Annotated in this window: 37 protein-coding genes and 1 tRNA gene (1 of these 38 running past the window's edge); 18 read left to right on the top strand and 20 right to left on the bottom strand. The window is 65.1% G+C overall.

All coding sequences use genetic code 11. The features are described 5' to 3' along the window. Positions 1-30: 30 nt before the first annotated feature. Positions 31-106: transfer RNA gene (locus tag ACQR07_RS34275), tRNA-Ile, on the bottom strand. A 186-nt stretch (positions 107-292) separates the two neighbouring features. Further along, entirely contained in the window at positions 293-1,255 is a 963-nt protein-coding gene (locus ACQR07_RS34270; RefSeq protein WP_434906456.1) for a Bug family tripartite tricarboxylate transporter substrate binding protein, read from the bottom strand. Positions 1,256-1,361: 106 nt separating this feature from the next. Here ACQR07_RS34270 and ACQR07_RS34265 point away from each other — a divergent pair, with 106 nt between their 5' ends. After that, complete coding sequence (locus tag ACQR07_RS34265; RefSeq protein WP_434906455.1) at positions 1,362-2,342, top strand: TAXI family TRAP transporter solute-binding subunit; 981 nt, start codon at positions 1,362-1,364, stop codon at positions 2,340-2,342. 63 nt (positions 2,343-2,405) lie between these two features. On the opposite strand, the gene ACQR07_RS34260 is transcribed toward ACQR07_RS34265, so the two are convergent. From ACQR07_RS34260 to mobA, 3 genes are all read right to left on the bottom strand, one after another. After that, positions 2,406-3,635 (bottom strand): ABC transporter substrate-binding protein, encoded by a 1,230-nt coding sequence (locus ACQR07_RS34260; RefSeq protein WP_434906454.1) that lies wholly within the window; start codon positions 3,633-3,635, stop codon positions 2,406-2,408. A gap of 143 nt (positions 3,636-3,778) precedes the next feature. Next, entirely contained in the window at positions 3,779-4,372 is a 594-nt protein-coding gene (locus ACQR07_RS34255) for a cation transporter (RefSeq protein ID WP_434906453.1), read from the bottom strand. Positions 4,373-4,381: 9 nt separating this feature from the next. Next, the gene (gene mobA, locus ACQR07_RS34250) at positions 4,382-5,011 is read right to left on the bottom strand and encodes a molybdenum cofactor guanylyltransferase MobA (RefSeq protein ID WP_434906452.1); all 630 of its coding nucleotides are present in this window, start codon (positions 5,009-5,011) and stop codon (positions 4,382-4,384) included. A gap of 213 nt (positions 5,012-5,224) precedes the next feature. On the opposite strand from mobA, the gene mobB reads away from it, so the two are divergent. From mobB to ACQR07_RS34235, 3 genes are all read left to right on the top strand, one after another. Next, complete coding sequence (gene mobB, locus ACQR07_RS34245; protein ID WP_434906451.1) at positions 5,225-5,746, top strand: molybdopterin-guanine dinucleotide biosynthesis protein B; 522 nt, start codon at positions 5,225-5,227, stop codon at positions 5,744-5,746. A gap of 142 nt (positions 5,747-5,888) precedes the next feature. Continuing rightward, complete coding sequence (locus ACQR07_RS34240) at positions 5,889-6,146, top strand: sulfurtransferase TusA family protein (RefSeq protein WP_434906450.1); 258 nt, start codon at positions 5,889-5,891, stop codon at positions 6,144-6,146. 683 nt (positions 6,147-6,829) lie between these two features. Beyond that, positions 6,830-8,485 (top strand): OFA family MFS transporter, encoded by a 1,656-nt coding sequence (locus ACQR07_RS34235; protein WP_434906449.1) that lies wholly within the window; start codon positions 6,830-6,832, stop codon positions 8,483-8,485. A gap of 78 nt (positions 8,486-8,563) precedes the next feature. On the opposite strand, the gene ACQR07_RS34230 is transcribed toward ACQR07_RS34235, so the two are convergent. Continuing rightward, complete coding sequence (locus ACQR07_RS34230; RefSeq protein WP_434906448.1) at positions 8,564-9,013, bottom strand: hypothetical protein; 450 nt, start codon at positions 9,011-9,013, stop codon at positions 8,564-8,566. A gap of 394 nt (positions 9,014-9,407) precedes the next feature. On the opposite strand from ACQR07_RS34230, the gene ACQR07_RS34225 reads away from it, so the two are divergent. From ACQR07_RS34225 to ACQR07_RS34195, 7 genes are all read left to right on the top strand, one after another. Further along, a complete protein-coding gene (locus ACQR07_RS34225) occupies positions 9,408-9,497 on the top strand; it encodes a K(+)-transporting ATPase subunit F (RefSeq protein WP_006614032.1) in 90 nt (29 codons plus the stop codon). Between the two features lie 31 nt (positions 9,498-9,528). After that, entirely contained in the window at positions 9,529-11,232 is a 1,704-nt protein-coding gene (gene kdpA, locus ACQR07_RS34220; RefSeq protein ID WP_434906447.1) for a potassium-transporting ATPase subunit KdpA, read from the top strand. 17 nt (positions 11,233-11,249) lie between these two features. Further along, positions 11,250-13,370 (top strand): potassium-transporting ATPase subunit KdpB, encoded by a 2,121-nt coding sequence (gene kdpB / locus ACQR07_RS34215; RefSeq protein WP_434906446.1) that lies wholly within the window; start codon positions 11,250-11,252, stop codon positions 13,368-13,370. 115 nt (positions 13,371-13,485) lie between these two features. Next, a complete protein-coding gene (locus tag ACQR07_RS34210) occupies positions 13,486-14,091 on the top strand; it encodes a K(+)-transporting ATPase subunit C (protein WP_434906445.1) in 606 nt (201 codons plus the stop codon). Between the two features lie 52 nt (positions 14,092-14,143). Continuing rightward, positions 14,144-16,861: a DUF4118 domain-containing protein gene (locus tag ACQR07_RS34205; protein WP_434906444.1), complete on the top strand. Its 2,718-nt coding sequence runs from the start codon at positions 14,144-14,146 to the stop codon at positions 16,859-16,861. Then, complete coding sequence (locus ACQR07_RS34200; protein WP_434906443.1) at positions 16,858-17,547, top strand: response regulator; 690 nt, start codon at positions 16,858-16,860, stop codon at positions 17,545-17,547. Before ACQR07_RS34205 ends, ACQR07_RS34200 begins: the two co-directional genes overlap by 4 nt. Before the next feature lie 452 nt (positions 17,548-17,999). Continuing rightward, positions 18,000-18,305, top strand: coding sequence for a DUF6496 domain-containing protein (locus ACQR07_RS34195; RefSeq protein WP_434906442.1), 306 nt, complete (start codon positions 18,000-18,002; stop codon positions 18,303-18,305). A gap of 249 nt (positions 18,306-18,554) precedes the next feature. On the opposite strand, the gene ACQR07_RS34190 is transcribed toward ACQR07_RS34195, so the two are convergent. Then, positions 18,555-19,433 carry a Ku protein gene (locus ACQR07_RS34190; RefSeq protein ID WP_434906441.1) on the bottom strand — a complete coding sequence of 293 codons (879 nt, stop codon included), beginning with the start codon at positions 19,431-19,433 and terminating at the stop codon, positions 18,555-18,557. Between the two features lie 733 nt (positions 19,434-20,166). On the opposite strand from ACQR07_RS34190, the gene ligD reads away from it, so the two are divergent. Next, a complete protein-coding gene (gene ligD, locus ACQR07_RS34185) occupies positions 20,167-22,860 on the top strand; it encodes a DNA ligase D (RefSeq protein ID WP_434906440.1) in 2,694 nt (897 codons plus the stop codon). A gap of 63 nt (positions 22,861-22,923) precedes the next feature. Here ligD and ACQR07_RS34180 read toward each other — a convergent pair whose 3' ends face one another. Next, a complete protein-coding gene (locus ACQR07_RS34180; protein WP_434906439.1) occupies positions 22,924-23,088 on the bottom strand; it encodes a DUF3309 family protein in 165 nt (54 codons plus the stop codon). Between the two features lie 167 nt (positions 23,089-23,255). Here ACQR07_RS34180 and ACQR07_RS34175 point away from each other — a divergent pair, with 167 nt between their 5' ends. Beyond that, complete coding sequence (locus ACQR07_RS34175) at positions 23,256-23,567, top strand: polyhydroxyalkanoic acid system family protein (RefSeq protein ID WP_434867516.1); 312 nt, start codon at positions 23,256-23,258, stop codon at positions 23,565-23,567. On the opposite strand, the gene treY is transcribed toward ACQR07_RS34175, so the two are convergent. Genes treY through treS form a run of 5 tightly spaced genes read right to left on the bottom strand, consistent with a single transcriptional unit; the run spans position 23,568 to position 35,658 of the window. After that, positions 23,568-26,372 (bottom strand): malto-oligosyltrehalose synthase, encoded by a 2,805-nt coding sequence (gene treY / locus ACQR07_RS34170; protein WP_434906438.1) that lies wholly within the window; start codon positions 26,370-26,372, stop codon positions 23,568-23,570. Between the two features lie 2 nt (positions 26,373-26,374). Further along, positions 26,375-28,141: a malto-oligosyltrehalose trehalohydrolase gene (gene treZ / locus ACQR07_RS34165; protein WP_434906437.1), complete on the bottom strand. Its 1,767-nt coding sequence runs from the start codon at positions 28,139-28,141 to the stop codon at positions 26,375-26,377. Next, the gene (glgX, locus tag ACQR07_RS34160) at positions 28,138-30,213 is read right to left on the bottom strand and encodes a glycogen debranching protein GlgX (RefSeq protein ID WP_434906436.1); all 2,076 of its coding nucleotides are present in this window, start codon (positions 30,211-30,213) and stop codon (positions 28,138-28,140) included. Before glgX ends, treZ begins: the two co-directional genes overlap by 4 nt. Positions 30,214-30,217: 4 nt before the next feature. Continuing rightward, complete coding sequence (gene glgB, locus ACQR07_RS34155) at positions 30,218-32,356, bottom strand: 1,4-alpha-glucan branching protein GlgB (protein ID WP_434906435.1); 2,139 nt, start codon at positions 32,354-32,356, stop codon at positions 30,218-30,220. Further along, complete coding sequence (gene treS, locus ACQR07_RS34150) at positions 32,353-35,658, bottom strand: maltose alpha-D-glucosyltransferase (protein ID WP_434906434.1); 3,306 nt, start codon at positions 35,656-35,658, stop codon at positions 32,353-32,355. Before treS ends, glgB begins: the two co-directional genes overlap by 4 nt. Positions 35,659-36,000: 342 nt before the next feature. On the opposite strand from treS, the gene malQ reads away from it, so the two are divergent. Both malQ and ACQR07_RS34140 read left to right on the top strand, forming a co-directional pair. After that, positions 36,001-37,953, top strand: coding sequence for a 4-alpha-glucanotransferase (gene malQ / locus ACQR07_RS34145; protein ID WP_434906433.1), 1,953 nt, complete (start codon positions 36,001-36,003; stop codon positions 37,951-37,953). Positions 37,954-37,996: 43 nt separating this feature from the next. Then, on the top strand, positions 37,997-39,808 hold the full coding sequence (locus ACQR07_RS34140; protein ID WP_434906432.1) for a glycoside hydrolase family 15 protein: 1,812 nt from the start codon (positions 37,997-37,999) through the stop codon (positions 39,806-39,808). 9 nt (positions 39,809-39,817) lie between these two features. On the opposite strand, the gene ACQR07_RS34135 is transcribed toward ACQR07_RS34140, so the two are convergent. The 7 genes from ACQR07_RS34135 to ACQR07_RS34105 all read right to left on the bottom strand — a co-directional run bounded on the left by ACQR07_RS34135 (position 39,818) and on the right by ACQR07_RS34105 (position 48,588). After that, positions 39,818-40,630 carry an HAD family hydrolase gene (locus tag ACQR07_RS34135; RefSeq protein WP_434906431.1) on the bottom strand — a complete coding sequence of 271 codons (813 nt, stop codon included), beginning with the start codon at positions 40,628-40,630 and terminating at the stop codon, positions 39,818-39,820. A gap of 18 nt (positions 40,631-40,648) precedes the next feature. Then, entirely contained in the window at positions 40,649-41,890 is a 1,242-nt protein-coding gene (gene pgl, locus ACQR07_RS34130) for a 6-phosphogluconolactonase (protein WP_434906430.1), read from the bottom strand. A gap of 3 nt (positions 41,891-41,893) precedes the next feature. Further along, positions 41,894-43,411 carry a glucose-6-phosphate dehydrogenase gene (zwf, locus tag ACQR07_RS34125; protein ID WP_434906461.1) on the bottom strand — a complete coding sequence of 506 codons (1,518 nt, stop codon included), beginning with the start codon at positions 43,409-43,411 and terminating at the stop codon, positions 41,894-41,896. Positions 43,412-43,416: 5 nt separating this feature from the next. Beyond that, positions 43,417-44,454, bottom strand: coding sequence for a phosphogluconate dehydrogenase (NAD(+)-dependent, decarboxylating) (gene gnd, locus ACQR07_RS34120; RefSeq protein ID WP_434906429.1), 1,038 nt, complete (start codon positions 44,452-44,454; stop codon positions 43,417-43,419). A gap of 14 nt (positions 44,455-44,468) precedes the next feature. Beyond that, entirely contained in the window at positions 44,469-47,315 is a 2,847-nt protein-coding gene (locus ACQR07_RS34115) for a bifunctional transaldolase/phosoglucose isomerase (RefSeq protein ID WP_434906428.1), read from the bottom strand. Between the two features lie 164 nt (positions 47,316-47,479). Beyond that, complete coding sequence (locus ACQR07_RS34110) at positions 47,480-47,926, bottom strand: DsrE family protein (RefSeq protein ID WP_434906427.1); 447 nt, start codon at positions 47,924-47,926, stop codon at positions 47,480-47,482. Between the two features lie 53 nt (positions 47,927-47,979). After that, entirely contained in the window at positions 47,980-48,588 is a 609-nt protein-coding gene (locus ACQR07_RS34105) for a hypothetical protein (protein WP_434906426.1), read from the bottom strand. 449 nt (positions 48,589-49,037) lie between these two features. Between ACQR07_RS34105 and ACQR07_RS34100 the strand changes: the two genes are divergently transcribed. From ACQR07_RS34100 to ACQR07_RS34090, 3 genes are all read left to right on the top strand, one after another. Continuing rightward, entirely contained in the window at positions 49,038-50,981 is a 1,944-nt protein-coding gene (locus ACQR07_RS34100) for a PrkA family serine protein kinase (RefSeq protein ID WP_434906425.1), read from the top strand. A gap of 217 nt (positions 50,982-51,198) precedes the next feature. Further along, positions 51,199-52,476: a YeaH/YhbH family protein gene (locus ACQR07_RS34095; protein WP_434906424.1), complete on the top strand. Its 1,278-nt coding sequence runs from the start codon at positions 51,199-51,201 to the stop codon at positions 52,474-52,476. Further along, on the top strand, positions 52,473-53,915 hold the 5' portion of the coding sequence (locus ACQR07_RS34090; RefSeq protein WP_434906423.1) for a SpoVR family protein. Its footprint extends 96 nt past the window's final position; the window shows 1,443 of its 1,539 coding nt (coding positions 1-1,443); its start codon is at positions 52,473-52,475; the stop codon falls past the right edge of the window. Before ACQR07_RS34095 ends, ACQR07_RS34090 begins: the two co-directional genes overlap by 4 nt.

The following is a 53,915-nucleotide window of genomic DNA, read 5'->3' as shown; positions in this document are numbered from 1 at the left end:
TTTGGGGTTTGTGTAAGTGCTTGATTTGCCTGGTGGGCCCGGCAGGACTCGAACCTGCAACCAGACCGTTATGAGCGGCCGGCTCTAACCATTGAGCTACAGGCCCCGCGGCGCGGAGGGCTCGGGGGCGGCGGGCAGGAACGGGCCTGTCCGGCGCGCGAGCGACACGGCGACGGTGCGGGGCTTCGTTTACAGCCCCGGCGGCGATCCGGCAATGCTGCAGCCGGATCGTCTTGCCGGGCGACGGACCTCCTGGGCTTGCCGCCGGCCGCCGTCCGGATGTTCAGCGGGGCTAGTCCACCGAGACGCCGGCGAATTCCACCACCTTGCGCCATTTCTCGGTCTCGTCGACCACCAGTTTGCCGAACTCGGCCGGGGTCATGGCGCGCGGGATGCCGCCGGTCTCAACCAGCCGCGCCACCAGTTTGGGATCCTTCAGCGCCTCGCCGACGGCCTTGTTGAGGATCTCGACGATTTCGGGCGGCGTGCCCTTTGGCGCGGAAATGCCGTAGAAGCCGACCGATTCGTAGCCCGGGATGGTCTCCGCGATCGCCGGCACCTCGGGCACCGTCGGCCAGCGTTGCGGCGAGGTGACGCCGAGCGCGCGGACGCTGCCACCGCGGGACTGCTCCAGCGCCGTCGGCAGATTGTCGAAGATCAGCTGCACCTTGTTGGAGATGATGTCCGGGAACGCCAGCGCCGAGCCGCGATACGGCACGTGCAGCATGTCGCATTTCGTCATCGCCTTGAACAGTTCGGCCGCCATGTGCACCGAGGTGCCGTTGCCGGACGAGGCGAACGCGATCTTGCCGGGATTGGCGAGGCAGTAGTCGATGAACTCCTTCACCGTCTTGGCCGGCAGGTCGTTGCTGACCACCAGCATGTTGGTGAGTTGCATGATGCTGGCGACCGGCACGGTGTCGCGGATGAAATCGTAGGGCAGCTTCTTGTACAGCGAGGTGCTGATCGCGTTGTTCGGCGCGACGAACAGCAGCGTATAGCCGTCGGGCGGTGAGTTGATCGCTGCCGCCGCGGCGATGTTGCCGCCCGAACCGGTGCGGTTCTCGACCACGAATTGCTGCCCGTAGCGGTCGGACAGCCATTGCGCCATGATGCGGGCGACGATGTCGACCGGCCCGCCGGGGGAAAAGCCGATCAGCCAGCGCACCGGACGGTCCGGATAGGCTGCCGCGGCCGGCTGCATCAGGCCTATGGTGGCCACGAGGCCGACCAGGATCGCACGCACCAACTTCATCTCGTTCCTCCCCAAGCTCTTGTCGTTGTCGTGGGCGCCATGCTTCCATAGATCGGCTCGCTTGCATACAAGCGTGGTGGACGTGCAGGTACGGAAAGGCCGGCCGATGAAGCGATTGCCATGGCTCGGCCTTGCCGTCGCGCTGCTCGCCTCGGCCGCCGCAGCGCAGCAGGGAGGACACGCCATCAGCACGCTCGCGCTCAGCCTCGGGACGGCGACGCCCGGCGGCGGCTTCCCGGTCTACGGCGAGGCCTTCGCGAAGGCTATGAACCACAAGGCCATGAACGACGCCGATGCTCAGTTGAAAATTCTTCCGCGCAATACCATGGGCAGCAACGAGAACATTCCGCTGCTCGAGCAAGGGGAGCTCGATCTCGGCCTGGTGGCCGGCGAGCCGGCCTATCAGGCCTTCATGGGCATCGAGCGCCCGAAGACCCGGCTCAAGATCCTGACCGCGATTTTCTCCAGCCCGGGCCTGTTCGTCGTGCGCCAAGACAGCGCGTATCGCAGCATCCGCGATCTCGTCGGCCATGCGGTCGTGTTCGGCGCCAAGGGCTCGGGCCTGCCGATCATGTCGCGCTACATGCTCGATGGGCTCGGCCTGAAGCAGGACGAGGATTTTGAGGCGATCTACCTCGATCGTGCCGGCGATGGGCCGGCCATGGTGCAGGACGGCCGCGCCGTGGCGCTCTGGGGCGCCGGCACGGGCTGGCCTGGGTTCCACGCCATGGCCAAGGCACCGGGCGGCGCGCGCTTCATCGCGCCCTCGGCCGAGGAGATTGCGCAGATCAGGGCGAAGCACAGCTTCCTGAAGCTGCTCACCGTGCCGCCGAACAGCTATCCCGGCCAGAGCGAAGCCATCGCCTCGATCGGCTCGTGGAGCTACGTGCTGACGCGCGAGAGCCTGCCCGACGACGTCGCCTACCGCCTGGCCAAGACGCTGCATGGCGCGGAAGCCGCGCTCTGCACAGCGCTGGCGCAGGCCTGCGAAACCACCGCCGCCAACACCGTGGCGGCGGCGCCAAGTCTCGATCTCATCCACCCGGGTGTGCTGAGATATTTCCGCGAGATCGGCGTGGCGAAATGAGGGGGGCGAATGGCGAATAGGGAGTAGCGAATAGGGAGAATCAAATTTCGTATCGCTACTCGCCTATTTCATCGGGCACGCCGGATCTGGCGGCCCGAACGCATCCTCGCCCTTGATGGTCGCGAGGATCTTGTAATAGTCCCACGGATATTTGCTTTCCTCCGGCGACTTGACCTGCGCCAGCACGAGGTCGTGCACCATCAGATTGTCGGCGCGGAGCTTGCCATTGCGGGCGAAGAAGTCCTCGACCGGTGTCTCCCGCATCTTCGCGGCCACCGCGAGCGGATCGTCGCTGCCGGCGGCCTTGATGGCGTTCAGATAGTGCGTGACGGCGGAGTAGACGCCGGCCTGCCACATCGTCGGCATCCGGTTCATCTTGGCGAAATAGCGCTTCGACCATTCGCGTGTCTTGTCGTCCATGTCCCAGTAGAACGAGGTGGTCAGCAGCAGGCCCTGCGCCGCGGGCAGGCCGAGCGAATGGATGTCGGTGATCAGCGCCAGCAGCGCCGCCATCTGCTGGCCGCCCTTGAGCAGGCCGAACTCGGCCGCCGTCTTGATCTCGTTCATGTTGTTCGGCGGACCTGCGGCAATGCCGATGATCTTGGCCTTGGAGGCTTGTGCCTGCAGGATGAAGGAGGAGAGATCCGGCGTCGCGAACGGCGGCCGCACCGATCCGACGACCTTGGCGCCGTTCGCGGTGACGACGCTCGAGGCGTCGCGCTCGAGTGAATGACCGAAGGCGTAGTCGTCGGTGATGAAGAACCAGCTGTCGCCGCCCCGCTTGACGACTTCCTTCGCCGTGCCGGTGGCGAGCGCGCGAGTGTCGAATACCCATTGCATCGCGTAAGGCGAGCAGAACTTGCCGTGGAAATCGGCCGCGCCGGTCGACTGGGTGATGAACAGCTTCTTCTTTTCGGCGGCGATCGTCTGCACCGCGAGGCCGACCGCGGAGACCGGCACGTCGACGATGAGGTCGACCTGCTCGGTGTCGTACCAGCGGCGCGCGATCGCAGCACCAATGTCGGGCTTCAACTGATGATCGCCGACGATGACGCTGATCGGCTTGTCCAGCACCTTGCCGCCGAAATCGTCCACCGCCATCTGCGCCGCCGTGACCGAGCCCTGTCCGGTCGGCGTCGAGGCCGGGCCGTTCATGTCGCTGAGCACGCCGATCTTGACGACGTTGTCGGAGATCTCGGCGTGCGCGGCCGTCGTGACCAGCAGCGCTGCCGCGGCGCATGCCGCCCGCCTCAAGGAACCGAGTTGCAATCCGTCCTCCACCGCTGTCGGCATCACGCCGTTGGTCGTTCGCGGCTCTGCCGGCCGCTCCGCCTATCTGCAATCAATCCGGGTCGGCCGTCAATCACACCGCAGAGCGGCCGAAAGGGACGAACGTTTGCGCCGCAATGAGTGGCCGCGTTTGTGCTCCGTCCGCCTCAGGCCTTGGCGGCCTTGTGCTCCTCATGCGCCGCCTCCCACACTTCGCGCGCGGCGTCCGCGTTCATCAGCGCGATGCCGACGCCGACGATCAGATCGGGCCAGATCGAGCGCCACAGGAAGGCGGTAACCAGGCCGACCGCAACGATGGCGATGTTCGCGAACGCATCGTTGCGCGCCGACAGGAACGCGGCCTTGGTCAGGCTGCCCTGGTGATCACGGACCCGGGCCAGGATCAATGCGCAGCCGAGATTGACGACCAGCGCGCCGAGGCCGGCCACGGTCAGCGGCAGCGGTGCCGGCACGACCGGAGTGACGAAGAGCTTCTCCCCCGCGGTCCACAGCCCGGCGAGCGCGGGCGCGAGCAGGATCAGCGCCAGCACCTTGCCGAGCTGCGCCCGCCGCGCAGCACTCCAGCGCAGCGCCAGTGCGATCAGCAGATTGACCGACGCATCTTCGAGGAAATCGACGCTGTCGGCGAACAGCGACACCGACCCGATCGCCAGCGCGACCGCGAACTCGATGCCGAAATAGCCGAGATTGAGCGCCGCGACGGCGAGTACGGCCCGGCGGACGGAGGTCGTAGCATCCATCGTGCGTCCTCAGTCGCCCATGGCGGCGAGCCGCACGGCTTCGGCGAGATCGTCCGCCGTGTTGGCATTGAAGAACGGGTCGCGCGGCTGAATTGGCCAGGTCACGGTGGCGACGTTATAGCGCGCCGTGAAGCGGGTGACCTTTCTGATGTCCTCAGTGACAAGGGCGCGGCGAAGATCGTCGCGCAGGCCGACCGGCCACAGCCCGATCACCGGATGAATCTGGCCACCCGAGGCCGCCAGCGCGATATCGGCGCGCTCAGCCGTGCGGGCGGTGGCGAGGCGCATCACCAGATCGGGCGGCAGGAACGGGCAGTCGGCGGCGGCGCTGAGCATCCATTGCGCGGTGGGCATCCGGGCTGCCACGACGTCGAGACCGGCCAGGATGCCCGCCAGCGGACCCTGAAAGCCGTCGATGCTGTCGGGCACGACCGTGAGGCCGAAGCCACCGAAGCGGGCGGGATCGCCATTGGCATTGAGGAACAATGTGCCACATTGCGGGGTCAGCCGCGCGATCACCCGCTGCAGAATGGTCTGGCCGCCGATCAGGCGCATCGGCTTGTCGCCGCCGCCCATCCGGCGGGAGAGGCCGCCCGCGAGCAGGACGGCTGGGATAGATGCCGCTGGCGTCGCTGTCATGGCCACTGGTTCCGCATTGCTGAACTCGGTCTATCACGTCCCGCGGCGCAGCGTGAGTGCCGGGTTGGCCGCGCCGAAACCCGGTCCGCTCCGGCCGAGCGAAGCGCTCCCGGCATGACATTGCAAAGCCGGGGTTATAAAGCTTCAGGGGCGCCGCCCCAACGGCGCGTTCGCGCAGGCAGTGGCCGTGCTGGAGACATTCTGGAGACTGCAATGAACGTCATCGGCCTTGCCGGCTGGAGCGGCGCCGGCAAGACAACCCTGCTGACGCGGCTGATTCCATATCTGATTGCGCGGGAACTTCGCGTCTCCGTGGTCAAGCATGCCCATCACCGATTCGATATCGATGTGCCCGGAAAGGACTCGTGGCGGCACCGGGAGGCCGGCGCCGCGGAGGTTTTGGTCGCATCGGGAACGCGATGGGCCTTGATGCACGAGTTGCGGGGCCAGCCCGAGCCCGCGCTGGCCGATCTGCTGGGCAGGATGGCCGAGGTCGACCTGGTCGTCGTGGAAGGGTACAAGGCCGGCCCGCATCGCAGGATCGAGGTGCATCGCAGTGACAATGGCAAGCCGCTCTTGTTCCCGGATGACCCCGGCATCGTTGGCATTGCCTGTGATGTCCGTGTTCGAACCGAGTTGCCGCAGGCTCATCTCGACGACATCCCAGCGATTGCGGAACTGATGCTGAGGGCGGCGATGCCGCTGTCCGAGGTTCAGGCCTTGGCGCGATATTGAGTTGCGGCGGAGAACCGTCGGGTTCCATCGTGAGAACTTGGCGGAGAGGGTACGACATGGAACCGATAACGACGCGGTTGCTGCAGCGCCGCACCTATTCTGGAACTCACGATCGCGCGATCGCCTATCTCGGGCGGCGCAGATGATCAGGCTCGACCTTTCCGGGTTGAAATGCCCACTGCCCGTGCTCAAGACGCGCAAGGCGCTGCAGTCGCTGAAGGCGGGCCAGTGCCTGGAAGTGCGCTGCACTGACCCGTTGGCCGTCATCGACATTCCAAACCTGATTCGAGAAACCGGGGATCGGGTCGAGATTGTCGACCACGGCGAACGCAGCGTTCTGTTTTTGATCGAGAAGAGGGCGGAAGATGACGTCGCTGGCCCACCGGACAGCGCGGCATGACGTGCTGCAGGTTGTCTCAACTAAGTAGTTCGTGCGAGAGACCTGGAAATCAAGTGTCAAGCCATCGAGTTGCTGCGGATCGTCGCATGGTGGTCGGCGTTCGCCCATAACAATGCCGCCTTCTCAGTCGAGGCTTGCGTCGATGTGGCGGGGCAAGGAGAGGTTGTTTTCTTTCACATCTTCGAGAGCGACGTGATCTCGTTCGGACTGCCGTCACCTGCATGGGTGATTCTGATTAGTTCGTCTTAGCGGGGCGCACCGTCGATCGAAGTATCGGCGAGACAGATGACTGCAGCCGAGAGTGGCGATGGTGTGAGTTGCACGTGAATTTTTTTGGTTTGATAGCAACACATGCTGGTTGCGGTGCGATCAATCCACGACGATCGACCAAATATTACCATTTTACTATCGACAATTTGCCTCGGTTCTGCACCAATTGAGGCGCCTCCGCGGAGGTTGCGGAAGTTTGGTCGTGCCCGCATGTGATCGGGCCAAGCAGGACCGCTGCAAAATGATGGTCACGGCATACGTCCTCGGGTGAGGGGGTCTTATGCCAGCGGCCAGAATGAGCGTTTGTGCGTTGCGAAGCGGTTCGGCAGGCCAAGCGGGTAGGCAAGCGTATCGATTCTGATCAAGGGGACAGAACATGACGGTGTTGCGTTGGACGGGCAGGGGAGGAATGCATGGCAACCATTGAAAGCGCGGGGACGCTGCAGAACCCGCAAGCGGGCATTTTCGATCGTGAACACACCGTCGCAAAAGCGGGCTTCAATCGCTGGCTGGTTCCGCCGGCGGCGCTGTGCATCCATCTGTGCATCGGCATGGCCTATGGCTTCTCGGTGTTCTGGCTGCCCCTGTCGCGCGCGATCGGCGTGACGCAGACGCAGGCCTGCCCAGACATGAGCCTGTTGCAGGAGCTGGTCACGACCACCTGCGATTGGAAGGTCGCGAGCCTCGGCTGGATGTACACCCTGTTCTTCGTGCTGCTTGGCGGCTCGGCAGCAGTCTGGGGCGGCTGGCTCGAGCGGGCCGGACCGCGCAAGGCGGGCGCCGTGGCGGCCTGCTGCTGGGGCGGCGGCCTGCTGTTCGCCGCGCTCGGCGTTTACGTGCATCAGCTCTGGATGATGTGGCTGGGCGCCGGCGTCATCGGCGGCATCGGTCTCGGCCTCGGCTACATCTCGCCGGTCTCGACGCTGGTGAAATGGTTCCCTGACCGCCGCGGCATGGCGACCGGCATGGCGATCATGGGCTTCGGCGGCGGCGCAATGATCGGCGCTCCGCTGGCCAACCTGCTCATGAACTACTTCAAGACGCCGACCTCGGTGGGTGTCTGGGAGACGTTCGTCACGATGGGCCTGATCTACTTCGTGTTCATGATGATCGGCGCCTTCGCCTACCGCGTCGCTCCGGTCGGCTGGCAGCCCGAGGGCTGGACGCCGCCTGCGGTGAAGAAGGCGATGATCTCCGAGCACCATGTCCATCTCGACAACGCGCACAAGACGCCGCAGTTCTGGCTGGTCTGGTGGGTGCTCTGCTTGAACGTGTCGGCAGGTATCGGCGTGATCGGCATGGCTTCGCCGATGCTGCAGGAGATCTTCGCCGGCAAGCTGATCGGCCTGCCCGACGTCAGCTTCAACCAGCTCGATGCGACGCAGAAGGCAACCGTCGCGGGCATCGCGGCAGGCTTCGCCGGCCTGCTGTCGTTGTTCAACATCGGCGGCCGTTTCTTCTGGGCCTCGCTGTCGGACCATATCGGCCGCAAGGCCACCTACTACTGCTTCTTCCTGATCGGCATCGCGCTCTATGCACTGGCGCCGACCTTCGCAGCGATGGGATCGAAGCTGTTGTTCGTGGGCGCCTTTGCCATCATCCTCTCGATGTATGGCGGCGGGTTCGCCACTGTGCCGGCCTATCTCGCCGACCTGTTCGGCACCCAGTTCGTGGGCGCCATTCACGGCCGGCTGCTGACGGCCTGGGCGACCGCCGGCATCATCGGTCCGGTGGTGGTCAACTACATCCGCGAGTTCCAGCTTGCCGCCGGCGTGCCGCGCGACCAGCTGTATAACACGACGATGTACATCCTCTGCGCCATGCTCCTGGCGGGCCTGATCTGCAACCTGCTGATCAAGCCGGTCGATCAAAAGTGGAACATGAGCCAGGATGAGGTCGCTCGCTACCAGGCCCAGCTCGCCAAGAACGAGTCGGCGATCCAGCACGGCTCGTTCGGCATCGGCAGGGGCGGCTTGGACGGCAGGTCCGCGCTGTTCTGGGCCTTCGTCGGCGTGCCGCTGGCGTGGGGTGTCTGGAAGACGCTGGAAAGCGCGGTCAAGATCTTCTGATCCAAGCAACGGATCGAAGCATGCGGGGCGGCCGATCTGGCCGCCCCGTTTTTTTGTGTCGCCGATTGTCTCGTCGCCCTAGAAATTCTCGCAGCAGATCGTTTCCTCGAGCGTCGGCTCGGCTTCGCAACCGCGTCTTGCATGCGACGATGTCGCGGATCCCTCGAGCCGGTGCGCCTCGACGGCTGCCTCGAGCAGAGCAAGCGCGATGTCGGCGTGCCGTCCCTCGGCGCAGTGGTCGAGCCAGTCGGGCAGCTCGCGCCGCTGCGACAGCGCGCAATGCCATTCGCCGTCGTCATAGTCCAGCCGGCGCAGCGACCAGCTCGGCAGCTGCAGTGCGATCAGCTCAAGCGCGGCATCGACACGCGCGCCGGCTTGAACCATCCGATCGATCCTGGTCCGGCGCCGTGCGCGCGCCGACAATGCTGAAATGCCGTCGGCCTGACCGAGCAGCTCGGCCATCAGCGCGGCGCCGCGCTGTGCGATCTGCGGAGGCGCGTCGAAATCGAATACCGTCGTGACCGGCATGGCGCTGTCCCGTGCTCCTTGAACCATGGCCGTCGTGGCCGGACGGCAATCTGGCGCCAGAGGCCGTAGGAAGGCGAGAGGGGCGGCGGGCCAGAGATATAGGCGGCGCATAAACGCGCGGTCCCGCGCCGGCGCCAGCGCTGCAGTCCCATATGAGATTCCTATAACGCCGCCGGCCGCGCCGTCTCGAAAACCTATGGGACCGAGTGCCATCTGGCACCGTGGACGAGGCGGGGGCGCATACACGCGGCCCTAGCCGTAACACGCGCTGCGCGCCTCTCGCGCGCATGAGGAGAACACCATGCTGGACTTCTTGATGCTGGCGCTGGCCGCCAGCCTGTTCGCCTTGGCGATCGGCTACACCCATGCCTGCGAGCGGCTGTAGGAGCGGGCCATGATCGTCGACTACTCGCTCGCCGGCGCCGTGTCGCTCGGCCTCCTGATCTATCTTACCTACGCGCTGCTGCGGCCCGAGCGGTTCTGAGCCGGCCTCGGCACTTCCAAGGACATCTCCCATGACTGTGATCGGCTGGATCCAGATCCTGCTCTATTGCGCCGTCATCGTCGCGCTCGCCAAGCCGCTCGGCTGGTACATGACGCGCGTCTTCAATGGCGAGCGCACTTTCCTGTCGCCGGTCTTGCGACCGGTCGAGTCCGCCATCTATTGGGCGGGCGGCGTCGACGAGCGGCGCGAGCAGCATTGGCTGACCTATACGGTCGCGATGCTGCTGTTTCATGTCGGCGGCTTCCTGATCATCTACGGCGTGATGCGGCTGCAGGCCGTGCTGCCGTTCAATCCCGCCGGCCAATCCGCCGTCGCGGAAGACCTCTCGTTCAACACCGCGATCAGCTTTCTCACCAACACCAACTGGCAGAACTACGGTGGCGAGAGCACGATCTCCTATCTCGTGCAGATGCTCGGCCTGACGCACCAGAACTTCCTGTCGGCCGCAACCGGCATCGTGCTGGCGATCGCGCTGATCCGCGGCTTCTCGCGCGCCTCGGCGCGGACGGTCGGTAATTTCTGGGTGGACGTCACACGCTGCACCCTCTACGTGCTGCTGCCGCTGTGCATCGTCTACACGCTGGTCCTGGTCTGGCAGGGCATCCCGCAGACGCTGGGGCCCTATGTCGAGGCGACGACGCTCGAAGGCGCCAGGCAGACCATCGCGGTCGGGCCGGTGGCCTCGCAGGTCGCGATCAAGATGCTCGGCACCAATGGCGGCGGCTTCTTCAACGCCAATGCGGCGCATCCGTTCGAGAACCCGACGGCGCTGTCGAACTTCATCCAGATGCTCTCGATCTTCGCGCTCGGCGCCGCGCTGACCAACGTGTTCGGCCGCATGGTCGGCAACCAGCGCCAGGGCTGGGCGATCCTCGGCGTCATGGGTGTGCTGTTCATCGCCGGCGTTAGCATCACCTATTGGGCGGAAGCCAGCGGCAGCAATGTGCTGAACGCGCTCGGGCTCACCGGCGGCAACATGGAGGGCAAGGAGGTCCGCTTCGGCATCGTCGCGTCCTCGCTGTTCGCCGTCATCACCACTGCCGCGTCCTGCGGCGCCGTCAACGCCATGCATGACAGCTTCACCGCGCTCGGCGGCATGATTCCGCTCATCAACATGCAACTCGGCGAGATCATCGTCGGCGGAGTCGGCGCCGGCCTCTACGGCATGCTGCTGTTCGTCGTGCTCGCGATCTTCGTCGCCGGCCTGATGGTCGGACGCACGCCCGAATATGTCGGCAAGAAGATCGAGGCCCGCGAGGTCAAGATGGCGATGCTGGCAATCCTGGTGCTGCCGCTGATGTATCTCGGCTGGACTGCCGTCGCCGTGGTGCTGCCGTCAGCTGTCGCGTCGATGGCCAATGCCGGACCGCATGGGTTCACGGAGGTGCTCTACGCCTTCACCTCGGCGACCGCCAACAACGGCTCGGCCTTCGCAGGCCTCACCGGCAACACCTTCTTCTACAACTTGACGCTCGCGTCATCGATGTTCGTCGGCCGCTTCTTCATGATCATCCCGGCGATGGCAATCGCCGGCTCGCTGGCCGAGAAGAAGTCGATCCCGCCTTCGGCCGGCACGTTGCCGACCACCGGCGGCCTGTTCGTCGGCCTCGTCGTCGGCGTCATCCTGATCATCGGCGGCCTCACCTTCTTCCCCGCACTCGCCCTCGGTCCGATCGTCGAGCATCTCGCGATGACCGCCGGCACCGTGTTCTGAGCTTCGGAGCAACCTCCATGGAAACCGTCAAATTGCAGAAGCGCTCGTCGATGTCGACGATGCTCGATGCCAAGATCGTGCTGCCCGCGATCAAGGCCGCATTCGTCAAGCTCGATCCGCGGCTGATGATCAAGAACCCCGTGATGTTCGTGGTCGAGGTCGTCGCCGCCCTCACCACGGTGATCTTCCTGCGCGACGTCGTGTCGGGCGGAGCGAGCCTCGGCTTCACCTTCCAGATCATCCTCTGGCTGTGGTTCACCGTGCTGTTCGCCAATTTCGCCGAGGCCGTCGCCGAGGGCCGCGGCAAAGCGCAGGCGGATTCGCTGCGCAAGACCCGCACCGAGAGTCAGGCCAAGCTGCTGACCGGGTCTGGTACGACCGACCACAGCTACAAGCTCGTCGCAGGCACGACCCTGAAGGTCGGCGACATCGTGCTGGTCGAGGCCGGCGACACCATCCCCTCGGACGGCGAGGTGATCGAGGGCGTCGCCTCGGTCAACGAGGCCGCCATCACCGGCGAGTCCGCGCCGGTCATCCGCGAGTCCGGCGGCGACCGCTCGGCGGTGACCGGCGGCACCCAGGTGCTATCGGACTGGGTGCGCGTGCGCATCACGGCGGCCCAAGGCTCGACCTTCATCGATCGCATGATCAAGCTGGTCGAGGGCGCCGAGCGGCAGAAGACGCCGAACGAGATCGCGCTGAACATCCTGCTCGCCGGCCTCACCATCATCTTCGTGTTCGCCACCGTGACGATCCCGAGCTACGCGGCCTATGCCGGCGGCTCGATCTCGGTGGTGGTGCTGGTGGCGCTGTTCGTGACCTTGATCCCGACCACGATCGGCGCGCTGCTGTCGGCCATCGGCATCGCCGGCATGGACCGCCTAGTGCGCTTCAACGTGCTGGCGATGTCCGGCCGCGCCGTCGAGGCCGCCGGCGACGTCGATACGTTGCTGCTCGACAAGACCGGCACCATCACGCTCGGCAACCGCCAGGCGACCGCGTTCCGTCCGGTGCGCGGCGTGAGCGAGCAGGAGCTCGCCGACGCTGCGCAACTCGCCTCGCTGGCCGACGAGACCCCGGAAGGCCGCTCGATCGTCGTGCTCGCCAAGGAGAAGTATGGCATCCGCGGCCGCGACATGGCCGAGCTCGGCGCCACCTTCGTGCCGTTCACCGCGCAGACCCGTATGAGCGGCGTCGATGCCGGCGGCTCGTCGGTGCGCAAGGGCGCGGTCGACGCGATCCTCAACTACATCAGCGGTGGCGCCGTCACGCAGGTCGCCTCCGGCAATACGATGCGCGCGATTCCGCAGGCCGAGAGCGAACTCACCCGCGAGATCCGTGCCATCTCGGACGACATCGCCAAGTCCGGCGGCACGCCGCTGGCGGTGGCGAGGGACGGTCGCCTGCTCGGCGTCATCCAGCTCAAGGACATCGTCAAGGGCGGCATCCGCGAGCGCTTTGCCGAGCTGCGCCGCATGGGCATTCGCACCATCATGATCACCGGCGACAACCCGATGACCGCAGCCGCCATCGCGGCTGAAGCCGGCGTCGACGACTTCCTGGCGCAGGCGACGCCCGAGGACAAGCTCAGGCTGATCCGCGACGAGCAGGCCAAGGGCAAGCTGGTGGCGATGTGCGGCGACGGCACCAACGACGCACCGGCGCTGGCGCAGGCCGATGTCGGCGTCGCCATGAACACCGGCACGCAGGCGGCGCGCGAGGCCGGCAACATGGTCGATCTCGACTCCAACCCGACCAAGCTGATCGAGGTGGTCGAGATCGGCAAGCAGCTGCTGATGACGCGCGGCGCGCTGACGACGTTCTCGATCGCCAACGACGTCGCCAAATATTTCGCGATCATCCCGGCGATGTTCCTGGCGTTCTACCCGCAGCTCAACGTGCTGAACGTCATGAATCTGGCCAGCCCGCAGAGCGCGATCCTGTCGGCGATCATCTTCAACGCGCTTGTCATCATCGCGCTGATCCCGCTGGCGCTGAAGGGCGTCGCCTACCGCGCCATCGGCGCCGGCGCGCTGCTCGGCCGCAACCTGCTGATCTACGGGCTCGGCGGCATCATCATTCCCTTCATCGGCATCAAGGCGATCGACCTGCTCGTGACCGCCTTGCATCTGGCCTAAGCCCCAACCGCCGTCATTGCGAGCGAAGCGAAGCAATCCAGACTCCCGCACGTAGCCCTGGACTGCTTCGTCGCTTCGCTCCTCGCAATGACGGCAGAGATATCGGAGACTCACCATGCTCAAAGAAATTCGTCCCGCCATCTTTGTTCTGCTCGCACTGACGCTCGTCACGGGCCTGCTCTATCCGCTCGCGATGACCGTCGTTGCCGGCACGATCTTCCCGGCCCAGGCCGAGGGCAGCCTGATCACGCGCAACGGTGTGGTGATCGGCTCGGCGCTGATCGGCCAGGAGTTCAAGGACGACAAATACTTCCACGGCCGTCCGTCGGCGACGTCAGCCGCCGATCCGAACGACGCCACCAAGACGGTGCCGGCGCCCTACAACGCCGCCAACTCCTCGGGCTCCAATCTCGGCCCGACCAGCAAGGCGCTGGCCGACCGCGTCAAGGAGGATGTCGACAAGCTCAAGGCGGAGAATCCGGCGCAGGCCGTGCCGGTCGATCTGGTGACGACCTCGGCGAGCGGGCTCGATCCGGACATCTCGCCGGACGCGGCGCTATTCCAGGTGCCGCGGGTGGCCAAGGCGCGCGGCATGCCGGAAGCCAGCGTTCGGGCCCTGGTTGCCCAGCAGACGCAGGGCCGCCTGATCGGACTGCTCGGCGAACCCCGCGTTAACGTGCTGGCTCTCAATCTGGCGCTCGATGCCGGCAAGGCGCAATGAACCGGTCTCGCGGCTGGCCTTGGCGGCAATGACATCAGGTCTATAATGCCGCATGGCCAGTCAACGCCGCAATCCTGACCAACGTCCCTCGCCGGAAGCGCTGCTCGAAGCGGCCCGGCGCGAGGAGAGTCCTGCCGGCAAGCTCAAGATCTTCGTCGGCGCCGCGCCCGGCGTCGGCAAGACCTATGAGATGCTGTCGAGCGCGCATGCCAAGGTGAAGGCGGGCGTCGACGTCGTCGTGGGCCTGGTCGAGACCCATGGCCGCGCCGAAACCGAGTCGCTGGTGCGCGGGCTCGAGGTGATCCCGCGCAAGCGCATCTCCTACAAGGATCAGAGCGTCGAGGAGATGGATCTGGATGCCGTGATCGCGCGCCGGCCGAAGCTCGCGATCGTCGACGAGCTCGCGCACACCAATGCCGCCGGCAGCCGTCATCCCAAGCGCTATCTCGACGTCGAGGAGCTGCTGTCGCACGGCATCGATGTCTATACCGCCGTCAACGTCCAGCACATCGAGAGCCTCAACGACGTCGTCGCCCAGATCACCCATGTCCGTGTGCGCGAGACGGTGCCGGACTCGATCTTCGACCGCGCTGATGCCATCGAGCTGATCGACCTCACGCCTGATGACCTGATCCAGCGGCTGAAGGAGGGCAAGGTCTATGTGCCCAAGCAGGCCGAGCGCGCGCTGGAGCATTATTTCTCGCCGGGCAACCTGACCGCGCTTCGCGAGCTGGCGCTGCGCCGGACCGCCGAGCGGGTGGACGAGCAACTGCTCACGCATATGCAGGCGAACGCGATTGCTGGCCCCTGGGCGGCAGGCGAGCGCATTCTCGTCTGCGTCTCCGAGGATCCGCGCGCGGCGAGCCTGGTGCGCTCCACCAAGCGGCTCGCCGATCGCGTCCATGCACCCTGGACCGCGGTCACGATCGAGACGCGGCGCAATCTGCAGCTCAGCGACAAGCAGCGCGACCGGCTCGCCGATACGCTGCGGCTGGCGGAGACGCTGGGCGGTGAGGCGCTGACCATCCCCGGCGTCGGCCGCCGCATCGCCGACGACCTCATCAGCTTCGCGCAAGCCAACAACGTCACCCAGATCATCATCGGCAAGTCCAGCCGCTCGCGGCTGTTCGAGATGATCAGAGGTTCGGTGGTGCACGACCTCGTCCGGCGCGCCGGCAACATCAGCATCCATGTCATCGCCGGCGAGGAGCCGCCAGAGGCGTCTGTAACTTCCGTGCAGACGCGTGCCCGCAGCGAGCCGTTCCAGCCAAAGCCCTATCTGATGGCGCTGCTGATCACGACGGCCGGCCTCGGCCTCGCCGAGCTGATCCAGCCCTTTTTCGGCATCGAGAATGTCGACCTCGTGTTTCTCACCGCCGTCGTCGGCGTCGCCGCGCGCTACGGCCTCGGACCGTCGCTGCTCGCGAGCCTCGCCGCGTCGCTGTGCTACAACTTCTTCTTCCTGCCGCCGCTCTACACGTTCACGATCACCGACCCGACCAACATCGGCGCATTCTTCTTCTTCATGCTGATCGCGATGCTGGTGTCGAATGTCGCCGCGCGCGTTCGCATTCAGGCCGATTCCGCGACCCTGCGCATCCGGACCACCGAGCAGCTCTACGCCTTCAGCCGCAAGCTCGCCGGCACGGCGACCTTGGACGACGTGCTGTGGACGACCGCCTATCAGGCGGCCTTGATGCTGAAGGTGCGTGTGGTGCTGCTGCTGCCGCAGGACGGCAAGCTCACCGTGATGGCCGGTTATCCGCCGGAAGACCAGCTCGACGATGCCGATCTCGCCGCGGCAAGCTGGGCCTTTGCCAACGATCGTGCCGCCGGCCGCGGCTCCGACACGCTGCCCGGCGCCAAGCGTCTGTTCCTGCCGATGCGCACCGGCCGCGGCCTGATCGGCGTCATCGGCATCGACGACGACCGCACCGGCCCGCTGCTGACGCCCGACCAGCGCCGGCTGCTCGACGCGCTGGTCGACCAGGGCGCGCTCGCGATCGAGCGCGTGCTGCTGGTCGAGGACATGGACAAGGTCAAGCGCACCATGGAGCAGGACCGGCTGCGCTCGGCACTGCTGACCTCGATCTCGCACGATCTGAAGACGCCGCTCGCCTCCGTTCTCGGCGCGGCGTCGACGATGCGCGACCTGGCGACGCGGCTGTCGGACCGCGAGAAGCTCGATCTTCTTGCCACCGTGATCGACGAGTCCGAGCGCCTCAACCGGTTCATCGCCAACCTGCTCGACATGACCAAGCTGGAGTCCGGCGCCATCGTGCCGAATTCGGCGCTGCATGATGTCGGCGAGATCGTCGGCAGCGCGCTGCGGCGGGCGGGCAAGATCCTGGCGGGGCATCACGTGTCGCTCGACCTGGCCGCTGACCTGCCGATGGTCGAGGTCGATGCCGTGCTGTTCGAGCAGGTGCTGTTCAACCTGCTCGACAACGCCGCGAAATATGCGCCCGCCGATAGCTCGATCGCGATCCGCGCTGCGCGCGATCATAACTGGGTCGTGCTCGACATCCGGGACGAAGGCGACGGCATTCCGGCCGCTGAGGTCGAGCACGTGTTCGACAAGTTCTACCGCGTGCAGAAGGGCGACCAGGTGCGGCCCGGCACCGGGCTCGGGCTCGCGATCTCGCGCGGTTTCATCGAGGCCATGCATGGCCGCATCGTCGCCGGCAACCGCACCGACCGGCGCGGCGCCGTCCTCACCATTCGCCTGCCGGTGCCCGCGCAGGCCAAGCCGCTGGAGACCGCTGCATGACGGGCGCTCCGATCAAGGTCCTGGCCATCGACGACGAGCCGCCGATCCGCAAGCTGCTGCGCATGGGACTCGCGACGCAAGGCTATGAGATCCTGGAGGCGCCGAGCGGCAGGGTCGCGCTCGAAAAGCTCGCCGAGAATCCGGCGCTGATCATTCTCGATCTCGGACTGCCGGATGTCGACGGCCACGAGCTGTTGCGCACCATCCGGGCGCGCAACGACAGCATTCCGATCGTGGTGCTGTCCAGCCGCGGCGATGAGGCCGGGAAGGTGAAGGCGCTCGACCTCGGCGCCGACGACTACATCACAAAACCGTTCGGCATGGAGGAGCTGCTGGCGCGCCTGCGGGCGGCGCTGCGCCACCAGCTGCAGGTGCAGGGCGAGCGCCCGGTGTTCCGCACCGGCGACCTTTCCGTCGACCTCGTCCGCCGCATCGTCAAGCTCGGCGAGCGCGAGATCAAGCTGTCGCCGAAGGAGTACGACCTGCTGCGCGTCCTGGTGCAGCACGCCGGCAAGGTGCTGACGCATCGCTTCCTGCTCAAGGAGCTGTGGGACGAACTGACCGACGCGCAATATCTCCGCGTCTACGTCCGCCAGCTCCGCCAGAAGATCGAAACCGACCCCGAGCGCCCGCACTTCGTCCTGACGGAGACCGGCATCGGCTATCGGCTGCGGGCGCCGGATTAGGCGTGCTTCGTCAGATGGGCTGATCAGCCCACCGTTGCCGGCGATCGATTGAGATCGCGAACTCCTAAGCCTTGCACGGTGCGCTCGCTCTCCCCGTTCTTCACGGGGAGAGGGTCGGGGTGAGGGGCAGCCGCGCGGGTGGTGCTAATGACGAGACCTGTACTTACCGCCTCCCCGCAAGCGGTAGCGCATCGCATCTGATCATTTGCAGCTACCGCCGACGAGCTATCCCCTTATGTCTCCGTCATGCCCGGGCTCGTCCCGGGCATCCACGCCGTTCTGAGGATGCCGATCGACGTGGATGGCCGGGACAGGCCCGGCCATGACGACGTGGAGGTAGACGAGAAAAAAACTCCGATCATCATATGCGATCGCCGCTGCCGCGTTCCCTCGCAAAGCGGAACCATCGCCGCTCCTCGTGATTGCTGTGCTGTCACAGGGAGACCATGTTCATGGCACGCACAGCACGCAAATATTCCAAGGGCGCCTCGAAGGATGTCGAGCGCGCAATGAAGAAGCGCAAGGCCGGCACGTTGAAGAGCGGGGGCTCCGGCCGCAAGGTCAAGAGCCGCAAGCAGGCGATCGCGATCGGCCTGTCCGAGGCGCGGCGCGAGGGCAAGAAGGTGCCGGCGAAGAAGAGCGCAAGGTCCTCGGCGAAGAAGACCGCGGCGAAAAAAACGACCAAGAAGTCATCGAAGGCGTCGAGCAAGAAGAGCACGAAAAAAGCCAGCAAGAAAACGACGAAGAAGAAGTCCTAGGAGAAGAGCTGACGGGGCGAGCTTCCGGGCTACGCTCCTCCCGCAAGCTGTGACGCGCAGCCGTCGCCCAACCCTCCGCTGTCGTCCCGGCGAACGCCGGGACCCATAACCCCAGGGAGATGTGATTGGGCGGGATTTCGACCAGTCTTGTCTCACCACACCTGCCGCGGAGTATGGGTCCCGGCGTTCGCCGGGACGACCGCGGTGGGTGTGGAAGCCGCTTGCGTCACACGGAGAGCTACGGGTTCATCACCCCACCTTCCTCTGCCGCGCCGCGGAGCGGTGCGCCTTCTTGGCCGAGCTCCGATGCGACGTCGGCCGCCGCGAGATCGCGCGCGACGACTTCTTCCCACCCTTGCCCAAACTCTGCTTCAGCGCATCCATCAGGCTCACGACATTGTCGGACTTCTCCTCGGGCTCCGGCAGCTTGATCGGCTTGCCCGAGGCCTTGCGCTTGACCAGCGCCTTCAGCGCGGTCTCGTACTGGTCCTTGAACTCCGCCGGCTTGAAGTGCGCCGCCTTGGTCTGCAGGATGTGGCCGGCGAGCTCCACCATATCCTTGGTGATCTTCGGCGACTTGATATCGTCGAAGAACTCGGCTTCGTCGCGCAGCTCGTAGGGGAAGCGCAGCGTGGTGCCGAGCATGCCCTTGCCCATCGGCTCGATGGCGATGATGTGCTCGCGATGGGTCAGCACGATCCGTGCGAGCGCGACGCGGTCCTGGTCTTTCATCGCGTCGCGAATGACCGCGAAGGCGTCGACCGCCGCCTTTCCGTCGGGAGCGATGTAATAAGGGTGGTTGAGATAGCGCTGGTCGATCTCGTCGCGCGGCACGAAGCTGTCGATGTCGATGGTGTGGTTGCTCTGGATCTGCACCGCCTCCAGCTCTTCCGGCTCGATCTCGATAGACTGCCCCTTGGACAGCTCATAGCCGCGCCCCTTCTGGTCGCCCTCGACGATATCACCGGTCTCGGCATCGATCATCTGCTGCTTCAGCCGGTTGCCGGTCTCGCGGTTGATGAGGTGGAAGCGCGTCTTCTCGACCGAGGTCGAGGCCGGATAGAGCACGACCGGGCAACTGACCAGCGAGAGTTTGAGCGAGCCTTTCCAGTAGGCGCGGGGGGCCATCATTGTCTCCGTGAGCAGATCTGCTTCGACGTGCAACGGAGTAGCATTGCCAAGGGTTCCCTGGCCTTGTGCAGGAGAGGCGCCGCCGTGGGCAATTGCCGGCACGGTAGCGGCAGCCAGCACGTCCTGGCAGAATGCTCTCGCGCTTCGGAAAAAGAAAAGGCGCTTGACAACTTCGTAAAATCAGCATTATGGTGCACGCATTCCGTTGCGTCGGAATGGGGACGTATCGCGGTCGTCACGGACGTCGGCAGCGGAATGCGATGGGTGTGTGGGGTTGCAGCGTGACACGGTCGCGCCGACGAACGGTCCTGCACGCACGGTCAAGTCGCGCGGTCCTGGCACCCCGAAGCTGGTGTCCCGCGTCATGGGCAGAAGCCCATGGCGCGCACGGTGGCCAAAAGCCGGCGCACCGGGGAGAACGCGAAGCAGCCGTCAAAACCGTCGCGCAGGGAGGGCCGGGATGTCTCGGCTGCACCTGTGGTACCTGCCGCCTGCATTTTTTGAGCAGGCGGGCCATGGGGGCGGCGAGCTCCCGGCCTTCCCTGCGCCCTCCGGTTCGACAGAGGGCGGTCCATCGCAAGACCCGGGCTTTCCTTAGGCCGCGGGAACGCGGAACTTTGCCCGGTGTTGTCAGGCCGAGGCGAGCCGGGGGCTGCGCGGCGCCAACGGCGGAGCCGGTTCCACGACCCCACCGGCTTTGCTACGCTGCCGCTCAACGCGAGGGATCATCGTGGCGCTGAAGAAGCTCTCCACCTATCGCAAGAAGCGCGATTTCGACAAGACGGCAGAGCCGTCCGGTGACGCCAAGGTGGCGCGCGCCGCGCGGCCGCGCTTCGTGATCCAGAAGCATGATGCGACGCGGCTGCATTATGACCTGCGGCTGGAGTTCGATGGCGTGTTCAAGTCCTGGGCCGTCACCAAGGGACCGTCGCTCGATCCGCATGACAAGCGTCTCGCGGTCGAGGTCGAGGACCACCCGCTCGACTACGGCGATTTCGAAGGCACGATTCCGGAAGGCGAGTATGGCGGCGGCACGGTCATGCTGTGGGACCGCGGCTATTGGGACAGCGAGGATCCCGAGCGAGGCTTCACGAAGGGCGACCTCAAGTTCACCCTCGACGGCGACAAGCTGCACGGCAGCTGGGTGCTGGTGCGGATGCGCCATCATCGCACCGGCGGCAAGCGCACCAACTGGCTGCTGATCAAGCATCGCGACGAGTATGCGCGCGAGGGGGAGGCGAACGACATTCTGTCCGCCGACAAGTCGGTCGCCTCGGGCCGCACGATGGCGCAGATCGCCGCCGGCAAGGGCAAGGCGCCGAAGCCGTTCATGTTAGGCAAGACCAGGCGCATGAATGCCGACGCGGTCTGGCACTCCAATCGCGGTGACGGCGCGACGGAGAAGATCTCTTCAGCGAAATCCAAGCCGGCGAAGGCGAAAGCAGCGAAGCCTCGCGCGGAGAAGGCGGCCGCGCCGCGCACGGTGACGTCGCTGCCGGACTTCGTGCCGCCCGAGCTCTGCACGTCGGTTGCGCAGCCGCCGAGCGGCGAGGGCTGGGCGCACGAGATCAAGTTCGACGGCTATCGGGTGCAGATCAGGGTGGAGGACGGCAAGGCCACGTTGAAGACGCGCAAGGGCCTGGACTGGACCGCCAAGTTCGCTGCGATCGCCGAGGAGGCGGCCAAGCTGCCGGATGCGATCATCGATGGCGAGATCGTCGCGCTCAACAAGGACGGCAATCCGAACTTCTCCGCGCTGCAGGCGGCGATCTCCGCTGGCAAGACCGATGAGCTGATCTACTTTGCCTTCGACCTGATGTTCGCCGAGGAGTTCGACCTCCGCCGCCAGCCGCTGCGCGAGCGCAAGGCGCGACTGGCGAAGCTCCTGAAGGCCAGCATCAAGGGCAAGGCGCCGCGCATCCGCTATGTCGAGCACTTCGAGAGCGACGGCGAGGCGGTGCTGGAATCCGCGCGCAAGCTGCAGCTCGAAGGCATCGTCTCCAAGAAGCTGGCCTCGGCCTATCATTCCGGACGGACCGAGAGCTGGACCAAGGCCAAGACGCGACCCGGCCACGAGGTCGTCATCGGCGGCTGGAAGACCACCAACGGCAAATTCCGCTCGCTGATGGTCGGCGTCAACAAGGACGATCATCTCGCTTATGTCGGCATCGTCGGCACTGGCTTCGGTCAGGAGACGGTGAAGGAGATCATGCCGAAACTGAAGGCGGCAGCGGCCGACAAGAGTCCGTTTGGCGGCCAGAACGCGCCGCGCAAGACGCGCGACGTGCACTGGCTGAAGCCCGAGCTGGTTGCCGAGATCGAGTTCGCCGGTTGGACCGCTGACAACAATGTTCGGCAGGCCTCGTTCAAGGGGCTGCGGCAGGACAAGCCGGCGCGTGAGGTTGTCGCAGAGGAGCCGGTGGCGGCGACCACGGTGGCCAGGCCAACGGCGCGCGCGGCGGCCACGGTCGCGACCAGCGGCACCACGGTGCACAAGACGCCGTCGCGGACGAAGAGCTCAGCCACCGTGATGGGCGTTGCCATCTCCAAGCCGGACAAGGCGCTCTGGCCGGACGCCGGCGACGGCGAGCCGGTGACCAAGCTCGATCTCGCAAACTATCTGGAAGCCGTCGGCGACTGGATGATCGGTCATCTGAAGGGCCGGCCGTGCTCGATCGTGCGTGCGCCCGATGGCATCGGCGGCGAGCGGTTCTTCCAGCGCCACGGCATGCAGGGCATGTCGGATCTGCTCGAGCTGGTGAAGGTCTCGGGCGATCGCAAGTCTTATCTGCAGATCGACCGCGTCGAGGGATTGATCGCGGTGGCCCAGGTCGCGGCGGTCGAGCTGCATCCGTGGAATTGTGCGCCGGATGCCTATGATGTCCCCGGCCGTCTGGTGTTCGATCTCGATCCGGCGCCGAACGTGGCCTTCGACGAGGTGATTGCGGCGGCCAAGGAGATGCAGGAGCGGCTCGAGAACCTCGGTCTGGAGAGCTTCTGCAAGACCACCGGCGGCAAGGGCCTGCACGTCGTGACGCCGTTGCTGCATGGCGCGCGCGACAAGGTGAGCTGGCCCGAGGCGAAGGCGTTTGCGCAGGGCGTCTGCCAGTGGATGGCCAACGACAATCCCGAGCAGTATCTGCTCAACATGTCGAAGAAGCTGCGCAAGGGAAAGATCTTCCTCGACTATCTGCGCAACGACCGGATGGCGACGGCTGTTGCCGTGCTGTCCCCGCGGGCGCGGCAAGGTGCGACAGTGTCGATGCCGGTGACATGGGCGCAGGTGAAGAACGGGCTCGATCCCAGGCGCTACACCGTTCGCACCGTGCCGGCGCTGCTGGCCAAGACCAAGGCGTGGGACGGCTATGACGAAGCGGCAGGATCGATCAAGCCGGCCATCAAGAAGCTGGCGGAGAAGTTGTGAGTTGTGGTCGGGCAGACATGGCTCGCGCCACATCTGCCCGACGACGAGTTGTCACAGGTTAGATTAGATCCGTCCGAGCAGGACGAGGATCAGCACGATGATGATGATGAGGCCGAGGCCGCCGCCGCCATAATAGCCGGTGCCGTAGAACGGACCGCCGCCGATGCCGGAGAAGCCGCCGAGCAGGGCGATGACGAGAATGATGAGGATGATTGTTCCGACGGACATGTACTTCCCTCCAGGGCCCGGCAGCGGGGCGGTGCGTCACTCTGCCTTCGCCGAGGAAACTGGTCGGAACTTCGAAAGTTCCGGAACGGAAACAGGTAAAATGCGGCGCGTGTCTTTGCGGTCGTACCATCGCGTGACTACATGAGCACGGTTGCTAGGAGATCGCGATGTCAAGACCGCTTGTCGTTTCCATTCCGCATCGCCTCGGCAAGGACGAGGCCGTTCGCCGGCTGCAGTCCGGACTGAGCCGCGCTGCGCAGAGCGTTCCCGTTCTGAGCGTCGACGAGGAGCGCTGGGAGGGCGACAAGATGATCTTCCGGGTCCGCGCGCTCGGGCAGGCGGCGTCCGGCCATGTCGACGTCGCCGAGGATCACGTCCGCGTCGAGGTCACGCTGCCCTGGCTGCTGCAGCGCTTCGCGGAAGCCGCGCAAAATGCCATCCGCAGCCGCGGCCAGCTGCTGCTGACCAAGAAGAGCTGATCAGCTGGGCGTCGCAAGAGCAGCGGTCTTCCTTGGACCGGCATCGGAAGCACCGTCCACGCGCGCCGCGATCGACGCGGCGGGCAGGTGAATGAAGAGCGAGGAGACGGGGAGAGCGCCATCCCGGATCTCAGGCGCAGAATAGGAGGGAACCTGCACCGTTGCGTCGAACGCATCAGCGTGCGGCCAGACCCGGCCACTATCGGTGAACGCCGCCAGCGTGCGCGCGGCGACCACGATGACGGCCTCGCGCCCGCGCCGCCGTGCGAAGGCGATGACGTGCTCGGCATCACGGCCGGTCACCTCGAGCGGTTCATAGCTGCCGTCCGTGAACACGCCGGGAAGGGCGTTGCGCAGCTTGAGCAGATGCCGCGTCCAGGCGAGCTTGACGCGCCCGTCCGGCCAATGATCCGCGAGGTCAGCCCAGTCCGGCGCCTCGCTGTCGCGCGACGCTTGGGCGCGCGCGGCGAAATCGACCGGGCGCCGGTTGTCGGGATCGACCATCGAGAGGTCCCAGAACTCGGTGCCCTGGTAGAAGTCGGGAACGCCGGGCATCGTCGCCTTGAGCGTCAGCTGCGTCAGCGAGTTCAGCGCGCCGAGCAGCGCCAGCCGCTTGGCCATCATCTCGAGCGACTGCAGGAATTCAGCGGACCGCTCGCGATCGAGGACGCCCTCGATGAAGCTACGCAGGCCGTTCTCATACGCCTCGTTGGGATTGAGCCAGCTGGTCTCCTCCTTGCCCTCCCGCGCCGCCTTGAGCGCATAGGCCTGCAGCCGCTCGGGCAGGCTCTCGTCCGAGCCGGCCGCCGGCCAGATGCCGACGAGGGTCTGGTACAGCATGTACTCGAACGCGGCGGAGGGCGCGCGCATGTTGCCGTCGGTCACGACGTGCGGTGCGTTCATCGTCTTCCATCGTGCGACCGCGGAGGTCCAGTCGTTGGGCAGTTCGGTCAGCGCCGCAAGCCGGGTGCGGGCATCCTCGCCGCGCTTGGTGTCGTGGGTGGCCGTCGCGGTCATGCCGTGCGGCCAGTGCTTGGCGCGATCCTGCATCAGCTTATGGAAGTCGGGTATCGCGAGCGCATGTGCCGCCGGATCGCCGCCGACCTCGTTCAGGGCAAGCAGGCGGTGGAAGCGGTAGAAGCCGGTGTCCTCCAGCGATTTCGCCATGACAGGCCCGGTGAACTGCTGCACCTTGAGCGCGAAGCGGCGCACGCGCGGGACGCTGTGGGTGGTGGTGCGATCGCGCTTGATCAGATCCATGGTCAGCGCGTCGCGCAGGAAGTCGAAGATCGAGCCGTCGGAGGCGAACCACTCGGCGCGGGCCGCGGCGATGGCCTGGTCGATCAGCTTGCGGTCGGCCGCGGTCGGGCCTGCCGCGGTCAGATAGGTGCGGTAGACCGGGAAGTGCAGCACATACAGCTCCAGCGCCTGGCGCAGGCTGTCTTCCGAATAGTCGCGCGTGGAATAGTGGCCGTTGGCGATGCGCGCCAGGAGGCGCGTCAGCACGGTGAACTCGCTGGTCAGCAGCGTCTGCAGGACGCGCCGCTTGGCCTCCTTGATCACGGGATCGAGCTTGGGCGGCTTGTTGCTGATCTGTCTCCAGATCTCGTCGAGCGGCTCCAGGCCCTTGCCGTCGATCAGGAGCTGCGTGATGACGTTCATCCACTCGTAGCCAGTGGTGCCATGTACGCCCGAAAAGGTCGGCAGCCTCTCGTGCTCGCAGAGAATCTTCTCGATCACGACGTAGAACGGCCCGACGGCGGGACCGCGGGCGTCGCGGATCAGGCGGCGCAGGCGCTGGAAGTATTGCGCGGGGTCGCGCAGGCCGTCGATGTGATCGAGCCGCAGCCCCTGCAACTGCCCGCTCGCGATCAGCTTCTTGACGAGGCGGTGAATGGCCTCGAACGTTCCGGCATCTTCGACGCGAAGGCCCGCCAGCGTGTTGACGTCGAAGAAGCGGCGATAATTGATGTCGCTCGATGCCAGCCGCCAGTGGCCGAGCTTGTAGTGCTGCCGCTCCAGCAGATGATGCAGAGCGAGCGTCGGACCTGGACGGTCGGGCCCGGCCCTGTAGGCTGCAAGTCCACGAGCAATGAGATCGACGGCGCCGGGAATGGCCCGCAGCGCGGCCTTGAACTCCGGTGCTTCCTTGCGGTTCGGGTGCCGCAAACCCCGGTAGCGCGAAGCGAGCTCGTGAATGGCCTTGCCAGTCTCGCTGCTCTCCTCGCCGGCTTCCTTGACGATGATGCGCAGCATTTCGCCGTAGCGCTCGGGCGCGATCGGCAGCCGATGCTCGAAGTACCAGCAGGAGAACGAGCCTTCGTCCGCATCGTAGCGCAGCTCGATGTCGCCATGTTCGAGCGCGTGTCCGTAGGAGGTGCCGATGATCGGCAGCAGCACGCCGCCCCTGGCACGATAGGGCAGTTGCTCCCAGTCGATATCGAACGACGCCGCATGCGGCGAGGCCTGGCCCCATTCGAGCACATCGAGCCACCACGGATTGTCGTCGAAATGGATGCCGACATGGTTCGGCACGAAGTCGAGGATGAGACCGAGGTCGTGCTGCTTCAGCGCAGCGTTCAGCACGGCAAAGCCGTCTTCGCCGCCGAGCTCCGGATTGAGCTTGGAATGATCGGTGATGTCATAGCCGTGGGTCGAGCCCTTGCGCGCCGTCATGAACGGAGAGGCATAGACATGGCTGATGCCGAGCGCCTTCAGATAGGGCACGACGCGCGCCGCCGCTTCGAAGTTGAAATCGGCGGTGAGCTGCAGGCGATAGGTCGCGAGCGGAATGGCAGGAGGCATGGTTATCCTCCGATGCTCCAGAACATGGACCACGGCGGCAAGCGATCGCCCGGCGTCCCGCCCCAGATCGGCGTGCCGGTGAAGCCGTCGGCGGCGCCTGCGATCTCCCTGTCCGAGACGTTGGCCAGGAGTCGCAGCCTGCTGCCGTCACCCATGATCCAGTGGGCGCTCAGCCGACCGTCATCGGTGACGTCGGCGGTGCCGAAGCTTGCCCCCGGAAGTCGCGGAGCCACGTGTTTGTGCCTGATGGCGAGGAGATCGCGCACCAGCGCCAAGCGCTCGCGGCCCGGCGACTCGTTGCGCGCGTCCCAGTCGATGATCGCTGACTTGAAGGTTTCGACATCGAGAGGGTCGGGCACCTCGTCGCCATACTTGGCGTACGCCCATTCATATTCTCTGCGCCGCCCCCTGCGCACGGCGTCCGCGAGATCGCCCTTGAAATCGCAGAAGAATGGGAATGGCTGCTTCGAGCCCCATTCCTCGCCCATGTACAGCATCGGTACGGTCGGCGCGAGCAGGGTCACGGCGAGCGCCGCGGCAATGCCCTCCGGTGGCGCCAGCGCCTCCAGCCGGTCGCCGAACACGCGATTGCCGATCTGGTCGTGGTTCTGCAGGAAGTTCACAAACGCGCCGGGGGCCAGATGACCGCTCGGCTCGCCCCGCGCAATGCCGCCCCAGAAGGCTGCCTGCTCGCCCTGATAGATGAAGCCGGAGGCGAGCGCGCGGGCAAGGTCGCGGCGTGGCGACTGCTGATAGTCGCCGTAATAGCCGCCGCTCTCGCCGGTCAGCATCACGTGCCAGGCGTGATGATAGTCGTCGTTCCACTGCGCGCGGAATTTGCCGCGCGACGGCTCCTCGGCGGAGTCCAGCATGCTGGCGCGATTGTCGCCGTTCTCCAGCACGAGATGGATGTGCCGCCCGCTTGCTTCCACGAGCCTGCCGACCGCGGCGCTGAGATCGTGCAGCATCGGGATCTCACCCTCGTTGGCGAGGATGTGGTTGACGGCATCGAAGCGCAAGCCGTCGAAGCGGTAGTCGGTCAACCAATGCAGCGCATTCTCGATCGCGAAGGCGCGGACTTCCGGCCGCCGGTAGTCGATCGCGCTGCCCCACGGCGTATGCGTATCGGTGAAGAAAGTCGGAGCGTAACGGCCGATGTAGTTTCCTTCCGGGCCGAAGTGATTGTAGACGACGTCGAGGAACACCATCAGCCCGCGCAGATGGGCCTCGTCAATCAGCGTGCGCAGGTCGTCGGGACGTCCGTAGACACTGTCGGGTGCGTAAAGCAGGACGCCGTCATAGCCCCAATTGCGCGAGCCGGCGAAGTCCGCCAGCGGCATCAGTTCGAGCGCGGTGATGCCGGTGTCGACGAGATGATCGAGCTTGTCGATCATCGCGCCGTAGGTGCCTTCGGGCGTGAAGGTGCCGACATGGCTCTCCAGGAACACGGCATCCTGCCACGGCCGTCCGCGCCACTCCCTGGCGCGCCAGGCGTAGGCGCCGTGATCGATCACCTCGCTCGGACCGGAGACGTCCTCGGGCTGGAAGTCGGAGCCAGGATCCGGAACGTCCAGCTCGTCGTCGATGCGAAACTTGTAGCGGGCGCCGGGACCAATCCCTGCAACATCCAGCGTGTACCAGCCGCCGTCGCCGCGCTGCATTTCATGCTTGCGGTCGAGGACGAGATCGACCCGCTTGGCCGCGGGCGCCCACAGCCGGAACGTCGTGCCATCAGACGTGATCCTGGGGCCGAACTGCCGCGCCGTCATGACAGGCCCGCATACGCGAGCACGGAGCGGGGCGGCGCCTTGAGGTCGGTGCCCGCTGTGAAGTCGACCGGCCTCTGCTGGGCTTGCGTGGTGTCGAGAACCTGCTGCCACGTCTTGGTTTCGGCGAGCTTGGGCAATTTGAATCCGATCTCTTCGGGGGCCGCGTTCAGGACGATAAAGATCGGAGCCTGCTCATGTTCCACCGGGGCGAGCACATAGGCGAGAAAACGTCCATCAGGAAAGGTCCAGTCGGTTTGCGTCATCTCCTCCGCCGAAGGCGTCAGCCACAGCACGCCGAAGCTGCCATCCGGGCGGCGCCCGTCGAGCCAGCGCCGCGCGCGGATCTGGCCGAAGCGGCGGCGCAGCTCGGTCATGTGCGCGATGAAGTCGATGAGGTCATCGCCTTCGCGGCCGATGCCGCTCCAATCGACCCAGCCGACCTCGTTGTCCTGGCAATAGGCGTTGTTGTTGCCGCTCTGCGAGTTGCCGACCTCATCCCCAGCAAGCAGCAGCGGCAGGCCCTGCGCGAGGAACAAACAGGCCAACTGGTTCTTGCGCGATTGCCGCCGCAGCGCGTTGATCACGACGTCGTCGGTCGGTCCCTCCTGGCCGAAATTGTTGCTGTGGTTGTCGTTGGAGCCGTCGCGATTGTCCTCGCCGTTGGCTTCGTTGTGCTTGCTGTTGTAGGCGAAGAGATCGGCGAGCGTGAAGCCGTCATGGACGGTGACGTGATTGACGCTGGCGCGCTGGGTGCGGCCGTCGTGGTTGAAGATGTCGGACGAGCCGGTCATGCGGCTCGAGACCTCGCCGATCAGGCTGCCCTCGCCGCTCCAGTAGCGGCGCATGGCGCTGCGATAGCGGTCGTTCCATTCGGACCATTGCGACGGGAAGGCGCCGACCTGATAGCCGCCGAGGCCGACGTCCCAGGGTTCGGCGACCAGCTTGACGCTGGCCAGCACCGGGTCCTGGCGGATCGCGGTGAGGAAGCCGCTGCGTCGGTCGAAGCCGTGCTTCTCGCGGGCGAGCGTGGTGGCGAGATCGAAGCGGAAGCCATCGACGTGGCAGACCTCGACCCAGTAGCGCAGCGAGTCCATCACCATCTGCAGCACGCGCGGATGGGTGAGGTTCACCGACGAGCCGCAGCCGGTGAAGTCGTCGTAGAAGCGCGGATTGTCCGGCTGGAGCCAGTAATAGGAGGCGTTGTCGATGCCGCGATAGCACAGCGTCGGGCCGAGATGATTGCCTTCAGCGGTGTGATTGTAGACGACGTCCAGCATCACCTCGATGCCGGCATCGTGCAGCCGCGCAACCGTGGTTCGGAAGGCGTCGAGCGGATTGTCCTGCGCGTAGCGCTGCTCCGGGGCGAAGAACGAGATGGTGTTGTAGCCCCAGTAGTTGACGAGCTTCTTCTCGACCAGCGTGCGGTCGTCGATCAGGGCATGGATCGGCAGCAGCTCGACCGTGGTGACGCCGAGCCGCTTGAGGTGCTTGATCATCGCCGGCGACGACAGCCCGCCATAGGTGCCGCGCAGATTGGGCGGGACGTCGTCGCGCTTGTTGGTCAGGCCCTTGACGTGGGCCTCGTAGATGATCGTGTCCTCCCATGGGATTTGCGGCCGCATCTCGCGCCGGCCCCAGTTGAAGGTCTCGTCAATGACGACGGCCTTGGGCATGCCACGCGCGTTGTCGCGGCGGTCGAAGGACAGGTCCTCGCGCGGCGAGCCGGCGCGATAGGCGAAATGGGCGTCGCTCCAGACCAGGCGCCCGGCAAGCCGCTTGGCATAGGGGTCCAGCAGCAGCTTGTTGGCGTTGAAGCGGTGACCGCGCTCAGGCTCGTAGGGACCGTAGACGCGATAGCCGTAGAGCTGCCCCGGTGACACGTCGTTGAGGTAGCCGTGCCAGACATCCTCGGTTCTTTCCGGCAGCTCGATCCGCTCGATCTCGCGGCGGCCCTGGCTGTCGAACAGGCAGAGCTCGACCTTTTCGGCATTGGCGGAAAACAAGGCAAAATTGGTCCCGCGTCCGTCCCAGGTTGCTCCGAGACGGGCGTGACTTCCTGCGGCCAGACGCATTGCGTCAGGCTTCCGGGACGAGAAATACCGCTGCCATGGGCGGGAGGATGAGGTTGAGCTGGTGATCTTCAGAGGCATGGACCTGCCCGACATTGCCGACATTGCTGCCGCCATAATGCAGGGAATCGGAGTTGAAAGCTTCCCTCCATTTGCCGCCGAACGGCACGCGGACCCGGTAATTGTAATACACGTTGGGCGAAAAATTCACGACCACGACGCAGCGCGCGTGCTCGTCGAACCCCTTGCGCACCCAGGCAAAGACGTTGCGGTCGGCATCATCGGCGATGAGCCATTCGAAGCCGTCCGGCTCGCAGTCCCGCTCGTGCAGCGCGGGGACGCTGCGGTAGAGATGGTTGAGGTCGCGGATCAACGCCTGGATTCCGGCATAGCGGCGGTCGCCGAGCAGGTGCCAGTCGAGCGAGGTGTCGTGATTCCACTCGCGCTCCTGCGCGAGCTCGCAGCCCATGAACAGCAGCTTCTTGCCGGGATGTCCGAACATGAAGCTGTAATAGGCGCGCAAGTTCGCAAAGCGCTGCCAGTCGTCGCCGGGCATGCGGCCGAGGATGGAGCGTTTGCCGTGCACGACCTCGTCATGCGACAGCGGCAGGATGAAGTTCTCGGAAAAGGCGTAGTGCAGCCCGAACAGGATCTCGCCGTGATGATATTTGCGGTGAATCGGATCCTTGCCGATGTAGCGCAAGGTGTCGTTCATCCAGCCCATGTTCCACTTGTAGCCGAAGCCGAGCCCGCCCATGTCGACGGGACGCGAGACCTGCGGCCACGCGGTGGATTCCTCGGCGGCGGTGGTGGCCTGCGGGAAGTGACCGAACACGTCGATATTGGTCCGGCGCAGAAACTCGATGGCCTCGAGATTCTCGCGTCCGCCATATTTGTTCGGAATCCAGCCGCCGGACGGGCGGCTGTAGTCGAGATAGAGCATCGAGGCGACGGCATCGACACGCAGGCCGTCGATCCCGTAGCGCTCCAGCCAGAACAGCGCGTTGGAGCGCAGGAAATTGGCGACTTCGGTGCGGCCGTAATTGTAGATCAGGGTGCCCCAGTCGAGATGCCGGCCCTGCATCGGGTTGGCGTGCTCATAGAGCGCGGTGCCGTCGAAATGTCCGAGCCCGTGCGGATCGTCGGGGAAATGCCCGGGCACCCAGTCGAGCCACACCGCGAGGCCTTCGCGGTGGCAGGCGTCGATCAGCGCACAGAAATCCTCCGGGCTGCCGAAGCGGCTGGTCGGCGCGTACAGTCCGGTCGGCTGATAGCCCCAGGAGCCGTCGAACGGATGCTCGCTCACGGGCAGGAATTCGATGTGGGTGAATCCCATGTCGCGCGCATAGGCCGGCAGCTGCTCGGCGAGCTCGCGATAGGTCAGCCACTGGTTGTTGTCCTTGCGCCGCCACGAACCGAGATGCACCTCGTAGATCGACACCGGCTTGTTCAGCCTGTTGATGTCCTGAGGCGCGGGCCGTGGCCGGGGCAGGGTGGTTTCGTCGACCACGATCGAGGCGGTCTTGGGCCGCATCTCGGCTGCGAACGCCATCGGGTCGGACTTCAGCGGCAGGTGCTCGCCCTTCGGGCCGATGATGTCGAACTTGTAGTGATCGCCGGCCCGGGCGCGGGGAATGAACAGCTCCCAATAGCCGTTGCCGCGGACGCGCATCGGATGACGCCGTGCGTTCCAGAAATTGAAATCGCCGACCACGCTGACACGGCGCGCGTTGGGTGCGAGCACCACGAAGCCGACCCCGTCGACGCCATCGATCACCATCGGATGGGCGCCGAGCTTGTCGTAAAGCCGCTCATGATTGCCTTCACCGAGCAGATGCAGGTCGAATTCGCTCAGGATGGGCAGGAAACGGTAGGGATCCTCCAGATCAGTGACGGAATCGCCGAAGGTGGCGCGAAGGCGATAGCGCTGCATCGACGACATCGTCCCGGTAAACAGACCGGAATCGTGGATGCGCGCCAGCGGCGCGACCTCGCCATGCTCGCCCACCACCTCGACGCGAGAGGCCTCGGGAAGAAACGCGCGCACCACGGTCCTGCCGTCGACGCTGTGCTGACCGAGATAGCGAAACGGGTCGGCATGCCGACCCTCGATGATCGCAAACGCCTCGGGAGAGAGATGGGTCATGAGGACTCACTGGCAGGTGCTGGCTCGGACAGGACGCGAAGCAGGTTGCCCAGCGCGACGCGGAGCCAGTCCGGCCGGTGGGCAAGGTCATATTCGAGCGCTCCGAGGGCTTTTTCCAGCAGGAAAAAGTTAAGGAGCGCCTCCGCGCTGCGCGGATCGTCCGGCCAGAGCCTCTGATGAGCCTTGACGTCGCGATAACCGGCCAGAAATGCAGCAATTGCCTGATCGCGCCAGCCCGTGAGCGCCGCAGCAAGTCGGCCGTGATCGTCGGGACTGGCGTTCAGGGCGCGATCGAGCGCGACTCGGACCGAGCAGTCGATCGAGCGCAGGAAGCCGGCCAGGTCGCGGGCGGGCGGTGCCTTGCGCCGGCGTTCGGCGAGCGGCTGCTCCTCGTCGCCGTCGAAGTCGATGATGAAGATGTCATCCTTGACGATCAGGATCTGGCCGAGATGAAAGTCGCCATGAACTCGGATGTCGTGCCCGCCGACATGGCCTGGGATCAGCGCGTCCAGCCGCTCCGACAGCTCGCCGCGCCTGGCCAGCACATGGTCGATCAGCCCGCGCTCGGGCTCCTTGAGGCGGTCGCGGCGCTCGCTCATGCCGGTGAAAATCCGGCTGGCCTGCGCCCGCAGCCGGTCGATCCAGTGATCGAGGCTGTCGGTCGTGGTGGGCTCGGGAGCGAAATCAGCGATGTCGCCGCGCGATGCCAGCGCGACGTGCAGCTCACCGAGGCGCCGTCCAGCTTGCGTCACATAGCGCAGATAGGGCGGCAACTCTTCGCTCTGCCGCTCGTCTCCGCTCGCGGCGAAGACACGCTGATCGTCGACATAGCGGTCGAGATAGGCCGCAGTAACGGTCCAGCCGTCGCCCTGGTTCTCGACGAACGCATGGACGCTGCCAACCGAGCGCTGCTCGCCGTCCTGAAACAGCTCGATGCTGCCGAGCAGCGGCGGCACGTTGGCGAAGCCGACCGTTTCGGTGAGAAACTGACCCATGTCGACCTCGGGCAGGATTCCCGCCTCGAGCTCGCGATGGATCTTGATGAAGAACTCGTTGTTGACCACCGCCTTGCTGCTGCAGCGGTCGGTCTCGATGATTCGGACCTGCTCGGACTCGCGCACGGGCTTGTCGGGAAAGCGCGAGGTCGGGCGGAATTCAAGGCGCAGCCCGTTCTCTTCCACCGTCAGCGACTGCGCGAGATTGCGCAGCAGGAGCGACAGGAAGATGGGGTTGGTGGCGGCGTCCAGCAGCGTGCCCTCGCGGGCGCCCTGGCGCACGGCGGCGAACGCCTGCGGATTGTAGCGCTCGCGGTCGAAGCGCACCCAGTCGATCTGCATCGGCAGCAGATAGCGCAGCTCGTCCTTGCGCTCGGCGGCCTTGAAGAAGATCAGCCAAGGTCGGTTGTCGCCGATGTCGCAGAACGGGATTGCCGACGTCAGCGTGGGGTGGATCGCCTCCGGCGACCGCTCCGGATACCAGCGCGTGCGCGAGAGGTGACCGGGCAGTACGTCGCGTTCGAACAGGCTGCGGGTCCGCGCCAACGACACCCAGGTCGATCCGAGCGGCACCACCAGCGTCTCGAATTCCGGCACCGCGCGCTGGACAACCGGTTCGGACTTGTCCCGCTCCTTGAGCTGGAACCAGTAGAAGCCATATGGCGCCAGCGTGATCATGTAGGGCAGTTCGCCGATCGCAGGGAAGCGTGAGCGGCCGAGCATCTCGATCGGAATGCGATCCTTGAACGCGGAGAGATCGAGCTCGGTCGCCTGCGCCGAGCGCGACAGATTGGCGACGCAGAGAATGACCTCGTCCTTGTATTGCCGGACGTAGGCGAGCACGGAGCGATTGGCGGGGCGGATGAACGACATCGTGCCGCGGCCGAAGGCGAGCGTCGACTTGCGCACCGAGATCAGCTTCTTGGTCGCATTGAGCTGCGACGACAGGCTGCGCGACTGCGCCTCGACGTTGACCGCCTCGTAGCCATAGACCGGGTCCATGATCATCGGCGCATAGAGCCGCGCCGGGTCGGCGCGCGAAAACCCGCCGTTGCGGTCGGGGGTCCACTGCATCGGTGTACGTACGCCGTTGCGGTCGCCGAGATAGATGTTGTCGCCCATGCCGATCTCGTCGCCATAATAGATGATCGGCGTGCCCGGGAACGACATCAGGAGCGAGTTCATCAGCTCGATCTTGCGCCGGTCGTTGTCCATCAGCGGCGCAAGGCGCCGGCGGATGCCGACATTGATGCGCGCGCGGGGGTCGTTGGCATAGGTCGACCACAGATAGTCGCGCTCGACATCGGTCACCATTTCCAGCGTCAGCTCGTCATGATTGCGCAGGAACAGCGCCCACTGGCAGGTCGCGGGGATGTCCGGCGTCTGGCGCAGGATGTCGGTGATCGGAAAGCGGTCCTCCTGCGCGATCGCCATGTAGATGCGCGGCATCAGCGGGAAGTGGTAGGCCATATGGCATTCGTCGCCCTGGCCGAAATATTCCTGCACGTCCTCCGGCCATTGATTGGCCTCGGCCAGCAGCAGCTTGTCCTTGGCGTAATTGTCGAGCTCGACCCGCAGGCGCTTGATGATCGCGTGCGTCTCGGGGAGATTTTCGTTGCTGGTGCCGTCGCGTTCGCACAGGTAGGGAATGGCGTCGAGGCGGAAGCCGTCGACGCCGGCATCGAGCCAGCGCTTCATCACCTGGATGATGGCGTTGACCACCCGCGGATTGTCGAAGTTCAGGTCCGGCTGGTGCGAGAAGAAGCGGTGCCAGTAGAACTGGCCGGCCTCGTGGTCCCATGTCCAGTTGGACTTCTCGGTGTCGGTGAAGATGATCCGGGTTTCCTGGTATTTCTGATCGGTGTCGCTCCAGACGTACCAGTTGCGGGCGCTCGAACCGTGCGGACTGCGGCGGGCGCGTTTGAACCAATGATGCTGGTCGGAGGTGTGGTTGACGACGAGCTCGGTAATGACGCGCAAGCCGCGGCGCTGCGCTTCCTGGATGAAGCGCTTGAAGTCCTTCATGGTCCCGAAATCGGGATTGATGCTGCCATAGTCGGCGATGTCGTAGCCGTCATCGCGCCCGGGCGAGGGGTAGAACGGCAGCAGCCACAGTGCGGTGACGCCGAGATCCTGCAGATAGTCGAGCTTGTCGGTCAGGCCTGCGAAGTCGCCGATGCCGTCATTGTTGCTGTCGGCGAACGCCTTGACATGCAACTGGTAGATGATCGCGTCCTTGTACCAGAGACCATCGCCATCGGTCTCGGTCTGGAGGTTGGGGCCGTCCAGGGATGACATCACGTTCATGAGGCCCTCACACCGAGAGAAAGACGAATGGATAGGATACGGTCGGAGACGGGTCGGCCCCGCCAGATGCGGCTCTCCTCAAAAGAGGGCAGAATAGGGGAGAAAGCGTCTCGCGGGGCGACGCTCTCGAACGTGTGCGCAAATTTGTTCACGGTGATGCCATTGACAAGAAAACGGTGTCCCGGTTCGCTAGGGAACCGTGACCACCCCTGACAATGCCGGGGACCTCGCTTTTGTTCCCGGGGGAACGAGGGCGGACGCGGCGCGTTAGGGCTCTATCCTCTTGCCGTTAAACAACAATTTTTTCGACGTGCGCCCCGTCACGTCCAGATCGCGTGCCGAATGGATCTCTTCAACGAAGCTCACAGTCTCGGAATCCTGACAGAATTCTACGACGGTCAGGGGCAGCGCCGTGTCACCGACGAAACGGCCCTCAAGATCATCGTCGAGGCCTTCCCGAGGCCGACACCTCGCCGGCTGCTCAGCAGTGCAATCGTGCTTCGATCCGGCCAGCCGACCCGCAGCCGGCTCAGCGAAGCGGCCAAGCTGCCGGTCACGTGGACCGTCAAGCAGGGCGACGTGGCGGCCGCGAGCGGTGAGGCCAACGATCCGTTCATCGAATGGCCGACGGATCTTCCGGTCGGCAGCTATCGCGTCGAGCTGTTGGATGCGTCGTCGTGTCGCGAGGATCTGCCGCTGCTGGTGGCGCCCGACAAGGCCTTCGTTGGCGATTTCGACCGCGTCTGGCTGTTGGCCGTGCAACTCTATGGCATTCGCTCGCGCCGCAACTGGGGCATGGGGGACTTCACGGACCTCGCCAATCTGATCGACATCTGCGCCAAGCTCGGCGCCGATGGTGTCGGCCTCAACCCGCTGCACGCGCTGTTCGACGACCGGCCGGCCGATTTCAGCCCGTATGCACCGAATAGCCGGCTGTTCCTCAACGCGCTCTATGTCGATGTCGAGCAGGCGCCGGGCTTCGCGAACGGACCCGACAGCAAGGTGCTGGAGCCGCTGCGCCAGACCGAGCTGGTCGACTACAAGGGCGTCGCGGCGCTGAAATGGCCGGCGCTGCGCGCGGCCTTCGATGCGTTCATGTCTGCTCCCGACGGAGCCGAATCTGCAGAGTTCAAGACTTATCGCGCCGAGCGCGGCGACCTGCTGGCTCGCTTCACCTGTTTCGAGGTGCTGCGGCATCGTTTCCAGAAGCCGTGGTGGGAATGGCCCGAGGAATGGCGCCAGCCCGATCCGGCGCGCTGCGCGGCGCTGCTGAGCGGCCCCGATCGGCGGGAAGCCGATTTCGTGGCCTATGTGCAGTGGCTCGCCGAGCGCCAGCTGCGTCATTGCAAGGATCTTGCTCATCGATTGGGCATGAAGGTCGGTCTCTATCTCGATGTCGCAGTCGGCGTTCAGTCCGACGGCTTCGATGCCTGGAACGAGCAGGGCGCGATTTCGCGCACTCTCTCGGTGGGCGCGCCGCCTGATCCGTTGAATACGGTCGGACAGAACTGGGGCTTGGCCGGCTTCAATGCGCCAGGGCTCGAGTTGAAGAATTTTGAGCCGTTCCGCGAGATGATCAGGGCGTCGATGCGTCACGCCGGCGCGATCCGGCTCGACCATGTGCTCGGCCTGAAGCGGCTGTATCTGGTGCCGCATGGCTTTCCCGCCAAGCAGGGCGCCTACGTCCAGATGCCGTTCGATGCGCTGCTGGCCGCCACCGCAATGGAGAGCGTCGCCAGCGAATGCATCGTCATCGGCGAGGATCTCGGCACCGTGCCGGAAGGCTTTCGCGAGCAGATGGCCGATTGGGGGCTGTGGTCCTACAAGGTGATGATCTTCGAGCGCGACGACAACGGGCGCTTCCGTGACGTCGACTACTATCCGCCGAATGCGCTGGTGACGCTGAATACCCACGACCTCTCGACTTATGCCGGCTGGCGCTCGTTCGGCGATCTCAAGACGAAACGCGGCTTGGACATCGATCCCGGCGAGAGCGATCAGGATCGCTGGCATGCGCTCGGGCTGTGGGACGAGGTGCTCCGTCACAACGGCATCCATGCCAACGACGTCCATTCCGCGATCGGCTTCCTGTCGCGCACGCGCTCGCGCCTGCTCGCGATCTCGCTGGAGGACCTGCTCGGCGTCGTCGATCAGCCCAACATCCCCGGCACCATCGACGAGCATCCGAACTGGCGCCGCAAGATGCCGATCAATATCGAGGACATCGCCGGCGCGGTCGGCCTCGACGCGCTAAAGGCTGCAACCGCCGAACGGATCAGCCCGGCCGGCGTTTAATCGGTGGGGAATTCGGCGGGGGGCATTTGCACACGGATGTGGAATGTCCTGCAGGATCGAAGACTATGCGCTGATCGGTGATTGCGAAACGGCTGCGCTTGTCAGCCGCAACGGATCGATCGACTGGTTGTGCTGGCCGGCATTCGATTCGGATGCCTGCTTCGCGGCGCTGCTTGGCGACCACAATAACGGCCGCTGGCTGATCGAGCCATCCGGCGAGGTCAAATCGAGCAGCCGTCGTTATCGCGGTGACAGCCTGATCCTCGAGACACGGTTCGAGACGGAGACGGGGACAGTCGAGCTGATCGACTTCATGCCGCCGCGCGGCAAGGCCTCCGATGTCGTCCGCCTCGTTCGCGGCGTCTCGGGCGAGGTCGGCATGCGCATGAACATGATCATCCGCTTCGGCTTCGGCGTCGAGATTCCCTGGGTGAGGCGGTCAGAGGATCGCTCGGCGCTGCTCGCCGTATGCGGTCCCGATATGGCGGTGCTGCACACGCCGGTCGAGACGCACGGCGAGGACATGACGACCGTCGCGGAGTTCGCGGTCGCGGCGGGTGAGACGGTCCCTTTCGTGCTGACCTACGGCGCGTCGCATTTGCCGATCCCCAAGGCGATCGACTACGAGCAGGCGCTTCGCGACACCGAGGCGTTCTGGTCGGACTGGTCGCGCCGCTGCACCTACCAGGGCGAGCATCGCGACCTCGTGATGCGCTCGCTCGTCACGCTGAAGGCGCTGACCTACGGTCCCACCGGCGGCATCGTCGCCGCGCCGACGACCTCGCTGCCGGAGAAGCTCGGCGGCTGGCGCAACTGGGACTATCGCTTCTGCTGGCTGCGCGACGCAACGTTCACGCTGCTCGCCTTGATGAACTCCGGCTACACCGAGGAAGCGCTGGCCTGGCACAATTGGCTGCTGCGCGCGGCCGCCGGCGCCCCGGCGCACATGCAGATCATGTACGGCATCATGGGCCAGCGCCGGCTGACGGAGTGGGAAGCCGAATGGCTGCCGGGCTACGAAGGCGCGCAGCCGGTCCGGATCGGCAACGCCGCTCATGCCCAGCTGCAGCTCGACGTCTATGGCGAGCTGATCGATGCCTTTCACCAGGCACGCATGAGCCGGCTCAAGCTCGATGACGGCACCTGGGCGCTCGAATGCGCGGTGATCGACCATCTCACCGATGTCTGGGACCAGCCCGATCACGGCATCTGGGAGCGTCGTGGTGACGGCCGTCACTATGTGTTCTCCAAGGTCATGACCTGGGTCGCGTTCGACCGGGCGATCAAGAGCGCCGAACGTTTCGGCCTGAAGGCGCCGCTCGACCGTTGGCGCCGGCTGCGCGAGACCATTCATCGCGACGTGTGCGAGAAGGGCTACGATGCCGGGATCGGCAGCTTCGTCGATTCCTATGGTTCTCGGCTGCTCGACGCGAGCCTGCTGCTGTTGCCCGCGGTCGGCTTCCTGCCGTGCTCCGATCCGCGCATCCGCGGCACGATCGCGGCCATCGAGCAGCATCTGATGCCGGATGGCTTCGTGCTGCGGCACGATCCGCGCGAGACGTCCTCGCAGGAGCAACAGCCGATCGAAGGCGCGTTCCTCGCGTGCACGCTGTGGCTGGCCGACGCGCATGTGCTCGCCGGCGAGATCGCCAAGGCGGAGGCGCTGTTCCAGCGCGTGGTCGACATCGCCAACGATGTCGGATTGCTGGCGGAAGAATACGATATCGATGCGCGCCGGCAGACCGGCAACTTCCCGCAGGCGCTGACGCATATTGCGCTGGTCAACACGGCGCAAAATCTGTGCGGCGCCAAGAAGACCAGCGACAAGCCGGCCAAGCAGCGCTCGGAGGCGTGAGCTGGCAGGCTAGCCCTGCGCATTCTCCGCCAGGATCATCTCCATGGCGTTGGCAAAGCCTTCGTCCTGGTTGGAGGTCGTGACGCGCTTGGCGTGGCTCTTCACGTCGTCGCTGGCGTTGCCCATCGCGATCGACAGTCCGCTGACCTTGAACATGGCGACGTCGTTGTGCATGTCGCCGATCGTCGCCACGGCATCGAGCGGAATGCCGAGCCGCTGTGCCATCGCCGTGACGAAGGTGCCCTTGTCGCGGCCGGGCGGCGTGACGTCGAGATAATAGCTCTGCGAACGGATCGCGGTCGCTTCACTGCCGAGCAGAGTCTGCATCTCGCCTTCGCAAGCCGCCAGCAGCTCGAAGTCGCTGCTGGAGCCGACGATCTTGCAGGCGTTCGAAAGATAGGGCGAGAAGTCGTCGATGATCGTGGGATCGGCGCGGATCGCGCGCTGCTCATTGGGCACGTAGCCGCCATCCGGATTGCGGGTCAGCCAGGCATCCGCGGTGAACACCCAGATGTCGATGCCGTGCTGATGGAGAAGACCGATGCAGCGCTCGACGGCGTCTGCCGGGATCAGGCTCTGTTCGATCGGGCGCATGTCCGGCCCGATCATCGAGCTCCCGTTGAACGGCCCGACCGGGAGGTCGATCTGCAGCGGCGCGATCAGGAAGCCCATGCCGATCGCGGGCCGGCTCGAGGTGATCGTGAAGGCGATGCCGGAGTCGCGAAGCTCGCGTGCGGCCTTGGCCGCACGTTCGGTGAGCACCTTGTCCTTGGTCAGGAGCGTGCCGTCGACGTCGGACACGACGAGAGCGATGCGCGTCATGGGACCTTCCATTCGCGATCAGGCGTGGTCCTGACCGATGTGAATCTGCTGCAGGATGTCGTTGACGATGCGCTCGACCGGCGCGTCGACCGAGACCGTGATCGGATGCTCGCCGGCTTGCGGCGGCTCCAGCGTGGCAAACTGGCTGTCTAGCAGGCCGGTCGGCATGAAATGCCCCTTGCGGTGGCGCATCCGCTCCGCGATCAACTGCTGGCTTCCCGCCAGATAGACGATGCTGATGTCGCTGCCGCCGCCGGTCAGAATGTCGCGATAGGCCTTCTTGAGCGCCGAACAGGCGATGATGATGTGCTCGCCCTTGTCCCGACAGCGCGCGATCTCGTCGGCGATCGCCCGCAGCCAGGGCCAGCGATCCTCATCGGTGAGAGGATGGCCCGCGCTCATCTTGGCCACGTTGGCCGGCGGGTGGAAGCTGTCGCCGTCCTCGAAACGCCACCCCAGGCGGCGCCCGAGCGCTTCGCCGATCGTGCTCTTGCCCGAGCCGGCCACGCCCATGACGATCAAGGCCTGCGGCAGCTGAGGCGATGCCGCGGCGTCGACCATGAACAACGTCTGCTCGTTCGAACGCGCGCGATTGGCCGGCAGATCCTCCCCCGCCAGCACGCGCGTCAGGATCGGCCGCTTGTCGGCGCCCGCGACCTCGAACAGCATGGTGCGGCAGGAGGCCAGCGCCGGCAGCGTCAGGCTGACACGCGGCACGAATGGCGCGACATGCGCCTTGTCGACGCCCACCACCCAGCGGTCGCGGACATCGACCGCGGGGTAGCCGGGAAACAGCGAGGCGACATGGCCATCGGGACCGATGCCGAGCAGCACCAGATCAAACAGCGGCCGCGCCGGATCGAGCTGCTCGGCGCCGTAGAATTTTTTCAGTTCACGCTCATAGGCGCGCGCGCCCGCGTCCGGATCGGTGGTGTCGGTCGGAATGGGATGGATGTTTGCCGCCGGAGCACAGGCGTCGAGGAAGGCGTGGCGCGCCATGGTCATGTTATGCAGCGGATCAACTGCTGGCACGAAGCGCTCGTCGCCGATGAACCAGTGCACGCGGGGCCACGGAATTCGCTCGCGGTAGGCGGCCGTCATCAGCAGTTCGTACAGCTGCTTGGGGCTCGAGCCGCCGGTCAGGCAGATCGCAATCCGGCCGGGGTTGGCGGCGACGACTGCGAGCAGGCGATCGGCGGCAGCTTGCGCCATCGCCGGCTTGTCGGCGACGCGAATGAGCTCAGGCGGCGGGGTCCGCATCGGTCAGGCCAGCTTGCGCCAGCTGCGGCCATCCCGCGCCAGCAGATCGGCCGCGGCCTTGGGACCATCGCTTCCGGCGTCGTACACATGCAGGCCGTCGCGGCCGGCCTTCTTCCAGGCCTCGATGAACGGCTCGACCGCCTTCCAGCCGGCCTCGACGCTGTCGGCGCGCTGGAACAGGATGTTGTCGCCGATCATGCAGTCGTAGATCAGCGTCTCGTAGCCGGTGGCCGGCTCGGCCTGGAAATAATCCTTGTAGTTGAACTTCATCTGCACGCCGTCGGTGCGGATGGTCGGCCCCGGGATCTTGGTGTTGAACTGCAGCGTGATGCTCTGGGTCGGCTCGATGCCGATGACGAGATAGTTCTCCGCCAGCGTGTCGATCGGCGTGCAGCTGAACATCGCGAACGGCGCCTGGCGAAACTTGATCGCCACTTCAGTGCGCTTGGCGCCCAGCGCCTTGCCGGTGCGCAGATAGAACGGCACGCCAGCCCAGCGCCAATTGTCGATCGTCAGCTTGAGCGCGGCATAGGTCTCGGTCGCGCTGTCGGCGCTCACATCCTTGCTGTTGCGATAGGCGGGCAGCTCGGTGTCGCCGATCACGCCGGCCTTGTATTGGCCGCGAACGGAATTCAGCAGCGCCTCCTGTTCGGTGAGCGGCTGAATGGCGGAGAGCACCTCGGCCTTCTCGGAGCGGACCGTATGCGCGTCGAACCGCGCCGGCGGCTCCATCGCGACCAGCGAGAGCAGCTGGAACAAATGGTTCGGCACCATGTCGCGCAGCGCGCCGGTCGCATCGTAGAAGCTGCCGCGGGTTCCGACGCCGAGCTTCTCCTCGACCGTGATCTGCACGTGATCGATGTGGTGCCTGTTCCAGATCGGCTCGAACATTCCGTTGGCGAAGCGCAGCACCAGGATGTTCTGCACCGTCTCCTTGCCGAGATAATGATCGATCCGGTAGATCTGGTGCTCGGTGACGAGCTCCAGCAATTGGTCGTTGAGCTTCTTCGCCGACGCGAGATCGGTGCCGAACGGCTTTTCGACCACGATCCGCCGCCAGGCCTTGCCATCCTCCTTCAGTAAGCCGACACGCCCGAGCTGCTGGGCGATCGGCGCGAACGCGCTCGGTGGCGTGGCCAGATAGAACAGCCGGTTGCCGTGCGTTTCCCGCGCGGCCTCCAGCTTCTCCAGCCGGTCCTTCAACTGGTCGAAGCTGTCGGGCTCCTTCGGATCAGCCTCGATCGCGGTCACACAATGCAACAGCCGTTGCGCCACCTCGTCCTCGATCGGGCGCGTCGCATATTTGCGCAGGCCCTCCATCAGATTGGTGCGCAGCTGCTCGCTCGACATGCCCTTGCGCGCGATGCCGACGATGCAGAAGCGATCCGGCAGCAGCTGGTTGGCGGCCAGATTATAAAGCGACGGCAGCACCAGCCGATGCGTCAGGTCGCCGGTCACGCCGAAGATGACGAACGCGCAGGCGTCGGGTTTCTGATGTGGCGGCTGGTGAGGATGATGCAGAGAGATCACGCGCGGTCATCCCTGGGCTTTACGATTTCGGGCGCGCTCTGGCGCGCCGGATCAGGATGCTGCTCCGGCTCCTTGTGGCCGCCAAACCCCTCGCGCATGGCGGAGAGGATCTTCTCGGCAAACGTATGCTCCTGGCGCGAGCGGAAGCGCGCGAACAGAGCAGCTGTCAGCACCTCTGCCGGCACCGCCTCGTCGATCGCGGCATTGACGGTCCAGCGGCCCTCGCCGGAATCCTCGACATAGCCGGAGTACTTCTCCAGCGTCGGCTGGCGCGCCAGCGCGCTCGCGGTGAGATCGAGCAGCCACGATGGAATGACGCTGCCGCGGCGCCAGACCTCGGCGATATCAGCAAGGTCGAAGTCGAAGCGGTGCGCCTCGGGCAGGGCGGCACTGTTGGCATTTCGCAGGATGTCGAAGCCTTCCGCATAGGCCTGCATCAGGCCGTATTCTATGCCGTTGTGGATCATCTTGACGAAATGGCCGGCACCGGTCGGCCCGGCATGGATATAGCCCTGCTCGACGCGGGCGTCGCGGCCGTCACGGCTCGGCGTCCGCGGAATGTCGCCGATGCCCGGCGCGAGCGTCGAAAAGATCGGATCGAGCCGGTCGACCACGGCCTTGTCGCCGCCGATCATCATGCAATAGCCGCGGTCGAGGCCCCAGACGCCGCCGGAGGTACCGACGTCGACGTAGTGCAGGCCACGCTCTTTCAAAGCCTGGCCGCGGCGGACGTCATCCTGCCAGAAGCTGTTGCCGCCATCGATGATCACGTCATCGGCAGACATCAGCTTGGTCAGCTGGTCGACGGTGGCTTCAGTGATCTTGCCCGCCGGAAGCATGATCCAGGCATGCCGCGGCGTCGTGAGCTTGCCGACGAACTCTTCCAGGCTGGCCGCGCCGGTCGCGCCTTCGGCGACCAGTGCGGCCACGACCTTTGCATCGCGATCGTACACCACGCAGGAATGTCCCGCGCGCATCAGGCGGCGCACGATGTTGCCGCCCATGCGCCCGAGACCGATCATACCCAACTGCATCGACGCGGCCCTTCCTAGCTCAGCGCTTCATTGATGGCGCTGTCGAGCATCTTGAGGCCCGATTTCAGATTGCCCTTCAGGTGCACCCGCAACGCGCGTCGCCCGCGCTCGGTGAGCACGTCGAAATCGCCGCGCGCCTGCGCCGCCTTGATGACGCCGAAGCTCGCCTTCTGTCCGGGAATCGCAAGATCCTGGGCGTCATCGGCGGTGATCTGCAGGAACACGCCGCTGTCCGGTCCGCCCTTGTAGGCCTGGCCGGTGGAGTGCAGGAAGCGCGGCCCGAACTCGGCGCAGGTCGCGAGATGCTTGCTGTCGCGCAGCTTGAGCCTGATCCGCTGCAGCACCTCGGTGTTCGCGCCATTGTGCTCGATGTAGCCGAGCAGGGCGATGTAGTCGCCGTCGCCGGCGCGGCCGAGATGTGCCTTGAGCCAGGAGGCGAGGGTGCCGTCTGCGCCATGCTCGCGCAGGCTCTCGGCATTGTGCGCATCGGTGTAGAGCTCGCAGCCCTTGATGGCGACCACCGGCTCTTCCGGCGGCAGCGCGCCCGTCTGTTCGAACGCCGCCGTGAGCTCGCGCGTCTTGATCTTGGCGGACTCGACGTCGGGCTGATCGAACGGATTGATGCCGAGAACGGCACCGGCAACGGCCGTGGCCATCTCGAAGCGGAAGAACTCCTGTCCGAGCTGATCGATCGAGGCCATGACGATGCGAACGACCGGATGACCAGCCTGTTCGAGCGCCGAGAGTTTCTCGTCGTGACCGGCGACCTCGTCACCCTCCACCTTGATATCGATGAAGAAGCGATCAGGGCCGTAGACCTCGGGCGGGGCGACCGGCTCGGCGTCGATCGGAATCAGACCCTTGCCCTCCTTGCCCGTGGACTCCGCGATCAGCTGCTCGGCCCAGGCGCCGAAATCTGCGATCTTGGGCGAAGCGAAGATCGTCACCTTGTCGCGGCCATCCAGCCCGGCGAGTCCCATTGCCAGACCGAGTTGCACGCCGGAATTCTGGAGTGGCGGCACGTCGGGGCCGCACGAGCGCACCATCGACAAGGCGTTCGTGATCAATTTGCGCACGTCGATGCCCGCGGTCGCAGCCGGCACCAGGCCGAATGGCGACAGCACCGAATAGCGCCCGCCGATGGTCGGCTCGCCGTGGAAGATGCGCGCAAAGCCTTGCGCCTTGGCCGCCTTCTCCAGTGACGAGCCGGGATCGGTGACGGCGATGAAGCGATGGCCGGCCTTGCTGGCGCCGATCGCTTCGCTGACGCGTGCGAAGAAATAATCCTTCATCGCGTTGGGCTCGGTCGTGCCGCCCGATTTGGAGGACACGATGAACACGGTTTTCGAGAGATCGATCGCCTTCTCCATGGCGCGCACCTGTGCCGGATCGGTCGAATCGAGCACGTGCAGTCTGGGGAAGCCGGCCTTGCGCGAGAACGTCTTGGCGAGCACCTCCGGTCCGAGGCTGGAGCCGCCCATGCCGAGCACGACGGCATCGGAGAACTTCTGTCCCTTCACCCGCTGGGCATAGTCCTCATAGTCGGCGATGTCGGCCTTCTCGGCGCTGGTCAGCCAACCCAACCATTTGTGCTCGTCCTTGCCGGTCCAGACACTGGCGTCCTTGTGCCAGAGGCGGCGAATCTTGGCAGCCTTGCGCCACTCCTCGGTGGCCGCGGCAACCTTCTTCTGCAGATCAGCAGCAACCGCGATCGACTGCTGCCCGAGCGCTTCGCCGAGCACCACGGCGCGTTTGTGCGCCACCGCGCCATAGAGCTTGTCGGCGGCGTCGGCGAACTGCTTGACGCCGTCGATGACGAGATCGGCGGTGATGTGGTCGAGCGAGATGCCGGTCTTCGCCAGCTCGTCGAGCGCGGTCTCGGCCGCCTCGACATTCTCTTCAAGGCTGTCGCGCGCCTTGCCATGGTCGCGGAAGGCGTCCAGCGTGGCCGGCGGCACGGTGTTGACGGTGTTGGGGCCGATCAGCTCCTCGACATAGAGGACGTCGCTGTAATCCTTGTTCTTGGTGCCGGTGGAGGCCCACAGCAGCCGCTGCGGCTTGGCGCCCTTGGCCGCCAGCCACTCCCAGCGCTCGCCGGCGAACAGGTGCTTGTAATCCTGATACGCCATCTTGGCATTGGCGATCGCGATCTTGCCTTTCAGCGCCGTCAGCCGCTCCTTCTCCGAGGGATCGTTGGCTTGGGCGATCTTGTCGTCGAGCTGCTTGTCCACGACGCTGTCGATGCGGCTGACGAAGAACGAGGCGACGCTCGCCACATGCGACGGATCACCGCCGTCAGCGACATAGGCCTCAAGCCCGGCGAGGTAGGCCTCGGCAACCTGCCGGTAGACCTCCTGCGAGAACAGCAGCGTGATGTTGACGCTGATGCCCTTGGAGATCAAATGCTGGATCGCCGGCAGGCATGCATCCGTCGCCGGCACCTTGATCATCAGGTTCTTGCGGCTGACCGCTTTCCACAGCGCCTCGGCTTCCTTGATCGTGCCGGCGGCGTCCATGGCGAGATAGGGCGACACTTCGAGGCTGACGAAACCGTCATTGCCGTCGAAAGCGTCATAGACCGGCCGCAACACGTCGGCGGCGTTCTGGATGTCCTCGACGGCAACGGTTTCGAACAGCTGCGTCGGCGAACGGTCGCCGCCCTTCAGCGCCTTCGCGATCGGGGCGTCATATTCGTCCGAGCTGCCGATCGCCTTTTCGAAGATCGCGGGGTTCGAGGTCACGCCCTTGACGCCATCCTCGTCAATCAGCCGCTTCAGGTCGCCCTTTGCGACGAAGCCGCGGGCAAGGAAGTCGAGCCAGACCGCCTGGCCGTGTTTTTCGAGTGCTTTGACGGGGTTCATGATGCCTTATCTATGTGCGCTGGCTGGCTTTTTCCGGGTTCCAGGCCGTGCCTGGCCCCGCGCCGAAACTATGCGTCACGTTGGCGGATAACGCCATTCATATTGGATTGATCCCCGTTGAATCCCAACAGCTTCGTGCGGATTCGGGGCGAGGCGGTCCCGGCTCAAGGGCGGAGATACAGGTAGCCCTGGGACTGCAGCTCGGCGAGCCGCACCACGCCGCCCCGGTCGGCCACCGTAAAGCCGGGCAGGAGATCGCCGAGGGTCAGGTTCTGGGCCTTCATCGTGTTGCCGCAGGCGGCGAGCGCCAGACCGGCTCTGGAAAGGTGGGCCAGCCGACTCCTGATGTCCGTGGCGGCGCCTGACGTGAAGGCGCGGAGTGCGGGGCCATGAACGACCAGCGCAATCGTGACGTGATCCGGGCCGCCGACTCCGTCGTAATGATTCTGAATGTTGCCGAGGACGAAGCCGACCTTGTCGATTTCGTTCAAATGGTAGACGACCTTGAGCTTGGCGCCGGTTGGACCGTCAGCGGCGGCCCGCGCGCGGGACGTCGCGAACAGGACTGCGCATGTCGATATCGCCGCGCTCAATAATCTGCGTCGCTGCATGGCGGTCTCCTTGCAAAGCGGGCACTGCGTCACATCTGTTGAAGGACATGATGTCATTTGTGCCGAATGGCTGCGAGCTCCTTGCGGTCGGTGACGAGGCCCGCGCAGTCGGCGACGTCGCTGCGGTCGACCCGGAAGATCTTGTCGTCCGTGCCCGCCACCAGCGCGTCGCCTGCCTCGTCATCGGGCCTGTTGTTTCGCTGCCAAACGGTGATCCGCGTCAGGCTTACGATGGCGGAAATGTCTTCCTTCGCCATAGCAATCTCGATGCCGCCGCCTTCGCAATCGACCGGGCAGCTGTAGCGCACCGCGTGTCCCGCGTTCTCGGCGCGTGCATGTTCGCACGATCCGCTGGAATCGAAATCGCCGGGGCGGTCGCGATAGTTGACGCCGAGGCGGAACGAGTAGCTGATCTCGCGCTCGCCATGCGGGATCTCTGCAGTAACGAGCAGCTGCATGGCGGAGACCTTCTGCTTGGGATGTCGCATGAGGTGATCGGCGTCGTAGTGACGGGTGAAGCAGGCGTAGGATTTTTGTCCTGGTGCCTTCGTGAAAACACGCTGGTCGAAGGCACGCGCCTGCGCCTTGCTGACGACGTCGTCGGCGCGAGCCGGAGCTGCGACAGCGAGTCCAATCGTGGCGAGGATGAAGAGTGCTTTCATGAGTCCCGCCGGTTGCAGGTGCGTCGCGTGCGCTCGGTCACGGAATGGATCAATCGTTCCATTTATTCGTCGCAGCCAGGAAGATCTTCGTTCATTCGGCGTTCACGTGCAGTGCGACCGCACTCTTTCCGCTTCATTGCGGCCCGCTCACGCCGCTTCACAAGGCCTTGTGCGGCGCAGGGAGATTACGGTGCCGGGGTATTGCGGATGTTGCGAAGCAGAGACAATAGGCTACAAATGGAACGATTGGCGCGTTTTTGCCGAACTATTGAGCGAAGTGCATGTTCATAGGGCATATGCTGCATGCACTTGGCGTTGCGGAGAAGGATGAAGAGGGTGCCCAATAGGGGCTAGCACGCTTCACTCTGAGTCGGTTCGGGATCAGTAGGAACGTACTAAGATCTCGACCCGTTGCCACAGGTGCGGCGGAACCTACGTGGAGAGGGATCATGTACAACGATTCGTTGTTCAACGCGTTCGCGAGGTCGTTCGAGGCTCGAAGCCAGACCGACATGTCGATGCAGGAATATCTGGAATCGTGTCGAACCGACCCGATGCGATACGCGAACGCCGCTGAGCGACTACTAGCTGCGATCGGTGAGCCTCAAATGATAGACACGGCCAAGGATCCACGCCTTGGCCGTATTTTTTTGAACCGCACGGTTCGGCTGTATCCAGCCTTCGCGGGCTTCTACGGCATGGAAGACACGATCGAGCGCATCGTCGGCTTCTTCCGCCACGCCGCCCAGGGCCTGGAAGAGCGCAAGCAGATCCTCTATCTCCTCGGCCCGGTCGGCGGCGGCAAGTCCTCGCTCGCCGAGCGGCTGAAGCAGCTGATGGAGACGCATCCGATCTACGTGCTGAAGGCAGGCGATGAGTTGAGCCCGGTCTTCGAATCGCCGCTCGGCCTGTTCGATCCCGACACGCTGGGCCCGATGCTCGAGGAAAAGTACGGCATTCCGCGTCGCCGCCTGTCGGGCCTGATGAGCCCGTGGTGCTACAAGCGGCTCGAAGCGTTCGGCGGTGACATCTCCCAGTTCCGCGTCGCCAAGATCCAGCCGTCGCGGCTGCGCCAGATCGGCATCGCCAAGACCGAGCCGGGCGACGAGAACAACCAGGACATCTCGTCACTGGTCGGCAAGGTCGACATTCGCAAGCTCGAGACCTACGCGCAGAACGATCCTGACGCCTACTCCTACTCGGGCGGCCTCAACCGCGCCAACCAGGGCATTCTCGAATTCGTCGAGATGTTCAAGGCGCCGATCAAGATGCTGCATCCGCTGCTCACGGCGACGCAGGAAGGCAATTACATCGGCACCGAAAACATCGGCGCCATTCCCTATAACGGTGTCATTCTGGCACACTCCAACGAGGCGGAGTGGCAGAGCTTCAAGACCAACAAGAACAACGAGGCCTTCATCGACCGCATCTGCGTCATCAAGGTGCCGTACTGCCTGCGGACCACCGAAGAGCGCAAGATCTACGAGAAGCTGATCCAGGGCTCAGAGCTGGCCACCGCGCCTTGCGCGCCGGCCACGCTCGATACGCTGGCCCGCTTCTCGGTGATGTCGCGGCTGCGCAAGCACGAAAACTCGACACTGTACGCCAAGATGCGGGTGTATGACGGCGAGAGCCTGAAGGAGTCCGACCCCAAGGCGCGCAGCGTGCAGGAATATCGTGACGCCGCCGGCGTCGACGAGGGCATGGACGGCATTTCGACGCGCTTCGCGTTCAAGGTGCTGGCCGCGACCTACAATCATGACACGTCGGAGGTCTCCGCCGACGCCGTTCATCTGATGTATGTGCTGGAGCAGTCGATCCGGCGCGAGCAGCTGCCGGAAGAGATCGAGAAACGCTATCTCGAATTCATCAAGGCCGATCTGGCGCCGCGCTATGCCGAGTTCATCGGCAACGAGATCCAGAAGGCCTATCTCGAATCCTATTCCGATTACGGCCAGAATCTGTTCGACCGCTACGTCGACTACGCCGACGCCTGGATCGAGGACCAGGACTTCAAGGATCCCGATACGGGACAGCTGCTCAACCGCGAGCTGTTGAACCAGGAACTGACCAAGATCGAGAAACCGGCGGGCATCGCCAACCCGAAGGACTTCCGCAACGAGGTTGTCAAGTTCTCGCTGCGCTCCCGGGCCCAGAACGGCGGAAAAAATCCGTCCTGGACCTCCTACGAAAAGATCCGCGAGGTCATCGAAAAGAGGATATTCTCACAGGTCGAAGACCTTCTGCCGGTCATCTCCTTCGGCACCAAGAAGGACGGTGAGACCGAGAAGAAGCACGACGATTTCGTCGCGCGCATGGTCGAACGCGGCTACACCGAGCGGCAGGTCCGCCGGCTGGTCGAGTGGTACATGCGGGTGAAGCAGGCCGGTTGATCGTGCGCGGCGCCGATGTTTGACTGCATGTGCTACAGGCCATCGGTCTGACCTCGGCGCCAAGGCAACACACGCGAACCGTTCGACGCTTCATCGGAGGGCGCCGGACAGGCGAGGGATGCCGGTGCAGCGTCGGGTCTGACGCCGCACCGTGGCATCGCGGCGGGGGAGAGCAGGAGCAGAAGCCGCTGCAGCAGGAGGCGTAGCAAACGTGGTCATGCACATCATTGATCGGCGCCTGAACCCGGGCGGCAAGAGTCTCGAAAACCGCCAGCGGTTCTTGCGCCGGGCCAAGGCGCTGGTTCAGGGAGCCGTGAAGAAGACGTCGCAGGACCGCGACATCAAGGACGTGCTCGAAGGCGGCGAGGTCTCGATTCCGCTCGATGGCATGGACGAGCCGCGCTTCCGCCGCGAAGGCGGCACCCGCGACATGGTGCTGCCCGGCAACAAGAAGTTCGTCGAAGGCGACATCCTGCCGCGTTCCGGAGACGGCAGCGGCCGCAAATCGGGTCCGGGGCAGGGCGACAGCGAGGACGCCTTCCGCTTCATGCTCAGCAAGGAGGAGTTCGTCAATCTGTTCCTCGACGACCTCGAGCTGCCCGATCTCGCCAAGCGCAAATTCGCCGAGGCGGAGAGCGAGGGTTTGGTGCGTGCGGGCTACTCGACGTCGGGCTCGCCGGCCAACATTTCGATCAGCCGCACGGTCACCCGGGCGATGGCCCGCCGCGTCGCCTTGCGCCGGCCGCGGCCGGAAGCGATCGCCGAGCTGGAAGCCAGGATCGCGGAGGAGACCGACGACGACAAGAAGGCTGCGCTGGTCGCGGAGCTGGAAGCCCTGAAGGCCAAGGCCAAGCGCATTCCGTTCATCGATCCGATCGACATCCGCTACCGCCGCTTCGAGGCGGTGCCGAAGCCGATCGCGCAGGCGGTGATGTTCTGCCTGATGGATGTCTCCGGCTCGATGTCGGAGCACATGAAGGACTTGGCAAAACGGTTCTACATGTTGCTTTACGTGTTCCTGACCCGGCGCTACCGCCACGTCGAGATCGTGTTCATCCGCCACACCGATCGCGCCGAGGAGGTCGACGAGCAGACCTTCTTCTATGGCCCGGCTTCCGGCGGCACCCTGGTGTCGAGCGCGCTGCAATGCATGCACGACATCGTCCGCTCGCGCTTCCGGCCCTCGGACTGGAACATCTACGCCGCGCAGGCCTCCGACGGCGACAATGCCACCTCGGATTCGGAGAACGTCGCGCGCCTCCTGACCGCCAACATCCTGCCGGTGTCGCAGTTCTTCGCCTATCTCGAGGTCGGCGAATCCGGCACCTACTCGTTCGAAATGCCGGACTCGTCGCTGTGGTCGCTGTATGAGCGCCTTCGCGCCAATGGCGAGCCGCTGTCGATGCGCAAGGTGCGGGACCGCAGCGAGATCTTCCCGGTGTTCCACGACCTGTTCCAGCGCCGCGGGACCTCGCAGGAGAGGGCGGCGTCATGAGCGGGCTGCTGTTCGAAGGCGCGGACTGGAACTTTCTCACCCTGCAGCGCATCCACGATGCCTGCGAGAGGGTGGCGCAGAAGGAGCTCGGGCTCGACACCTATCCGAACCAGATCGAGGTGATCACCGCCGAGCAGATGCTCGACGCCTATTCCTCGGTCGGCATGCCGCTGTTCTACAAGCACTGGTCGTTCGGCAAGCACTTCGCCTATCACGAGGCCTCCTACCGCAAAGGCCTGATGGGCCTCGCCTACGAGATCGTGATCAACTCTTCGCCGTGCATCTCCTATCTGATGGAGGAGAACACGGCGACGATGCAGACGCTGGTCATCGCGCACGCCGCGTTCGGCCACAACCATTTCTTCAAGAACAACTACCTGTTCAAGCAGTGGACCGACGCCGACGGCATCCTCGACTATCTCGATTTCGCCCGCGGCTACATCGGCCAATGCGAGGAGCGGTTCGGACGGCTGGCGGTCGAGCACACGCTGGACGCGGCGCATGCGCTGATGTCGCACGGCGTCGACCGCTACCCCGGCAAGAAAAAGCTCGACTTCCGCGAGGAGGAGAAGCGCGCCGGCAAGCGCCGCCTTTACGAGGAAGGCACGTTCAACGACCTCTGGCGCACGGTGCCATCAGGCCCGGTCAAGACCAGCGCGGTGCTCAACGTCGAACGGCGCAAGGCGCTGCTCGGCCTGCCGCAGGAGAACCTGCTCTATTTCCTGGAGAAGACCGCGCCGCGGCTGGCGCCCTGGCAGCGCGAATTGCTGCGCATCGTCCGCCACATCGCGCAGTATTTCTATCCGCAGGGCCAGACCAAGGTCATGAACGAGGGCACGGCGACCTACGTGCATTATCGCATCATGAACCGGCTCCATCAGGACGGCCGCCTCACCGACGGCAACTTCCTGGAATTCCTGCAGTCGCACACCAACGTCGTGTTCCAGCCGCAGTTCGACGATCCGCGGTTCTCCGGCTTCAATCCCTATGCGCTCGGCTTTGCGATGATGCAGGACATCGAGCGCATCGTGAAGGATCCGACCGAGGAGGACCGCGAATGGTTCCCGGACATCGCCGGCACCGGCGATGAGATGGCGGTGCTGCGCGACGTCTGGGCCAATTATCGCGACGAGAGCTTCATCAGCCAGTTCCTCAGCCCGGCCCTGATCCGGCAGTTGCGGCTGTTCCATCTGCACGACGATCCGGCCGAGCGCGCCGGCATCCTGGTTGATGCCATCCATGACGAGCGCGGCTATCGGCGCATCCGCCGCGAGTTGTCGAAGCAGTACGATGTCGGCTACATCGACCCGAACATCGAGGTGGTCGACGTCGATCTCGCCGGCGATCGCCGCCTGATGCTGCGGCATACCGTGGTCAAGGGCGCGCAGCTCAATGAGACCGACACCAAGCGCGTGCTGCAGCACCTTGCCGACCTCTGG

The sequence above is a fragment of the Bradyrhizobium sp. HKCCYLS20291 genome (genome assembly GCF_051167715.1).
In the GTDB taxonomy this organism is placed as follows: Bacteria; Pseudomonadota; Alphaproteobacteria; order Rhizobiales; family Xanthobacteraceae; genus Bradyrhizobium.
The sequence above is the reverse complement of the archived record's forward strand: the minus strand, read 5'-3'. Positions and strand labels throughout refer to the sequence as shown.

Coding starts and splice junctions, on each gene's coding strand:
- ACQR07_RS34115 (WP_434906428.1), bottom strand. CDS start 47,315: ATGAACCCCGTCAAAGCACTCGAAAAACACGGCCAGGCGGTCTGGCTC.
- ACQR07_RS34230 (WP_434906448.1), bottom strand. CDS start 9,013: ATGCCGGTCACGACGGTATTCGATTTCGACGCGCCTCCGCAGATCGCA.
- glgB (WP_434906435.1), bottom strand. CDS start 32,356: ATGACCCATCTCTCTCCCGAGGCGTTTGCGATCATCGAGGGTCGGCAT.
- kdpB (WP_434906446.1), top strand. CDS start 11,250: ATGGAAACCGTCAAATTGCAGAAGCGCTCGTCGATGTCGACGATGCTC.
- ACQR07_RS34210 (WP_434906445.1), top strand. CDS start 13,486: ATGCTCAAAGAAATTCGTCCCGCCATCTTTGTTCTGCTCGCACTGACG.
- ACQR07_RS34135 (WP_434906431.1), bottom strand. CDS start 40,630: ATGACGCGCATCGCTCTCGTCGTGTCCGACGTCGACGGCACGCTCCTG.
- gnd (WP_434906429.1), bottom strand. CDS start 44,454: ATGCAGTTGGGTATGATCGGTCTCGGGCGCATGGGCGGCAACATCGTG.
- ACQR07_RS34205 (WP_434906444.1), top strand. CDS start 14,144: ATGGCCAGTCAACGCCGCAATCCTGACCAACGTCCCTCGCCGGAAGCG.
- ACQR07_RS34265 (WP_434906455.1), top strand. CDS start 1,362: ATGAAGCGATTGCCATGGCTCGGCCTTGCCGTCGCGCTGCTCGCCTCG.
- ACQR07_RS34195 (WP_434906442.1), top strand. CDS start 18,000: ATGGCACGCACAGCACGCAAATATTCCAAGGGCGCCTCGAAGGATGTC.
- treZ (WP_434906437.1), bottom strand. CDS start 28,141: ATGACGGCGCGGCAGTTCGGCCCCAGGATCACGTCTGATGGCACGACG.
- ACQR07_RS34260 (WP_434906454.1), bottom strand. CDS start 3,635: ATGCCGACAGCGGTGGAGGACGGATTGCAACTCGGTTCCTTGAGGCGG.
- ACQR07_RS34200 (WP_434906443.1), top strand. CDS start 16,858: ATGACGGGCGCTCCGATCAAGGTCCTGGCCATCGACGACGAGCCGCCG.
- kdpA (WP_434906447.1), top strand. CDS start 9,529: ATGACTGTGATCGGCTGGATCCAGATCCTGCTCTATTGCGCCGTCATC.
- ACQR07_RS34175 (WP_434867516.1), top strand. CDS start 23,256: ATGTCAAGACCGCTTGTCGTTTCCATTCCGCATCGCCTCGGCAAGGAC.
- treY (WP_434906438.1), bottom strand. CDS start 26,372: ATGCCTCCTGCCATTCCGCTCGCGACCTATCGCCTGCAGCTCACCGCC.
- ACQR07_RS34270 (WP_434906456.1), bottom strand. CDS start 1,255: ATGAAGTTGGTGCGTGCGATCCTGGTCGGCCTCGTGGCCACCATAGGC.
- ACQR07_RS34240 (WP_434906450.1), top strand. CDS start 5,889: ATGATCAGGCTCGACCTTTCCGGGTTGAAATGCCCACTGCCCGTGCTC.
- mobA (WP_434906452.1), bottom strand. CDS start 5,011: ATGACAGCGACGCCAGCGGCATCTATCCCAGCCGTCCTGCTCGCGGGC.
- ACQR07_RS34100 (WP_434906425.1), top strand. CDS start 49,038: ATGTACAACGATTCGTTGTTCAACGCGTTCGCGAGGTCGTTCGAGGCT.
- mobB (WP_434906451.1), top strand. CDS start 5,225: ATGAACGTCATCGGCCTTGCCGGCTGGAGCGGCGCCGGCAAGACAACC.
- ACQR07_RS34095 (WP_434906424.1), top strand. CDS start 51,199: ATGCACATCATTGATCGGCGCCTGAACCCGGGCGGCAAGAGTCTCGAA.
- ACQR07_RS34255 (WP_434906453.1), bottom strand. CDS start 4,372: ATGGATGCTACGACCTCCGTCCGCCGGGCCGTACTCGCCGTCGCGGCG.
- malQ (WP_434906433.1), top strand. CDS start 36,001: ATGGATCTCTTCAACGAAGCTCACAGTCTCGGAATCCTGACAGAATTC.
- glgX (WP_434906436.1), bottom strand. CDS start 30,213: ATGCGTCTGGCCGCAGGAAGTCACGCCCGTCTCGGAGCAACCTGGGAC.
- treS (WP_434906434.1), bottom strand. CDS start 35,658: ATGAACGTGATGTCATCCCTGGACGGCCCCAACCTCCAGACCGAGACC.
- ACQR07_RS34105 (WP_434906426.1), bottom strand. CDS start 48,588: ATGAAAGCACTCTTCATCCTCGCCACGATTGGACTCGCTGTCGCAGCT.
- ACQR07_RS34140 (WP_434906432.1), top strand. CDS start 37,997: ATGTCCTGCAGGATCGAAGACTATGCGCTGATCGGTGATTGCGAAACG.
- ACQR07_RS34110 (WP_434906427.1), bottom strand. CDS start 47,926: ATGCAGCGACGCAGATTATTGAGCGCGGCGATATCGACATGCGCAGTC.
- pgl (WP_434906430.1), bottom strand. CDS start 41,890: ATGCGGACCCCGCCGCCTGAGCTCATTCGCGTCGCCGACAAGCCGGCG.
- ACQR07_RS34180 (WP_434906439.1), bottom strand. CDS start 23,088: ATGTCCGTCGGAACAATCATCCTCATCATTCTCGTCATCGCCCTGCTC.
- ACQR07_RS34225 (WP_006614032.1), top strand. CDS start 9,408: ATGATCGTCGACTACTCGCTCGCCGGCGCCGTGTCGCTCGGCCTCCTG.
- ACQR07_RS34235 (WP_434906449.1), top strand. CDS start 6,830: ATGGCAACCATTGAAAGCGCGGGGACGCTGCAGAACCCGCAAGCGGGC.
- ACQR07_RS34190 (WP_434906441.1), bottom strand. CDS start 19,433: ATGGCCCCCCGCGCCTACTGGAAAGGCTCGCTCAAACTCTCGCTGGTC.